This window comes from Paenibacillus glufosinatiresistens, assembly GCF_031470375.1.
Classification (GTDB): Bacteria; Bacillota; Bacilli; order Paenibacillales; family Paenibacillaceae; genus Paenibacillus_AQ; species Paenibacillus_AQ glufosinatiresistens.
On the sequence record NZ_JAVFHT010000003.1, the window covers coordinates 173,015 to 230,244 of the forward strand.

56 protein-coding genes (2 of these 56 running past the window's edge) are annotated in these 57,230 nt (G+C 59.1%); 47 read left to right on the forward strand and 9 right to left on the reverse strand.

All coding sequences use genetic code 11. The annotated features are described in order from the left end of the window. Positions 1-465: the start of a YpdA family putative bacillithiol disulfide reductase gene (locus RBI05_RS05770; protein WP_310550386.1), read on the reverse strand. Its footprint begins 519 nt before the window's first position; the window shows 465 of its 984 coding nt (coding positions 1-465); the start codon lies at positions 463-465; its stop codon lies off the left edge, out of view. A 185-nt stretch (positions 466-650) separates the two neighbouring features. Between RBI05_RS05770 and RBI05_RS05775 the strand changes: the two genes are divergently transcribed. The 4 genes from RBI05_RS05775 to rsgA all read left to right on the forward strand — a co-directional run bounded on the left by RBI05_RS05775 (position 651) and on the right by rsgA (position 4,184). Continuing rightward, on the forward strand, positions 651-1,247 hold the full coding sequence (locus tag RBI05_RS05775; protein ID WP_310550387.1) for a DUF2087 domain-containing protein: 597 nt from the start codon (positions 651-653) through the stop codon (positions 1,245-1,247). Between the two features lie 118 nt (positions 1,248-1,365). Beyond that, positions 1,366-1,827 carry a DUF3939 domain-containing protein gene (locus RBI05_RS05780; protein WP_191089488.1) on the forward strand — a complete coding sequence of 154 codons (462 nt, stop codon included), beginning with the start codon at positions 1,366-1,368 and terminating at the stop codon, positions 1,825-1,827. Positions 1,828-1,945: 118 nt separating this feature from the next. After that, positions 1,946-2,668 carry an HAD family hydrolase gene (locus RBI05_RS05785; protein WP_310550388.1) on the forward strand — a complete coding sequence of 241 codons (723 nt, stop codon included), beginning with the start codon at positions 1,946-1,948 and terminating at the stop codon, positions 2,666-2,668. Positions 2,669-3,098: 430 nt separating this feature from the next. Beyond that, entirely contained in the window at positions 3,099-4,184 is a 1,086-nt protein-coding gene (rsgA, locus tag RBI05_RS05790; protein ID WP_310550389.1) for a ribosome small subunit-dependent GTPase A, read from the forward strand. Positions 4,185-4,265: 81 nt separating this feature from the next. Here the strand turns inward: rsgA and RBI05_RS05795 are convergent, their stop codons facing one another. Then, positions 4,266-4,892, reverse strand: coding sequence for an FMN-dependent NADH-azoreductase (locus RBI05_RS05795; RefSeq protein WP_310550390.1), 627 nt, complete (start codon positions 4,890-4,892; stop codon positions 4,266-4,268). A 352-nt stretch (positions 4,893-5,244) separates the two neighbouring features. Between RBI05_RS05795 and RBI05_RS05800 the strand changes: the two genes are divergently transcribed. From RBI05_RS05800 to RBI05_RS05815, 4 genes are all read left to right on the forward strand, one after another. Further along, positions 5,245-5,382, forward strand: coding sequence for a hypothetical protein (locus RBI05_RS05800; RefSeq protein WP_191089489.1), 138 nt, complete (start codon positions 5,245-5,247; stop codon positions 5,380-5,382). Between the two features lie 201 nt (positions 5,383-5,583). Beyond that, entirely contained in the window at positions 5,584-6,630 is a 1,047-nt protein-coding gene (locus tag RBI05_RS05805) for an ABC transporter ATP-binding protein (protein WP_310550391.1), read from the forward strand. Further along, positions 6,627-7,427 carry an ABC transporter permease gene (locus RBI05_RS05810; protein ID WP_310550392.1) on the forward strand — a complete coding sequence of 267 codons (801 nt, stop codon included), beginning with the start codon at positions 6,627-6,629 and terminating at the stop codon, positions 7,425-7,427. Before RBI05_RS05805 ends, RBI05_RS05810 begins: the two co-directional genes overlap by 4 nt. Position 7,428: 1 nt before the next feature. Beyond that, positions 7,429-8,235 carry an ABC transporter permease gene (locus RBI05_RS05815; protein ID WP_223879789.1) on the forward strand — a complete coding sequence of 269 codons (807 nt, stop codon included), beginning with the start codon at positions 7,429-7,431 and terminating at the stop codon, positions 8,233-8,235. A 116-nt stretch (positions 8,236-8,351) separates the two neighbouring features. Here RBI05_RS05815 and RBI05_RS05820 read toward each other — a convergent pair whose 3' ends face one another. Then, positions 8,352-8,591 (reverse strand): hypothetical protein, encoded by a 240-nt coding sequence (locus RBI05_RS05820; protein WP_150457315.1) that lies wholly within the window; start codon positions 8,589-8,591, stop codon positions 8,352-8,354. Positions 8,592-8,875: 284 nt separating this feature from the next. Next, on the reverse strand, positions 8,876-10,579 hold the full coding sequence (locus RBI05_RS05825) for an alpha-amylase family glycosyl hydrolase (protein WP_310550393.1): 1,704 nt from the start codon (positions 10,577-10,579) through the stop codon (positions 8,876-8,878). 206 nt (positions 10,580-10,785) lie between these two features. Here RBI05_RS05825 and RBI05_RS05830 point away from each other — a divergent pair, with 206 nt between their 5' ends. The 21 genes from RBI05_RS05830 (at position 10,786) to RBI05_RS05930 (ending at position 36,010) form a co-directional block, all read left to right on the forward strand. Continuing rightward, positions 10,786-11,799, forward strand: coding sequence for an ABC transporter substrate-binding protein (locus tag RBI05_RS05830; RefSeq protein WP_310550394.1), 1,014 nt, complete (start codon positions 10,786-10,788; stop codon positions 11,797-11,799). 5 nt (positions 11,800-11,804) lie between these two features. Continuing rightward, positions 11,805-12,581 (forward strand): ABC transporter ATP-binding protein, encoded by a 777-nt coding sequence (locus RBI05_RS05835; protein WP_150457318.1) that lies wholly within the window; start codon positions 11,805-11,807, stop codon positions 12,579-12,581. A 22-nt stretch (positions 12,582-12,603) separates the two neighbouring features. Continuing rightward, entirely contained in the window at positions 12,604-13,446 is an 843-nt protein-coding gene (locus RBI05_RS05840; RefSeq protein WP_310550395.1) for an ABC transporter permease, read from the forward strand. Between the two features lie 69 nt (positions 13,447-13,515). After that, positions 13,516-14,481, forward strand: a complete 966-nt coding sequence (locus tag RBI05_RS05845) for an aromatic acid exporter family protein (protein WP_150457320.1) — start codon at positions 13,516-13,518, stop codon at positions 14,479-14,481. Between the two features lie 103 nt (positions 14,482-14,584). Continuing rightward, positions 14,585-15,604, forward strand: a complete 1,020-nt coding sequence (locus RBI05_RS05850; protein WP_310550396.1) for an HD-GYP domain-containing protein — start codon at positions 14,585-14,587, stop codon at positions 15,602-15,604. Between the two features lie 114 nt (positions 15,605-15,718). Then, a complete protein-coding gene (locus RBI05_RS05855; protein WP_150457322.1) occupies positions 15,719-16,276 on the forward strand; it encodes an outer spore coat protein CotE in 558 nt (185 codons plus the stop codon). Between the two features lie 136 nt (positions 16,277-16,412). Further along, positions 16,413-17,852 (forward strand): putative amidoligase domain-containing protein, encoded by a 1,440-nt coding sequence (locus tag RBI05_RS05860; protein WP_310550397.1) that lies wholly within the window; start codon positions 16,413-16,415, stop codon positions 17,850-17,852. Next, complete coding sequence (gene mutS / locus RBI05_RS05865; RefSeq protein WP_310550398.1) at positions 17,831-20,569, forward strand: DNA mismatch repair protein MutS; 2,739 nt, start codon at positions 17,831-17,833, stop codon at positions 20,567-20,569. The genes RBI05_RS05860 and mutS overlap by 22 nt, the downstream gene beginning before the upstream one ends. Before the next feature lie 194 nt (positions 20,570-20,763). Further along, complete coding sequence (mutL, locus tag RBI05_RS05870; protein ID WP_310550399.1) at positions 20,764-22,845, forward strand: DNA mismatch repair endonuclease MutL; 2,082 nt, start codon at positions 20,764-20,766, stop codon at positions 22,843-22,845. Positions 22,846-23,273: 428 nt separating this feature from the next. Beyond that, positions 23,274-24,053, forward strand: a complete 780-nt coding sequence (locus RBI05_RS05875) for a class I SAM-dependent methyltransferase (protein WP_310550400.1) — start codon at positions 23,274-23,276, stop codon at positions 24,051-24,053. Then, the gene (miaA, locus tag RBI05_RS05880; protein ID WP_310550401.1) at positions 24,043-25,026 is read left to right on the forward strand and encodes a tRNA (adenosine(37)-N6)-dimethylallyltransferase MiaA; all 984 of its coding nucleotides are present in this window, start codon (positions 24,043-24,045) and stop codon (positions 25,024-25,026) included. Before RBI05_RS05875 ends, miaA begins: the two co-directional genes overlap by 11 nt. A 53-nt stretch (positions 25,027-25,079) precedes the next feature. Beyond that, the gene (gene hfq / locus RBI05_RS05885) at positions 25,080-25,322 is read left to right on the forward strand and encodes an RNA chaperone Hfq (protein WP_150457327.1); all 243 of its coding nucleotides are present in this window, start codon (positions 25,080-25,082) and stop codon (positions 25,320-25,322) included. Positions 25,323-25,470: 148 nt separating this feature from the next. Further along, positions 25,471-28,122, forward strand: a complete 2,652-nt coding sequence (locus RBI05_RS05890) for a transglycosylase domain-containing protein (RefSeq protein ID WP_310550402.1) — start codon at positions 25,471-25,473, stop codon at positions 28,120-28,122. Between the two features lie 152 nt (positions 28,123-28,274). Beyond that, entirely contained in the window at positions 28,275-28,835 is a 561-nt protein-coding gene (locus RBI05_RS05895) for a DUF402 domain-containing protein (RefSeq protein ID WP_150457329.1), read from the forward strand. After that, the gene (locus RBI05_RS05900) at positions 28,832-29,494 is read left to right on the forward strand and encodes a YdcF family protein (protein WP_310550403.1); all 663 of its coding nucleotides are present in this window, start codon (positions 28,832-28,834) and stop codon (positions 29,492-29,494) included. The genes RBI05_RS05895 and RBI05_RS05900 overlap by 4 nt, the downstream gene beginning before the upstream one ends. Before the next feature lie 110 nt (positions 29,495-29,604). Then, positions 29,605-30,573 carry an AAA family ATPase gene (locus RBI05_RS05905; RefSeq protein WP_150457330.1) on the forward strand — a complete coding sequence of 323 codons (969 nt, stop codon included), beginning with the start codon at positions 29,605-29,607 and terminating at the stop codon, positions 30,571-30,573. A gap of 64 nt (positions 30,574-30,637) precedes the next feature. Further along, positions 30,638-31,951 carry a GTPase HflX gene (hflX, locus tag RBI05_RS05910; protein ID WP_310550404.1) on the forward strand — a complete coding sequence of 438 codons (1,314 nt, stop codon included), beginning with the start codon at positions 30,638-30,640 and terminating at the stop codon, positions 31,949-31,951. A gap of 110 nt (positions 31,952-32,061) precedes the next feature. Further along, entirely contained in the window at positions 32,062-33,315 is a 1,254-nt protein-coding gene (locus RBI05_RS05915) for a methionine gamma-lyase family protein (protein WP_310550405.1), read from the forward strand. Between the two features lie 85 nt (positions 33,316-33,400). Continuing rightward, on the forward strand, positions 33,401-33,811 hold the full coding sequence (locus tag RBI05_RS05920; RefSeq protein WP_150457332.1) for a MerR family transcriptional regulator: 411 nt from the start codon (positions 33,401-33,403) through the stop codon (positions 33,809-33,811). Positions 33,812-33,838: 27 nt separating this feature from the next. Further along, positions 33,839-35,167, forward strand: coding sequence for a type I glutamate--ammonia ligase (gene glnA / locus RBI05_RS05925; RefSeq protein WP_310550406.1), 1,329 nt, complete (start codon positions 33,839-33,841; stop codon positions 35,165-35,167). Between the two features lie 126 nt (positions 35,168-35,293). Beyond that, positions 35,294-36,010: a cupin domain-containing protein gene (locus RBI05_RS05930; RefSeq protein WP_310550407.1), complete on the forward strand. Its 717-nt coding sequence runs from the start codon at positions 35,294-35,296 to the stop codon at positions 36,008-36,010. A gap of 117 nt (positions 36,011-36,127) precedes the next feature. Here RBI05_RS05930 and RBI05_RS05935 read toward each other — a convergent pair whose 3' ends face one another. Together RBI05_RS05935 and lexA are read right to left on the reverse strand one after the other, a co-directional pair. Beyond that, positions 36,128-36,370, reverse strand: a complete 243-nt coding sequence (locus tag RBI05_RS05935; protein WP_310550408.1) for a hypothetical protein — start codon at positions 36,368-36,370, stop codon at positions 36,128-36,130. Positions 36,371-36,584: 214 nt separating this feature from the next. Further along, the gene (gene lexA / locus RBI05_RS05940; RefSeq protein ID WP_150457336.1) at positions 36,585-37,211 is read right to left on the reverse strand and encodes a transcriptional repressor LexA; all 627 of its coding nucleotides are present in this window, start codon (positions 37,209-37,211) and stop codon (positions 36,585-36,587) included. 186 nt (positions 37,212-37,397) lie between these two features. Here lexA and RBI05_RS05945 point away from each other — a divergent pair, with 186 nt between their 5' ends. The 16 genes from RBI05_RS05945 to RBI05_RS06020 all read left to right on the forward strand — a co-directional run bounded on the left by RBI05_RS05945 (position 37,398) and on the right by RBI05_RS06020 (position 53,515). Continuing rightward, positions 37,398-37,793 (forward strand): LysM peptidoglycan-binding domain-containing protein, encoded by a 396-nt coding sequence (locus tag RBI05_RS05945; protein ID WP_310550409.1) that lies wholly within the window; start codon positions 37,398-37,400, stop codon positions 37,791-37,793. 154 nt (positions 37,794-37,947) lie between these two features. Further along, on the forward strand, positions 37,948-38,154 hold the full coding sequence (locus tag RBI05_RS05950) for a DUF896 domain-containing protein (protein ID WP_150457338.1): 207 nt from the start codon (positions 37,948-37,950) through the stop codon (positions 38,152-38,154). A gap of 53 nt (positions 38,155-38,207) precedes the next feature. Beyond that, positions 38,208-38,726 carry a hypothetical protein gene (locus RBI05_RS05955; protein ID WP_150457339.1) on the forward strand — a complete coding sequence of 173 codons (519 nt, stop codon included), beginning with the start codon at positions 38,208-38,210 and terminating at the stop codon, positions 38,724-38,726. Positions 38,727-38,759: 33 nt separating this feature from the next. Further along, positions 38,760-39,545, forward strand: a complete 786-nt coding sequence (locus RBI05_RS05960) for an HAD family hydrolase (protein WP_310550410.1) — start codon at positions 38,760-38,762, stop codon at positions 39,543-39,545. Between the two features lie 139 nt (positions 39,546-39,684). Beyond that, entirely contained in the window at positions 39,685-43,122 is a 3,438-nt protein-coding gene (metH, locus tag RBI05_RS05965) for a methionine synthase (RefSeq protein WP_310550411.1), read from the forward strand. 158 nt (positions 43,123-43,280) lie between these two features. After that, positions 43,281-44,228, forward strand: coding sequence for a ribonuclease Z (gene rnz / locus RBI05_RS05970; RefSeq protein WP_310550412.1), 948 nt, complete (start codon positions 43,281-43,283; stop codon positions 44,226-44,228). Positions 44,229-44,413: 185 nt separating this feature from the next. Next, positions 44,414-45,226, forward strand: coding sequence for a TIGR01457 family HAD-type hydrolase (locus RBI05_RS05975; protein ID WP_310550413.1), 813 nt, complete (start codon positions 44,414-44,416; stop codon positions 45,224-45,226). A 71-nt stretch (positions 45,227-45,297) separates the two neighbouring features. After that, the gene (locus RBI05_RS05980; RefSeq protein ID WP_310550414.1) at positions 45,298-46,113 is read left to right on the forward strand and encodes an Fpg/Nei family DNA glycosylase; all 816 of its coding nucleotides are present in this window, start codon (positions 45,298-45,300) and stop codon (positions 46,111-46,113) included. After that, entirely contained in the window at positions 46,103-46,984 is an 882-nt protein-coding gene (locus tag RBI05_RS05985) for a deoxyribonuclease IV (RefSeq protein WP_310550415.1), read from the forward strand. Before RBI05_RS05980 ends, RBI05_RS05985 begins: the two co-directional genes overlap by 11 nt. Beyond that, positions 46,977-47,291: a cyclic-phosphate processing receiver domain-containing protein gene (locus RBI05_RS05990; protein WP_150457345.1), complete on the forward strand. Its 315-nt coding sequence runs from the start codon at positions 46,977-46,979 to the stop codon at positions 47,289-47,291. Before RBI05_RS05985 ends, RBI05_RS05990 begins: the two co-directional genes overlap by 8 nt. 47 nt (positions 47,292-47,338) lie before the next feature. Further along, positions 47,339-47,674: a thioredoxin family protein gene (locus RBI05_RS05995; protein WP_310550416.1), complete on the forward strand. Its 336-nt coding sequence runs from the start codon at positions 47,339-47,341 to the stop codon at positions 47,672-47,674. Then, complete coding sequence (locus tag RBI05_RS06000; protein WP_310550417.1) at positions 47,671-48,453, forward strand: ABC transporter ATP-binding protein; 783 nt, start codon at positions 47,671-47,673, stop codon at positions 48,451-48,453. The genes RBI05_RS05995 and RBI05_RS06000 overlap by 4 nt, the downstream gene beginning before the upstream one ends. After that, a complete protein-coding gene (locus tag RBI05_RS06005; RefSeq protein WP_150457348.1) occupies positions 48,450-49,529 on the forward strand; it encodes an SAM-dependent methyltransferase in 1,080 nt (359 codons plus the stop codon). Before RBI05_RS06000 ends, RBI05_RS06005 begins: the two co-directional genes overlap by 4 nt. Positions 49,530-49,692: 163 nt before the next feature. Beyond that, a complete protein-coding gene (locus tag RBI05_RS06010; RefSeq protein WP_310550418.1) occupies positions 49,693-51,465 on the forward strand; it encodes a serine/threonine-protein kinase in 1,773 nt (590 codons plus the stop codon). Positions 51,466-51,499: 34 nt separating this feature from the next. Continuing rightward, positions 51,500-52,651, forward strand: coding sequence for a ThiF family adenylyltransferase (locus RBI05_RS06015; protein ID WP_310550419.1), 1,152 nt, complete (start codon positions 51,500-51,502; stop codon positions 52,649-52,651). A gap of 159 nt (positions 52,652-52,810) precedes the next feature. Further along, positions 52,811-53,515: a winged helix-turn-helix domain-containing protein gene (locus RBI05_RS06020; protein ID WP_191089493.1), complete on the forward strand. Its 705-nt coding sequence runs from the start codon at positions 52,811-52,813 to the stop codon at positions 53,513-53,515. A 29-nt stretch (positions 53,516-53,544) separates the two neighbouring features. Here RBI05_RS06020 and RBI05_RS06025 read toward each other — a convergent pair whose 3' ends face one another. Beyond that, entirely contained in the window at positions 53,545-54,045 is a 501-nt protein-coding gene (locus RBI05_RS06025; protein ID WP_150457351.1) for a C40 family peptidase, read from the reverse strand. 280 nt (positions 54,046-54,325) lie between these two features. Beyond that, complete coding sequence (locus RBI05_RS06030; RefSeq protein WP_310550420.1) at positions 54,326-54,967, reverse strand: thiamine diphosphokinase; 642 nt, start codon at positions 54,965-54,967, stop codon at positions 54,326-54,328. 146 nt (positions 54,968-55,113) lie between these two features. Between RBI05_RS06030 and RBI05_RS06035 the strand changes: the two genes are divergently transcribed. Then, positions 55,114-55,599, forward strand: coding sequence for a low molecular weight protein-tyrosine-phosphatase (locus RBI05_RS06035; protein ID WP_310550421.1), 486 nt, complete (start codon positions 55,114-55,116; stop codon positions 55,597-55,599). 107 nt (positions 55,600-55,706) lie between these two features. Here the strand turns inward: RBI05_RS06035 and RBI05_RS06040 are convergent, their stop codons facing one another. Further along, on the reverse strand, positions 55,707-56,438 hold the full coding sequence (locus RBI05_RS06040) for an alpha/beta hydrolase (RefSeq protein WP_310550422.1): 732 nt from the start codon (positions 56,436-56,438) through the stop codon (positions 55,707-55,709). Positions 56,439-56,695: 257 nt separating this feature from the next. On the opposite strand from RBI05_RS06040, the gene pdhA reads away from it, so the two are divergent. Next, positions 56,696-57,230 carry the 5' portion of a pyruvate dehydrogenase (acetyl-transferring) E1 component subunit alpha gene (gene pdhA, locus RBI05_RS06045; protein WP_150457355.1) on the forward strand. It continues 533 nt past the right edge of the window, so only the first 535 of its 1,068 coding nucleotides appear in the window; it begins with the start codon at positions 56,696-56,698; the stop codon falls past the right edge of the window.

Genomic DNA, 57,230 nt, shown 5'->3' on the forward strand with positions numbered 1-57,230 from the left:
GGCTTCACTGAAATAATGGGTGACCTTCGGGAGCTCTTCCCCCGGGATTCCAATCCAGTTCGGCTGGTCAAAATAGCCGGTGGCAATGACGACATGGGCGGCCTCCCGCACCTGCCGCTGGCCGCGGTTATTCACGGTATGAACTTCGAAGCTCCCGTCGGCGCGGCGCTGCACCGAGACGGCTTCTTCATAGGCGGCAATCCGGAGGCCGTAGCGCTCGGCGGCCCGCCGGTAGTAGACCAGCGCTTCCTGGCGGTAAGGTTTGTCGTTCTGCGAGGTAAAGGGAACATCGCCGATCTCAAGCAGCTCGGCGGTGCTGAAGAACTGCATGCCGTTCGGATACAGGTAAATGGAGTGGACAATAAAGTGCTTCTCCACAATCAGCGCGGTAAGCCCTTGGCGCCCGGCTTCGATGGCGGCGGACAGGCCGCAGGGCCCGGCGCCGATGATGATGACGTCAATCATATTCCTTGAACTACCTCCGTATCGAGTAGGGTAATGGAGCATGCGCAACGGCATGCGGATAACTCAAATCCTACAGCAAAAGCAGGAATTTATCCAATCGGATAGATCTGGGTTGCTAATCTGATTAGACAAATATATAATTAGATATATATCTATACTATTGATCGAGAAGAGAGTGATTCGGGATGCAGCTTGCAGCCATTGTCCAATATCACAAAGCACTGGCCGATCCGACCCGGCTGAAGATGCTCCTGCTGCTTGCAGGAGGCGAGCTGAACGGCCAGACGCTGGCCGAGAAGCTGAACTTGTCGCAGCCTACCGTGACGCATCATGCGTCCAAGCTGCGTTCGGCCGCGCTTATCAAGGAGCGGAGAGACAAGAATACGGTTTATTTTCAGCTCAATGAGGAATTTATCCGGTACGGCGCAGACGCGTCGCTGCAATTCATTTTGAACAAGGGGGTACAGCAAATGCAGGAGAAGAGCGGAGCAAGGTCGCAGAAAGAGACGGTGCTGTCCAATTTCTACTCGAAGGACGGCAAGCTTCGGCAGCTTCCGGTTCAGTACAAGAAGAAGCTGATCGTGCTGGAGCACATGGTCGAACAGCTTAAGCCGGATGTGGTATATACCGAGAAGGAAATCAATGAATTTATCAAGACTTATCATGAAGATTATGCCACGATCCGGCGGGAGTTTATTATGCACCAGTTCATGTACCGTGAAGACGGGAAGTATACCCTTAATCCGCCTGAAATATGGACGCATTGGGAGAATGTCAAATAAACATCACAAAGTTTCAACAAAAAAGTGAAAACGGAGTTTTAGCTATTAATATTCGGCAATCTCGCATAAAATGTAATTGTAAGCGTATTCTATTACGTTATGTGGGAAGGAGACGAACATGGTGATTTTCAAAAGAAATCGCAAAACCGAAGACGCTCCCCGCCAAATCACCGTCACTCTGCCGGATGTCAAGCAGGCTGTCCGGCAGTTCGAGAAGGATATGCCCGCCTCCATTAACCGTACCGTGCTGCTGCGAGAGGACAAGAGTCTGGATCTGAACCGGCTGACCCGCTATCTCGGGGGAACCACGGAACAGAAATTTTATATGTCGAGAGAGACGTTCGAAATTTTCTCCGAGGACGACCGGCTGATTCCGTATTATCTGGATATGGTTCAATCCGCCGTCGACTGCTACCTCAGCGACACGGGCAAGCTTCCGCTTATGGAAGACGTCAGGCTGCCCCAGGTTCATTACCGGCTGCTGGCCAGCGGACGGTATCTCAAGGAAATGCCGCCGTTTCCGCTGTATATTACAGACGAGGAAATGATGCTGACGCACCGCGAAGAGTATTTCAAATAAGGGGATTGCCGATACTGCCGTTCTCTGCTTCTTCTGGCACCGCAAGGTGCTTTTCTTTTTGCCCTTGATCTGCTGTACGCGGTACAATGGACGCTGTGGCAAGCGAGAGACGAAAGGAATGGATGCAGTGAACGGTGGAGAGAGAGACGCGAGAGGGATTCTGTTTGATCTGGACAATACGCTGATGGACCGGGACGCGACGTTCCGCAGCTTCTGCACGGCGATGACAGGCGAGTTCATGGCTCATCTGGACGAGGCGGAGCGGGAAGCGGCCGCCGAGGACATGATTGTCCGCGACGCGGACGGGTACCGGGACAAGGACGGTTATTTTGCCGAGCTGAGCCGGGAATTGCCGTGGAGCCGGCCGCTCAGCCCCGAAGAAATCCGCGCCTATTACGACCGGACGTATACCGGGCATTTTGCCGTGATGGAGAAGGCGGAGAAGGTGCTGGAGGATTGCAGGAACCGTGGGCTTCGGCTGGGGCTGGTAACCAACGGCAAGACGGCGCTTCAGAACGGTAAAATCGACCGGCTTGGCCTTCGGCGCTACTTCGACGCCATTGTCATTTCGGAAGAAGCGGGGATTGCGAAGCCCGATCCCGGAATCTACAGCTTCGCGCTGCGCAAGCTCGGCGTGGAGGCGGACAGGACGCTGTTCGTAGGCGACCATCCCGTCAATGACATTCAGGGCGCGTGGGAGGCCGGTATCCCGGCTGTCTGGCTGAGGCGCCGCCACGGCTGGGACGAGCGCCTGACGGCGCGTCCGTTCGCTGTGATCAATCGATTGGCGGAGCTGCCGGAAGCCGTCGGCGCCTGGCTGATGCCAAAATTGAAGAGTTGACAATTCCTCCCGCGACCCGTTATGATGGCTTCAGATTAACCGGAAGGAGACGATGTATTATGATGGCTTATTGCGTACAGACCCGTCAACTGAATAGCGATCCCTATACGCGTCCCCCGGAAGCAGGCTTTCGCCGGTCTTAATGCCGTGCGATTGTTGAAGTGCCGCTGCTGAACTTTGGCAGCCTGTATCTTTGGCGTCAATTACAGCGCCGCCGGAACCGTTGGGGTTCCGGCGGCTTTTTTGCAGGTACGCCATCTTTGCTGTGCCTTTTGACGGGCGGCGTTGCCAAGCCCGTCTCTAATATGCAGGACCCTGCCCGCCGGAACTCTGGATGTTCCGGCGGGCTTTTTGCAGCGCAGGCAGGCCTGTAATCCGGGAGAACGCGGTTGCAAGACCCAACCTAAACTCTTGGAGGAATCCTTTAACAATGAACATGACGACTTATGGATGGAATGAAGAATGGCATCGGCGCTGGCAGGAAGGACGCTGGCCCGAAGAGCTGGAGCCCGCACGGATTATCGGAGACTTCGGCAGCGAATTTGAACTGGCGGCGGAGGGCGGAGAATACCGGGGCAGCCTCTCCGGCAAATACCGCCACCGCCTGGAGGCAGGCGGAGACTATCCCGGCATCGGCGACTGGGTGGCCGTCCGGCGGCCCGCCGGCAGCCGGCTGCTCCAGATCGAAGGGGCGCTTCCGAGAAACAGCGCGATCCTGCGCCAGGCAGCCGGAACGGTGGTGTCGCAGGGACAACTGATTGCAGCCAATGTCGATACGCTGTTTCTGGTAGCCGCCTTGAACGATGATTTCAATGTCCGCCGGATGGAGCGTTATCTGATTATGGCCTGGAACAGCGGGGCAATGCCGGTGATTCTGCTGACCAAAGCCGACTTGTGCGAAGACCGTGAGCGGCGCATCGGCGAGATGGAATCGGCAGCGCCCGGCGTTCCCGTTCATGCGGTAAGCGCTTTGAGGGACGACGGGCGGGAACAGCTGGAGTCCTATCTGGGCCCAGGCCGGACCGTAGCCCTGACCGGGTCTTCCGGCTGCGGCAAATCGACGGTGGTCAATTGGCTCTGCGGCCGGGAGCTGCAGCGGACCCAGGAGGTCAGAGAAGATGACAGCCGGGGGCGTCATACGACAACGCACCGTGAGCTGTTTGTTCTGCCCTCGGGCGCTGTCCTGGTCGATACGCCCGGAATGCGGGAGCTTCAGCTTCGGGACGACGAAGGCGGTCTGGAGCAGGCTTTTGCCGATATCGGTCTGCTGGCCGCAAGCTGCCGCTATGCCGACTGCCGGCATGAGCGGGAAGAGGGATGCGCCGTACTGGAAGCGGCGGCAGACGGCAGACTGGAAGAGAAACGGCTGCTGAATTTCCACAAAACCCAGCGCGAGCTGCTCTATCAGAGCGCCAAGGAGCAGAAGAACAAGCGCAAGGCCGGCGCGGCTCCGGTCAAGAGCGGCAGCCGGAACGCCGGGCGGCAATCGTGGCGCAGAGATTGGGAAGAAAATTAAGATCAATTCGAACCATGGAATTATAAAGAAAGCCGGATCAGGAGTTCCTGACCCGGCTTTTAACGTTGCAGCAGATGAAATTTAGAATGTCAGAGCGGCTTCTCTTGCGTTCTCCAGCCCTTTGCCGATAATCTCGGCAGCCTGCTGCGGCATCTGGTTGTGGCCTTCGATGATGATCTCGTGGATGTCCGTGAAGCCGAACAGCTTCAGGTTGCCCCGTACGTAGTTGACGGCCATTTCGGCTGCGGCAGCCGGTCCTTCGGAATAGACGCCGCCCCGCGCGTTCAGCAGCACGGCCTTCTTGCCGGTCAGCAGGCCCACCGGACCATTCTCGGTGTACTTGAAGGATTTGCCGGCCTGGGCCAGGTAATCCATGTACGTGTGAAGTACGGCCGGAACGGTCATGTTCCAGAGCGGGAAGCCGAATACCACCTTGTCGCTGTCGGCGAACTGAGTGAAGTATCCGCCCACCAGCGCGGCCAGCTTGGCTTCTTCGGCGGTCAGTTCCAGCCCGTTCGCTTCCTTGTACAGCGCAGTCAGAATGGAGTGGTCATAGTAAGGAAGCTCCGCGGCGAAGAGGTCCAGTTCGGTGATCTCGTCTTCGGGATGCGAAGCGCGGTAGGCGTTCAGAAATTCTTCATACAGCTTAACGCTGACGGCTTGCTCGGCAGGACGGTTATTGGCTTTGATAAACAACACTTTCGACATAATCACGGTCTCCTCTGTATGTGTAAGTAATAATCATTAACTATAAATAATATAGTTGATAACAAAGTTAGTGTCAACAGCGATTTTCAAGCCGGCATGAAACCGGAATTCCAAAAAAAATTTTTCGACAAAATGGTCCTCGGAGGCTCCCAGATAAAGGGATGGAAATGTTCTCTTGCCAAAGCGAGCCCCCAGATATTGGGGGCGGGTCGGATTATGGCGTTCTGCGCCCCTTGCCGCGCGCCGATTGGCGGGTTTAAGCGGGGAGAGGTCCGGTTATATAGGGGATACAAGGGCCCCGGAAGGACCGGCGAAGCAAGGCCCGAATCCAAGGAAAAGGGAGCGATCGGACATGTCCATAGACCGCTTTATTATTAAAAAATTGGACAACTGTCATGAGGAGCATACCAAGGTCAATCTGGTCAAGCTGTTCCAGCTTCGTATTCAGAAGGCCGAGAAGGCCGAGAAAGGCCATTATAAAATTGGCTGACCGCAGAGGCTTCAGACGGCCATCGCGGCTGTGGACAGGCATGCCCGCCGGGCATGCCTTTTTTGATGGGCAGTCTTACGGTCTTAACCGAGCGGAACAACTAATTATGACCGGTTATTGCACTAATCGGGGTGGTATGGAGGAAGAAGGGCATCCCTTATAATGGAAGAGGTTTCACGGCATACATAAGAGGGGTGCTCAATGAGTCAGATTGAAGTCAGCGGTCTGAACAAGGTATTCAGGCAGGCCGTGAAGGAACCGGGTCTGTCCGGAGCGCTTAAGCATTTAATCCGGCCGCAGTATGCAGACAAACATGCGGTCAAGGGAATTGACCTGAAGATTGAAGAAGGAGAGAGCGTCGCTTATGTAGGCCCGAACGGAGCCGGCAAATCGACTACAATCAAAATGATGTGCGGGGTGCTTGTTCCTACCTCGGGGCAGATTCGGGTGAACGGAATAGATCCTTACCGGCAGCGCATGGAGAATGCTGCGGGCATCGGAGCCGTCTTCGGCCAACGGACGCAGCTCTGGTGGGACATTCCGGTTAGGGAATCGCTGAATCTGCTGAAGGACATTTATGAAGTGCCGAGCGGCGATTTCAACCGCAACATGAAAGCGTTCACAGAATTATTGGAGCTGGACGAGTTTCTGCATTTATCGGCGCGCAAGCTGTCGCTTGGCCAGCGAATGCGGGCGGACCTCGCGGCCGCCCTGCTGCACGATCCCCGGATTGTCTATCTGGATGAGCCGACGATCGGACTCGACGTATCGGTCAAGCTGCGCATCCGCAGCTTCATCAAGCAGATGAACCGGGAGAAGGGAACCACCGTCATGCTGACGACCCATGATCTCGGCGATATTGAGGATCTCTGCGAGCGGCTCGTGATAATCGACCGCGGCGTCATCATTTTTGACGGGAGATTGAAAGAGGTCAAGGATGCCTTTGCCAGAGAACGGACGATTCATCTGGAACTGGCTTCTCCGATTCCCGATCCCGGAAGGCTGTTCAGGGATATTCCGGGGCTTGCGCCGGAGGAGGACGGGCCGCTGCGGCTGGCTATCCGCTTCGATCGGTTCCGGATTACGGCCAGTGAAATTGTGAAGAGGGTAATTGCCTGCGCGGAGGTGATCGACTTTCACATCGACGAGCCGGGCATTGAACAGATTATCCGCCAGGTCTATGAAGGGAAGCTGGATTTGAATCTGCCGGAGCCGGCGTACGCGGCGGGAGGCGACCGCCTGAAATGAAGGGATTCAAGAAATACAGGTCGCTTGCCGTATGCGCCATGCAGAACACGTTATCTTACAGGTTGTCCTTTATTCTCAGCTTTCTCGGGAATTTCGTGACGCTGATCGCCATGTTCTATCTGTGGCAGGCGATCTATGCCGGCCAGACGGAGATTGCCGGGTACGGATGGGGAGAGATGAAGACGTATCTGCTGGTCACTTTCTTTGTGAATTCGATGCTGTCCTACTATTCCGAGTCGGGAATTACAGGCAAGGTGATCGACGGTACGGTGGCGATGGACCTGTTGAAACCGATTGACTTCCAAAAAGCGAGGCTTGCCGAATCGCTGGGCTCCTGCGTGCTGGAAGGGATTCTAAGCGCGCTGCTGATCGGAGCAGCGGCAGCGCTCGCCTTCGGCATCCCGATGCCGGAGAACGGGCTTAACGCCGCCCTGTTCGCAGTCAGCCTGCTGTCCTCGATCCTGGTCAAATTCGGACTGATCTACTGCACTGCCATGCTCTGCTTCTACACGACAAGCGGCATCGGCATCATCTGGACCCGGATGGCCGTCACCAATCTGCTCTCCGGCGCACTCGTGCCGCTGGCGTTCTTCCCCGGCTGGCTGAGAACGGCGGCGATGGCGCTGCCTTTCCAGGGCATCGTCAGCACTCCGACGACGATCTTCCTTGGCATGCACTCCCCGGCGCATGCCGCCGAACTGATCGCTATCCAATGGTTCTGGATCGCGGCGCTGTGGCTGCTGGGCAAGCGGCTCTGGAGCTGGGCTGTGCGGCAAATTACAATTCATGGAGGCTAGGATGAAGAAGATGTCATTGCGCCGAATCCTTTTCCTGTACCGACGGCTCTTCACGCAGCAGTTGAAGGCGATTCTGGAATATACATCCGACTTCTATATCATGATCGGAGCGGCGGCTCTGACACAGGTTGTCGGGTTTCTGTTCCTGTGGGTGGTCTTCTCCCGGATTCCGGACATTCAGGGCTGGACGATGTGGGAGGTGGCCTTCATGTATGCGGCTGTGTATTTCTCCGAAGGAATCGGCTCGCTGTTCTTTGAGGGGACCTGGCGGCTGCTGCGGCTGGTGAACATGGGGGAGCTGGACCGTTATCTGGTGCGTCCCGTCCCGCTGGTCCTGCAAGTATTCTGCGCCGGCATCGGCATGAACGGCATCGGCAATGTGCTGATCGGCGGTACGATCATCGGCATGTCCCTGGCCCATATCCGGATCGATTGGAATGTATGGACCGTTCTGGGCGGTCTCGTGATGATGGCTTCGGCGCTGACGATCCGGGTGGCCATCAACCTGGCCGCCAACTGCTCGGCGTTCTGGATCAAGGCGTCCGGCAACGCCTTTCCGCTGATGGTCCACAATCTCAGTGAGTTCGCCAAGTATCCGATTACGATATTCTCGCTTGGCATGCAGCTGTTCATCTCACTGGCCATCCCGTTTGCCTTTGTGAGCTTCTTCCCGGCGGCCGCTCTGCTGGGGGCGGGAGAATGGGCCGTATACGGGTGGCTGGCTCCCCTGGTCGCCGTCTACTGCACGGCAGCCGCGCTCCTGCTCTTCCGTACCGGGCTGAGACGTTATGAGAGCGCAGGCAATTGAGAGACGGCGGAATACGGGAGATAAGCAGACAGACACAAGCGGCAGTTCAGGAAGGCTCTTCCTTGAACTGCCGCTTGTGTCTGTCCCAATGCGGCGCTGTCCGTACTCCCTTACCCTTAATAAAGGGAAAGCGCCAGGGTATCATTCTCGCTATAACTGTGCAATATGGCCTCTGAGCCTTTGATTTCGATGCTTATCAGAGAATTCAAGCATGTTTTGATTGCGTTCTTGCCTTTCTTGATCTTCAGGTCCAGCGCACTGGTCAGCAGACGGAGCACTTTCTGCGTCGGCTGTTTGTTCTCGGTCGTGAAATAGACAGGGATCATCTTGTTCTGGAACGGAATCAGCATCCTCACTTGAAATCACCTTCTTCAAAAGTTATTTCATGACATCATAGTATCCTCCTTATCTTAAATTTACCTTAAAATCAGCTTATGATAACATAAAGAATAAAAGATTCAGCCTGATTCGGAAGGAATAGCCCCCCCCCCCCCGGAGGCCATCCGCACCGGCGTGCCAAATGCATCCGGCAGCCCGCCTTCGGAGGACGGATGTCAGCGGCGCCGCTCGGCAGACAACAGTCTGCGGGAGACGCTGGCCGGCTGGCTGCTCCGTCCTCCTGGGGCTGTTCTCCGGCTCTCTAAGGCTGAAGAACGACGGTAGTATAAGCAGGAAGAGAGAGCGAACCGTCCTTAAGGGATGCCTGCCCGGAAGTGTCGCCAAGAACCGAGGCATACAGAACCCCGTCTGCCGTCTTCTCCAGCTTCACAGTCTGGCTCGATCCGGTCAGATTATGAACCACAAGCGCACGGCCGTCTGCCGCGATACGCTCATAGGCCATTACTCCGGGGTGGCCCGGGCTATATTCCTTAACAGCTCCGTCCCGAAGCGCAGGAGTCGATTCCCGAAGCGCAATCAGCTTGCGGTAATGGCTGAGCAGCGAATCGGCCTTCTGGTTCTCCGACTCGACGCTGGCCCCTCCGGCCGGATTGTTCGCCGCCTGTTCCCAGGTGGTCTGGCCCTGTCCGCTTCCGGACGGGTACCACTGCATCGGCTCGCGGATGCCTTCGTCGGGCTTCTGCCCCCGCATGCCGATCTCTTCCCCGTAATAGATAAACGGATTGCCAGGCAGCGTAAGCTGGATCGCGGCTGCCATTCTCGCATGGTTGGCGTTGTCCTGAAGCTGGGTCATCGACCGGTTGACGTCGTGATTGCCGAGGAAGGTAGCATCGGTGAAGCTGCCCTCCGATACTTTGCCGTAGAGCTTGTACGTCCGTTCGAGAGAGAAGGCGAGGCCATTGTCTTTCTCCGAGCCGGCCGCGCTGAGAATGGACTCGGACAGGCCGAAGTTGAACCCCGAATCAAACGCTTTGTTCAGATAGGCGCCGACTGTGGCCGCCGAATCCTCCCAGACTTCCCCGACCAGATAGACGTTCGGGTTGACCGCAGTCAGGGAACTGCGGAATTCCTGCCACCAGGCCACGTTCTTCGCGGTTGTGGCGTCTCCGCGGTCCGCCGCCGTATCCTCATAGATATGTTTGGCCGCGTCCAGGCGGAAGCCGTCGAGTCCCTGGTCCAGCCAGAACTTGCCGACGGATTTCATCTCTTCCCGAACCTTCGGATTATCGAAATTCAGATCCGGCATCTTCTCCCAGAAGGTAGCCATGTAATGAGAGCCGCGAACGGAATGCCACGGATTGCCCGAGCCGGCTGCGCTGACGCCCTCCGGCGAGCGGCCCTGGTCTTCCGCCCAGACGTACCAGTCCCGGTAAGGGCTCTTGGGGTCGGTTGCGGCCGCCTTGAACCACGGATGCTCGCTGCTGGTATGGTTGACCACCAGGTCCATAATCACCTTGATCCCGCGCTTGTGCGCCTCTGCGACGAGTTCGCGCAAGTCCTCTACCGTGCCGTAATCCGGATTCACGCTCCGGTAGTCGGTCACATCATATCCGTGATAGCTTGGAGACGGATTGATCGGCATGAGCCAGATTCCGCCTACGCCGAGATCGTCGTGCGTGTCGGGATTGCCGTCGTTCAGGTAATCCAGCTTCTCGGTGATCCCCTTGAGATCGCCGATGCCGTCTCCGTTCGAATCGTAGAAGGAACGCACGAAGATTTCATAATAGACGGAGGAAGGCTGTTCATCGATTGCCGTTTCCGCTGCCGAAGGCGCTGCTGCGGCCGGAGCTGCGGAAGCCGGGGACGAGGCTGTAGGCCTGGCCGCAGCTGAAGAAGCGGCAGAGGCATCTTTGTCGTTGCCGGACGAACAGCCGGCGAGCAGAGCAGCGGTAAGCGCGCAGGGCAGAAGCGCCGCTCCGGCTCTGCGCAGATAAGTGGAGTGCATAGTGAAATTAAGTTCTCCTTTCGTAGGGGCGGTACTCTCGCGGCCAGTTTCGTAAGCGTTTTAGAAACCGGCGGATATCGTCATCATACACTTTCCGGCAAACGTTTGCACTTCTTTTTTGCCCTCTCTGAACCGATTGAATCTCCTCCGCATATGATGCCAAAAAAGGGCATCGGCCCGAAAGAACGGAAAGGAGAGAACAGTCCATGAGGAAGACAAAGGATAAAGCCGTTGCGCTCATGCTTGTTGTGCTGATGCTTGCGGGACTCGCCGCCGGCTGCGGGAAGAAGTCCGCCGATGTGAAGATCCGGGTCGGCGAGGTGACGCGTTCCGTGTTCTATGCCCCGGAATATGTGGCGCTGAGCCAGGGCTTTTTTACCGATGAAGGGCTGGACGTGGAGCTGCAGACGATTCCGGGCGGCGACAAGACGATGACTGCACTGCTCTCCGGGGCGATTGACGTAGCGCTGGTAGGCGCGGAAACGTCCATCTATGTATACCAGCAGGGCGCCAAAGACCCGGTCATCAATTTCGCCCAGCTGACGCAGCGGGACGGTACCTTTCTCTTTGCCCGCAAGCCGGACCCCGATTTCAACTGGGAGAAGCTGAAAGGCTCCACCTTTCTGGGGCAACGCCAGGGCGGAATGCCGCAAATGGCGGGAGCTTACACGCTCCATACGAAAGGAATCGATGCGAAGAAGGATCTTACGCTGATCCAGAACATTGACTTTGCCAATATTGCCGGCGCCTTCGCATCCGGGACCGGAGATTATGTACAGCTGTTTGAACCGCAAGCCTCTATCTTCGAGAAGGAGGGGCGGGGAGCCGTAGTCGCCTCGTTCGGCGTGGAGAGCGGCTACCTGCCTTATACGGTGTTCATGGCCAAGAGCAGCTACATCAAGAAGAACCAAGAGGCCGCCGGGAAATTCACGAAGGCGATCGAACGCGCCCAGCGGTGGGTCAAATCGCATGACGCCGGCCAGATTGCGGATGCGGTCATGCCGTATTTTGACAAAACCGACCGGAGCATCGTTGTCTCGGCGATCACCCGCTACAAGGAGCAGGACACCTACGCCGAAGATCCGGTCATCGACGACAAGGAGTGGAACAATCTGCTGGATGTAATGTCCTTCTCGGGCGAACTGAAGAAGAGGGTTCCGGCCTCGGCCATTGTCGACAATTCATTCGCCCGGCAGGCTGTCCGGGACAACGGGGAGTAGCGCCCATGGAACCGGCTATCCGACTGAACGACATCACCCACGCATACCTGGGGGAGCAGGCGGCTTATCTCGCGCTGGAAAAGGTGAATCTGAGCGTCATGCCCGGCGAGTTCGTCAGCCTGGTCGGACCGAGCGGCTGCGGCAAGACGACGCTGCTGTCGATTGTGGCCGGTCTGCTGGTTCCGTCCAGAGGCGAAGCCGGCGTGCTCGGACGCCCGGTGACGGGTCCGTCGCCCGGCGTCGGGTACATGCTGCAGTCGGACTATCTGTTCCCGTGGCGGACCATTCTTGACAATGCTCTCCTCGGGCTGGAGCTGACCGGCCGGCTGGATGAAGCGGGCCGGGAGAAGACGCGGGCGCTGCTTGCCGATATGGGCCTCGGCGGCAAGGAGAACGCGCTGCCCTCGGAGCTCTCGGGCGGCATGCGGCAGCGGGTTGCACTGGTGCGGACGCTCGCGACCGATCCGGCGCTGCTGCTGCTCGACGAGCCGTTCTCCGCGCTCGATTACCAGATCAAGCTTCAGCTTGAGGACCTCGTATCCGAGACGCTCCGCCGCAGGGGAACGACGGCGCTCCTTGTCACCCATGATCTGTCCGAAGCCATTGCCGTCAGCGACCGGGTCGTTCTGCTGGACCGCAACCCGGGCCGGGTCCGGCGCATCTTCGAGATTCCCGCTAGCATCCGGCAGACGCCTCCGCTGTATGCGCGCGATCTGCCGGAGTTCGCCGGTCTGTTCCATCAGGTGTGGAAGGAAATGGAGCAGGCCGGGCAGGAGAATTAATCTTCAATAAGGAGGTGATCGCATGCAGCAAGCGGCCGATGAACATCCGGCGGACGCCGAATCCCGCCAGGCCTGGCTCGAGGACCGGCAGGCTTCGTTCCGGCAGGCGCGCAGACGACGGAAGCGGGCCGTCAATGCCGTCCGGGGAAGTCTGCTGATCCTGCTGTTCGTCTTCTGGGAAGGCGCCGCCCGCCTCGGCTGGATCGATGAGCTATTGTTCAGCAGCCCGGACCGGGTGTTCAGGCAGATTGCTTCCGATATGGCAGACGGAAGTCTGTGGCACCATCTCGGCGTCACATCGGCCGAGACGGCGGCAGGCTTCGTGCTGGGAACCCTGATGGGCACGCTGCTGGCGGTGCTGATCTGGTGGTCTCCTTTTCTGTCCGCGGTGCTGGACCCTTATATGGTCGTCTTCAACAGCATGCCCAAAGTTGCGCTCGGTCCCATCTTTATCGTCATGTTCGGCGCAGGCTTCACTGCCATCGTCGCGACGACCCTGTCGATTACGGTGATCGTGACCACGCTGGTCGTATACAACAGCTTCGTCTCCGTGGACAGCAATTATATCAAGCTTGTGCGCTCATTCGGCGCGTCGCGGCGGCAGGTGTTCGCCAAGGTCATTCTCCCTTCGTCGTATCCGGCCATCGTCTCGACGCTCAAGGTGAATGTCGGCATGTCCTGGGTCGGCGTTATCGTCGGTGAATTTCTGACGGCCAAGAGCGGCCTCGGCTATCTCATCATCTACGGCTTTCAGGTCTTCAACTTCACGCTGGTGATGTCCAGCCTGCTTATCATAGCCGCAGTAGCGACGGCTATGTACCAGGTCGTCGTCTATCTGGAGAAGCTGCTGCTGTCCAGACGGTGAACTCCCCCGGTTGTCGGTCCTTTCAAAATCAAGTACCATGGGAAGGACAGGTACGGGAGGATGAAAGGTATGGGTTTTCGCATCATCAAAACGGCCGCGGCCACGCTGCTGTCGATTCTGCTGGCCGCCGCGGCCGGCATACCGAACGCCCAGAGCGCCGGCCTGCTGGCCATTCTGGGCGTGGAAGTCACACGGAAGCGGAGTCTGAAGACGATCTCCGCCCGTTTTTTTGCCTCGCTTGTCGGACTGGCCTGCGGAACGCTGCTGTTCTGGCTGCTCGGGTTCCATTACTGGGTGCTCGGGCTGTTCGTGCTGCTCGGATTCCCGCTGATCGTCAAGACCGGCTTCAAGGAAGGCATCGTAACCAGCTCGGTTATCGTGTTCCGGGTGTTCGGACAGGCGGAGCTCAGCCTGCATATTCTGCTCCAGCAGGTGCTGCTGCTGGTGATCGGGCTGGGATCTGCCGGTCTGGTGAATCTGGTGTATATGCCGAAGACCGAAGGGCTGATGTACGGCATCCGCCAAGAGGTGGACGGGCTGTTCGCGGTCATCTTCCGGCAGATGGCCGCCACCCTCCGCGACCCCGGCCATGTCTGGGACGGCAGGGAGCTGCTGCTGGCCCAGAAGACGATTGAACAGGGACTGGCCGCAGCGGCCCGCGAGATGGAGAACGCCGTTATCCGGCACGATGAAGCCTGGAACGTCTATTTTTACATGCGAAGAGAACAGCTCGAATCGGTTCAGAATATGCTGCAGCTGCTGTCCCAGGTGTACCGGCACATGCCGCACGGCGATATGACCGCCGAACTGTTCGAGCAGCTCAGCGGAGATGTCGTCGAAGAAGCCTATACCGGGAGAACGGAAATGCTGCTGAACCGGCTGGAGCAGGAGTTCCGGGGCATGGAGCTCCCGGGGACACGGGAAGAATTCGAGGTGCGTTCCGCGATTCTCCAGCTGTGCCGCGAGCTTGCGCTTTATCTCAAAATCGCCAAGGATTACAAGGCGCCGGTCATGCCGCGCAGGGTCCGTTCCTGACGCTCGGTGTCAGACTCGCCCTCCAGAAACTAACAATTGACCGTCCAGATGCCGATATAAAGGTTGGATATTGTGCCTTTTACGACTATTTGAGGTGAGTACAATGGAGAGTTTCAATCATCAGTATCTGGGCAAGGAATTGGCCAGGGATGTGTTCAATCACCGGGGGGTGCTGGTGCTGCCCGCCGCTTCCAGACTGGATGAGAGCAATCTGCGGCTTCTGACCAGCCACCGGATCTATCTGGACCCGAGCGATGTGGCGGACCGGCGGGGGAAATCGAAGGAGTTTCAGAAGGCGGTAGACAGCGGAACGCTCGCCATGGAGCAAATTTTTGAAACGGCCAGACACACCAAGAGCATTCCCATGATGGAGCTGCGTTATGAAGTGCTTCCTTTTATCCAGGCCGTATCGGAGAGCAACGATTTCTACGGTGTGCTGGAGACGCTCCAATCCAAGGACGACTATACCTTCCGGCACAATATCGCCGTCGGCATCCTCTCGACCCTGCTCGGCAAATGGATGGGGCTTGGGCAAGACCATCTTATGCAGCTGACGATTGCGGCTACGCTTCACGACATCGGCAAGGTGGTTATTCCCGAAGAGGTGCTGAACAAGCCCGGCAAGCTGACGAAGGAAGAATTCGACCTGGTCAAACAGCATACCACCTTCGGCTACGAAATTATCCGTAAGACGGTCGGGACGAACCACAATGAAGCGCTGGTCGCCCTTCAGCATCACGAACGCATGGACGGAAGCGGTTATCCGCACGGCATACCGGGCGACCAGCAGCTGGAGATCAGCCGGGTTGTGGCGGTAACCGATGTGTTCCACGCCATGTCGTCGGATCGGCCCTATCACAAGGCGTCCCCGCTTTATGAGATTCTCAGGCAGATGGAGGAGAACGTATTCGGCGTGCTGGACCCGTTCATCTGCCGGTTGTTCATTCATAAAATGATGGAATCGATGGTCGGCAACCTCGCCGAACTCAGCGACGGACGGCTGGGCGAAGTGCTGCTCATCCATTACCACGACCCGCTCCGGCCCTTGCTTCGCGTCGAGGACACCTTCATTGATCTCAGCCGGGAGCGCCAGCTTGAAATGGTCCGGATTATTCAGCGATAACGGTGAAGAAGCTTAATGACGGGCGCTTGGCTCCGAACCAAAAAATACATATCAACAAACGCCCATGTCCTGCATACACATGATAGTGAATGATTGTATGGAGGAGGTTTAAGAATGTCATTAAGCCATAAACGCCAGACCAGGGAAATTATCACCAAAGCGATTTGCGGCAAGGGACGCAAGTTCTCGACCGCCACCCACACCGTAACGCCGCCGCATCATCCCACGAGCATTCTGGGGGCTTGGATCATCAACCACCAGTACGAGGCGGTAGCGGCGGGAAGCGGCATCGAAGTCATCGGGTCCTACGATATTAACATCTGGTATTCGTATGACAAGAACAAGCAGACCGAAGTCGCCAAAGAGACCGTGTCGTATGTAGAGGTCGTGCCGCTCAACTATCTCGATCCGAAGCACCGCGCTTCCACGGCTCAGGTCTCTGCGGAGGCAACGCAGGAACCGAACTGCGTGGAAGCGGGCGTCTCGCCGGGAGGCGGCAGCGTGACGATTCGCGTGGAGCGCGAATTCGAGGCGGAGCTGGTGGCCGAAACGAAAGTCCGTGTTTTTGTCAGCGACCAGACGGACGAGGATGCCGACAAAGATTACGACTTTGAGGAAGACGGCTTTGATTTCGAGGATCTGGACCCCGACGCGCTCGATGATGAACTGTAAGGCCAGCGACACCGCCCGCCGCTGCTGGCGGAAGACGGGAGCGAATTTCAGAGGTAATACATGATATGTACCGAGGGCGGCGGCGTAGAGGGCGGATGCCCTCTTTTTTATCGGAAAAATTCGGGAGGCGCGGAGCATGAACGAAGGAATCGGAGTCTTTCGGGAACTGTCGCGGGAGCAGAGAGAGGAGCGGCTGCGCCGAAGCGGACTTGCGGCGGCACTGGAGAAGGAGAGCGCTGAAGAGGGACGGGAACGGCAGGGAAGGGAGCTGCTGCTGCAAAATCGCGCATCCGGAATGTACCGGCCCCGGGGGAACGCCGAATCGCCGCCGGGGCCCGGCGGTCCGCAGCTGCGCTGCGCGGTGCGGGTTCATGCACTCCGGCCGCTCCAGTACCGGCTGACGGGCGCCGGCGCGGCGATGGGAGCGGCTTCCGTCTGGCGGCCGGCCGCGCTTCCGCTCCCCGGCTGGTCTGCGGAAGCGCTCCCGGGAACCGGGGAGAGGGCGGCGCAAGGCGGAGAGACGGGCCCTCTGCTGCGGCGGGCCTGCCGCACCGCAGTCCGGGCGCTGTATGCGCTCGGGCTTGACAGCGGCGAAGCCGAGCTGGCGGCGCTCGGCGGCGGACGCTTCGCCGTGCTGGCGGTCCGTCCGGCGACGGCGGGCCGGGACGGCCGCCTGCCGGAGCCCTACGCTTCGGCGGAAGCGGCGCTCCGCCGGGCTCTGGCCGGGGAGCCGGGCGGGCGTCCCGGCCTTCTGATGGGCATGGATCCGGAGTTTCTGGTACTCCGGGGGGACACGGGCCGCGTCGTGCCGGCGTCGCGGTATCTGCCCCGGGACGGCGTCGCCGGCTGCGACGCCGGTCCTCCGGGAACGCGCGGCCTGTTCCCGGTCGGCGAGCTGCGCCCGGCCGCGCAGGCGGCGCCGCGCGCGCTGCTGGCGCAGCTCCGGTCCGCCGCCCGCCTGGCGGACCGGCTGATGCCCGACCGCCGGCTGGCCTGGCGCGCGGGAGGGATGCCGCTGCGCGGCTGGGCGCTCGGCGGACATCTGCATTTCAGCGGCGTGCAGCTGACGGCGCCGCTGCTGCGCGCGCTCGACAACTACCTGGCGCTGCCGATGGCGCTGCTTGCGGACAGCCGGGCTTCCGGGCGCTGTCCGCGCTACGGCACGCTCGGGGACTTCCGGCTCCAGCCGCACGGCGGCTTCGAGTACCGGACGCTCCCGAGCTTCCTGGTGTCTCCGTCCGTCGCCGAGGGCGCGGTCCATCTGGGCCATCTGATCGTTGCCCGGTATGAGGAGCTGCGGCTTCGTCCGCTGGACAGCGAGAGGGCGCACCGCGCGTACTATGCCGGCGACAAGGAGCCGCTCCGGGCGGTCTTCCCGGAGCTGGCCGGCGATCTCCGGCGGCTGCCCGGCTATGCGGCGGCCGCGGAAGCGGCCGAGCCGCTGTTCCGCCGGATCGAAGCGGGGCTGTCCTGGGATGAATCGGAGGATGTACGGGAACTGTGGCGCGGGTGTGATATAATAGACAACAGCATGAAGAGGCATGGAGGAGAACCATGGCAAAATACACGCCAATGATCGAACAATATTTGCAGGTCAAGGAAGGGGCGAAAGATGCCTTCCTTTTTTTCCGGCTGGGCGACTTTTATGAAATGTTTTTTGACGATGCCCTGCTGGCTTCCAAGGAGCTGGAGATCACCCTTACCGGCCGCGAAGGCGGCGGAGGCGAGAAGATTCCGATGTGCGGGGTGCCCTACCATTCCGCCGAAGGCTATATCCAGCGTCTGATCGAGAAAGGCTACAAGGTCGCCATCTGCGAGCAGCTCGACGATCCGGCGACGACCAAAGGCATGGTGCGGCGGGACATTGTGCGCGTCGTGACGCCGGGAACGGTCATGGACGGACGGATTGTAGCCGACAAGACCAACAACTATCTCGTCTGCGTGACCGAATTGGAAGGAATGGCCGCCCTGGCCGCATGCGATTTGACCACAGGAGAGCTGTACGTGACCAGTTCGCCGGCGGAGGCCGATTCGCTGCGCGGGGAGATCGGCATCTATGAACCGGCCGAAATTATCGGCGATCCGCAGCTCCTGGAGCTGCTGAAGGGCGAGCCGCTTCCGGGAGCGCGGCCGGTCGTTTACACGCCTTGGGAGAAACGGGGCGACGAGCAGGCCCGAAGCCAGTTCGGCGAAGGGGTCTGGACGCGGCTGGAGAAGGAGCGGGCCCGGTGCGTGGCGCTGCTCATTGCCTACCTGGGTGAGACCCAGCGGCGTTCGCTCGGCCAGCTCAGCCAGATCTCGTCCTACGAACCGGGACACTATATGATTCTCGATCCGTTCACCCGGCGGAATCTGGAGCTGACCGAGACGGTGCGGGAGCGTTCCAAAAAAGGCTCGCTGCTCTGGCTGCTCGACCGCACCGAGACTTCCATGGGCGCGCGCCTGCTGCGCCGCCGGATCGACAAGCCGCTGCTTCAGCGCGCCGCCATCGAGCGGCGCCTGGAAGCGGTGGATCATCTGTATCATCAATTTATTCTGCGCGAGGATCTTCGCCTGGCGCTCAAAGAAATCTACGATCTGGAACGGCTGACGGGCCGGGTCGCCTACGGCAGCGCCAACGGCCGGGACTTGAACGCCCTAAAGTTGTCGCTGGAGCAGATTCCAGCGCTCAAAGAGCTGTGCCTGTCTTCCGGCTCGGCTACGCTCCGGGAGATCGGGGCTGCCATCGACGAATGCGCCGATCTGCGGGAAGTGATCCAGGCGGCCATCGTGGATGATCCGCCGGTGTCGGTCCGCGACGGCGGCATGATCCGGCCGGGCTATCATGAACGTCTGGACGAGCTGCGCAGCGCCAGCACAAGCGGCAAACAGTGGATTGCGGAGCTGGAGGCGCAGGAGCGCCGGATCACCGGCATCAAGTCGCTGAAGATCGGCTACAACAAAGTGTTCGGCTACTATATTGAAGTAACCCGGTCCAACCTCGGAGCGCTGCCCGAGGGAAGGTATGAGCGCAAGCAGACCTTGGCCAACGCCGAGCGCTTTGTCACGCCGGAGCTGAAGGAGAAGGAAGCTCTCATTCTCGAAGCCCAGGATAAAATGACCGATCTGGAGTACAGCCTGTTCTCCGAGCTGCGCGATCTGCTCGGCGCACAGATTCCGCGCCTGCAATCGCTCGCTGAGAAAGTGGCCGAGATCGACGTGTATCAGGGCCTCGCCTCCGTCAGCGCCGAGCAGCGGTTCGTGCGTCCGGCGCTGACGGACGGCTTCGATCTGACGATCGAAGGCGGCCGCCATCCGGTCGTGGAAGCCGTCCTGCGAGACGGCTCGTTCATCGCCAACGGCAGCCGGCTCACGAAGGAAGACGGACGCATTACGCTCATTACCGGCCCCAACATGGCCGGCAAGAGCACCTATATGCGCCAGGTCGCGCTCATCTGCGTGATGGCCCAGATCGGCTGCTTCGTGCCGGCCGACCGGGCGGAGGTTCCGCTGATCGACCGCATCTTCACGCGGATCGGGGCGGCGGACGACCTAATCGGCGGCCAGAGCACCTTCATGGTGGAAATGGCGGATATTCAGGTGATGACCGAGAAGGCGACGCCCCGCAGCCTGATAATCATCGACGAGCTCGGACGCGGAACGTCTACCTCGGAGGGAATGGCGATTGCCCAGGCGGTCATCGAATTCGTCCATCACGAGATCGGCTGCAAAGCGCTGGTATCGACGCATTTTCACGAGCTGGCCCATCTGGAAGACAGTCTGGACAGCCTCCGCAATTATTCCATGGCTGTGCAGGAGAGCGGCGACAAGGTCAACTTCCTGCGCAAGCTCATTCCGGGAGCGGCGGACAGCAGCTACGGCATCTACTGTGCCCGGCTTGCCGGACTGCCGGAGAGCATTATCGGACGAGCCTACGGCCTGCTCCAGGCCATTGAGCAGAGCGCGGCCGAGGTCGGCGCCGCAGCCGCAGCGCCGGCGGTTCCAGGAACCGCCGGAGAGAAGACTCCGGGCGGCGGCATGCCTCTCTCTGCCCCTGCCGCCCCGGAACCGATTGATACCGGCGGAACGCTGACGGACACAGCCGGCAAGGACACGGGCGAAGTCGTGCAGCTCTCGATCTTCGGCGACGAGGAGCCCCGGAAGGGCCGCAAAGGAGCCGCCCTTCCGACGCGCGAGCAGGAGCTTGCCGCCGAGGTGGTGGCGGTTCTCGAGACCGCCGATCTCATGAACATGACGCCGCTTCAGGCGATGCAGCTGCTGAACGATCTGAAGGGCAGAATTCGCAGCCGGTGAACGCTCTGAAGAGCAGAACCCTCAGCCGCAGAATGCCTCAGCGGCCGGTTCCGTCCGGTGTCCACCGGCGTGGACGGGGCTCGTTCCGGAAAGGCAAAGTTTAGGTCCGAGTAAAGGCTGAAATACAAGTACAAGTATGCAGGCCGGAAGAGCGGCAGCGACGCCCGCCGCCGGCCTTAACGGGAGGGATGGCTATGGCCAGAATCCATGTGCTGGATGAACATATCGCGAACCAGATTGCCGCGGGGGAAGTGGTCGAACGGCCGGCCTCCGTCGTCAAGGAGCTGGTGGAGAATGCCATCGACGCCGGGGCGACCCGGATTGAAGTCACGGTGGAAGAAGGCGGACTGCAGCTTATCCGCGTCAAGGACAACGGCTCGGGAATCGAGCCGGAGGATTGCGAAACGGCGTTCTACCGGCACGCGACCAGCAAAATCGTCAGCGGCCGCGACCTGTTCCAGATCACGAGTCTCGGGTTCCGGGGAGAGGCGCTGCCGAGTATCGCGGCGGTAGCCAAAGTCTCGCTCCTGACGGCCGCAGGCGACGACGGCCGCGGCCGTCGTCTGGAGATCGAGGGCGGCCGGCTGGTGACCCATGAGGACGCCGCATCGGCCCGGGGGACGGAGATGACGGTCCGTGAGCTTTTTTACAATACGCCGGCTCGCCTGAAGTACATGAAGAGCATCCAGACCGAGCTGGGACATATCTCGGATGTGATGTACCGGGTGGCGCTTGGGCATCCCGGCATCTCATTCACGCTGCGCCATAACGGCAACCCGCTGCTGCAGACGCTGGGCAGCGGCGACCTGCTGCAGGTGATCGCCGCCGTCTACGGCACATCCGCCGCCAAAGCGATGCTGCCCGTAAGCGCCGAAGATCCGGATTATACGCTGTCGGGCTACATCAGCCGTCCCGAGTGGACGCGCGCGAACCGCAACGGCATTTCGACCATTATCGGAGGGCGCTCTATCCGCAGCGGGGGACTGAACGCCGCCATTCTGCGGGCTTACCACACCCTGCTGCCGATCAACCGCTATCCGCTGCTCGTGCTGAATCTGGACATGCACCCGTCGCTTGTGGACGTCAATGTGCATCCCGCCAAGCTGGAGGTGCGGTTCAGCAAGGAGACGGAGCTGTATGCGTTCGTGGAACGCGAGCTCCGCCAAGTGCTGCTGGGCGAAAATCTGATTCCGCGCCCCGGACGCGAGCCCATCGGCTCCAAAGGCAGCTCGTCTTTTATTCAGGAGCAGTTTGCGTTCTCCAAAGACAGCCGGGACGCTGCGCCGTCCCCGGCTGAAGGCTCCGGCGGCCCGGTCGGGGACGCGGTCGCCGCCCCGCTGCCGGACGTGCCGGCGGCGTCCGGCGCGTCTGTGCCGGACGGCATCGCTCCGTCCGGCAGCCAGCCCGGGCCCGGCGCCGCCCAGGCCCGCCCGCAGCCGCCGGCCTACGGCACCGGCGGCTATCCCGGCGGCGCCCGTTCCGGGGGCGCCGATTCCGCGCCCGCCTCCGGTGGGCGCCCCGCAGCTGCGGCTGCGGCCGGTCCCCGGGGCGCCGGTTACGGCGGCGCCCCGGGGCAGCCGCCCCGGCTGCGGGAACCCGGGGCCGGCTACGGCGCGGCCGCCCGCAGACCCGCCGCCGGGGTGCCCGGCGGCGAAGCGCTGTACGCCCCGGCCGGCGAAGCCGCGGGGCTGCCGCCGTTTCCGGAGCTGGCCTATATCGGCCAGCACCACGGCACCTACATCATCGCCCAAAACGACGAGGGGCTGTATCTGATCGACCAGCACGCCGCCCATGAACGGATCAATTACGAGTATTATTACGAGAAGTTCGGCCGTCCGGCGGATGCGTCGCAGGAACTGCTCTTGCCGATTACGCTTGAGTTCACGCCGTCGGAGAGCCGCCAGCTTGCCGAACGGCTGCCGATCTTCGAGCAGGCCGGGGTCTATCTGGAGCATTTCGGCGGCCAGACCTTCCGGGTCCGCGCGCTGCCGTACTGGTTCCCGCAGGGAGATGAGCGGGAGATTGTGGAGGAGATGGCCGAATGGGTGCTTGGCGAGAGAAATATAGATCTCGCCAAGCTGCGAGAGAAGTCTTCCATCCTCTGCTCCTGCAAGGCGTCGATCAAAGCCAACCAGAAGTTGACCGAGCAGGAAGCCGTGACGCTGCTGGACCGCCTCGCCGCGTGCCGCCAGCCGTACACCTGCCCGCACGGCCGCCCAATCGTCATCTCGTTCACCGCCTACGACCTGGAGAAATTATTCAAACGTGTTATGTAAGCACGCCTTCCCGTAGAAAGATATTCCTTGTTCGCAGAACGGGAAAAACACCGCAGGGTGCGACAAGATAAAGTCACTAGGCGTGCAAGCCGCACGCCTTCCCGGAGAGAGATACTCCATATTCGCAGATTGGGAAAAACAACGGATAACGCAATTCAGATAAAGTCACTAGGCGTGCAAGCCGCCCGCCTTCCCGTAGAAAGATATTCCTTGTTCGCAGAACGGGAAAAACACCGCAGGGTGCGACAAGATAAAGTCACTAGGCGTGCAAGCCGCCCGCCTTCCCGTAGAAAGATACTCCTTGTTCGCAGAACGGGAAAAACAACGGATAACGCAATTCAGATAAAGTCACTAGGCGTAACAGAATCAAGTATAGTATCAACGGATTACCCGCTGCCGGTTGCCCGGGCGGGAGAAAGCGAGGCTTCATGATTATTACTACCGGGGACCGCCCCCAGCCCGAAGTGGTCCGGCGGGCGGAGCAGCTTGCCGCCGAGGTGGGAGCGCCTTACGTTCCGCGCGGCCACTTCTCGATAGCCAAACTGTCCGCCAGCCGGGACGGGGCCGAGGTGCTTGTGGTTCTGCAGGAGGCCGTCCGGCTTCTCCGTCCTGGACGTCCGCCGCTGGAGTTCCATCCCAGCATGGGGTTCGTCCGCGCCAAGCGCATTCTCCGCGGCGAGGGGGACCCGATGCTGGAAGCGGCGGACATGAGGCCCGGCGACAGCGTGCTGGACTGCACGGCCGGCCTCGGTACGGATTCCCTGTTGTTCGCCGTGTACGGCGGTCCGGAATCCGCGGTGACGGCGCTGGAGAGCTCGCTTGCGCTGCATGCGCTTCTGAAGGAGGGCATGACCTCGTACCGGTCGGGACTTGCGCCGGTTGACGACGCGCTGCGGCGCATCCGTGTCGTCCGCAGCGAGCATCTAGAATATATGCGGAGCCTTCCGGAGAAGAGCCTCGACATTGTGTATTTCGATCCGATGTTCCGGGAACCGCTGGAGGACTCTTCAGCGATTTCGCCGCTTCGCGCCTATGCGAACGACGCGGCGCTGTCGGAGGAGAGCGTCCGGGAGGCGGTTCGGGTCGCCCGCAAGCGGGTGATATTGAAGGAGAAGAAGGGCAGCAGCGAGTTCCGCCGCCTCGGTTTTGACGAAGAGGCCCGGAATCATGCCAAAACCTCATATGGAGTGATACGGATTGACGATTAACGAAGACCGGGCTTCCGCAAGAGAGGCCCCGCAGCCGGACAAACCGCGCCTGCTTGTGCTGGTCGGTCCGACGGCGGTCGGCAAGACGAAGCTCAGCGTTGCGCTGGCCAAGGCGTTCAACTGTGAAATCATTTCAGGGGATTCCATGCAGGTCTACCGGGGGATGGATATCGGCACGGCCAAAATCCGGCCGGAGGAAATGGACGGTGTTCCCCATCATCTGATCGACATCCGCAGCCCCGACGAGCCTTATTCCGCCGCCGACTTCCAGACGGAAGCCCGGCAGCGGATTGCCGAGATTACAGAACGGGGCCGCCTGCCGTTCATTGTAGGCGGTACAGGACTCTATATTGAGTCACTGTGCTACCATTTTCATTTCTCGAGCGTATCGGCCGACGAAGCGTTCCGTGACGAACAGGAGCGCTTCGCGGAGGAACACGGAAATGCGGCGCTGCATGGCCGGCTGGCCGAAGCGGACCCCGCCGCGGCAGCCCGGCTGCATCCCAATGACCGGCGGCGCGTAATCCGGGCGCTGGAAATTGCGCTCCAGGGAGGGCAACGGGAGGCGGAAAGTCTGGCGGGACGGGAACGGGAGCCGCTCTACGATCTCTGCCTGCTCGGTTTGACAATGGACCGGCAAATGCTATATAACCGTATTGAAGACCGGATTGACGAAATGCTGGAAGAAGGACTGGAAGACGAAGTCGGACGGCTTCTGTCCCGGGGCTATGAACGGTCGCTCCCCAGCATGCAGGGGCTGGGCTACAAAGAGATCGCCGCCTGGCTTCAGGGCGAGACGACGCGGGAAGAAGCGGTGGCGCTGCTGAAGCGCGACACCCGCCGTTTTGCCAAACGCCAGCTCTCGTGGTTCCGTCATATGCGCGACATCCACTGGATCGACGTCTCGGACGGGTCAAATTTTTCCGGGAGTTTTGCAGATTTAAGTGCTATAATAGCAGGAAAGTTTCGCTGATTTCTTGAATATACTTTCCGAACAATCTAATCGAACCATTGGGGGTACGGCTGATGAACAAATCCATTAACATCCAAGACACGTTCTTGAACCAACTGCGCAAAGAAAATATACCGGCTACCGTCTATCTGACCAACGGCTTTCAGATTCGCGGAATCATCAAGGCGTTCGATAACTTCACGATCGTGATCGACAGCGACGGACGCCAGCAGATGGTGTACAAGCATGCCATCTCCACCTTCACACCGCAGCGCAGCGTATCCCTGCTTCAGGACAACAACAGCCCCGAGGAATAGGAGCCGTACCGGTTTGAAATGAAACTTTTACGTGTGATCGTCGTTTGAATAAGGGGTGAGAGAGCAACCTGTGAAGGTTGTTCTTTTCATTCGGCGGCATATATTCGGCAACAGCTGTTCCACAACCCTAAGGGAGTCAGGAGGCATCATGTCTAGAGAAGAATTGTCAAGGGTGAAGCGCAATCCGAGCGTATACCGCCGGGAGGCCGGCGGAGGCGGAGGAAAGGGCGGAGGAGGCAACGGCGGACCGCCCAAGAAGAAAAAGAAGCGGCTGACCCGCAAACGGGTGCTCTGGACGCTCTTTTTTGCGACGGCTCTGGCTGTATTGCTGGCCATGGGCGGCTACCTGTTCATCACGCTCAGCGGCGAGAAGCTGCTGAACGAGAATCAGGATAAGCTGACGGTCAATCCGCCGACGAAGATTTATGACCGCAACGCCAATCTGATCGCCGAGCTCTCTCTGGAGAAGATCGACCCTGTCGAGAGCGACAAGATCCCGGACCTCATCAAGCAGGCGTTCGTCGCCACCGAGGACAAGCGCTTTTACGAGCACAAAGGGGTGGATCTCTGGTCGATCGGCCGCGCAGCGGCCAAGGACGTGGTGGCCCGCAGCATGGTGGAGGGCGGCAGTACCATTACGCAGCAGCTCGCGAAGAATATCTTTCTGACACGCGACAAGACGTTCTTCCGCAAAGCGACGGAGATGTCGATTGCGATGGCGCTGGAGCGCCAGAAGACCAAAGACCAGATTCTGACGATGTATTTGAACCGCATTAACTTCGGCGGTACGGTGTACGGCATCAAGGCGGCGTCCGAACGCTACTTCGGCCAAAGCGATCTGAACCAGCTCAAACTCTGGCAAATCGCTACGCTGGCGGCCATGCCGAAGGGGCCTTCCCGCTACAATCCGCTGAAGAATCCCGAGCTCTCCAAGGAGCGCCGCGGCGTCGTGCTGGAACTGATGTATCAGCAGGGCTATATTACGGAGCAGGAGCGCGATGAGGCCAAGGCGGTCAACTACAACTACAAGCCGCCGGAGAAGAAGCAGAAGTACCAGGCTTTCATCGACTTTGCCATCGACGAGGCCGAAGACAAGTTCGGGCTTACGGAGGACGACCTCAACATCGGCGGATACAAGATCTATACGACGATGGACAAGGACGCCCAGCAGACGGTGGAGGATGCCTTCGCCGACAGCGATAATTTTGAGAAAAGCGTTGACGATAAGCCCGTCCAGGGCTCTATGGTCATCATCAACCAGGACAACGGCAGCATTGTGGCGCTGCTCGGCGGACGCAATTACGAGAAGAAGGGCTACAGCCGCGTGACGGGCAGCCGGCGTTCGCCGGGATCGTCGATCAAGCCGCTGGTGGCTTATGCGCCCGCCCTGGAATCCGGCAAGTTCACGATGGAATCCTCGGTCAGCAACGAGAAGCAGTGCTTCGGCGACTATTGTCCGACCAACCTGCACGGCTACTCGAAGTCGATCAGCATGAGCGAAGCGCTGACGAAGTCGGAGAATATTCCGGCGGTCTGGCTGCTGAACGAGATCGGCGTCAACACTGGATTCAAATTCGCCCGTCAGCTCGGCCTTACGCTCAGCGACACCGACAACAATCTGTCGCTTGCGCTCGGCGGGATGGAGAAGGGAACGAATACGCTGGAGATGGCGCAGGCCTACACCGCCTTTGCCACCGGCGGCGAGCTTCGTGAAGCCTATGCCATTAAGTCGATTCAGGACAGCAGCGGCAGCACGGTCTACAAAGCCGACACTACCGCCAAGCGCGTCATGAAGGAGAGCACCGCCTATCAGATGACCGAAATGATGCAGGAGGTTGTGCAGAGCGGCACCGGCCGCAAAGCCCGGATCGACCGTCCGGTCGCCGGCAAGACCGGTACGACGCAGAGCGGATACTCAGGCGTGAGCTCCAACCGCGACGTCTGGTTCGTCGGCTACACGCCGGAGCTGACCGCTGCCGTCTGGATGGGCTATGACGACCCTGACCGTCAGCATCTGCTGAAGAACAGCAGTCCGCTGGCCGCTGCCTTCTGGGGCAAGGTGATGGAGAAGGTCGTTCAGAACTATCCGGCCAAGTCGTTCCCGAAGCCTGACAATCTCAAGCTTCCTTCCCCGTCGCCGACGGAGAACCCGAACGAGCCGGTAACCGGACTTTCCGCTTCCTATGACGCTTCGACCGGTACCGTCAATCTTGCCTGGCAGCCGGTCGCGGCAGCAGGAGCTGAATACCGGATTTACCGGAAGGAGTCTTCGGAGTCCGATTTCACGCTCCTCCTGAGCACGATGACTCCGGGCGCCGGTGACCTCAGTGCCATGGCCGGTCTGACGTACGAATACTATGTAACGGCTTATTATTCGGACACCCAGACGGAGAGCGATCCGTCGAACAAGGTGACGGTGCTCGTGGAAGGCGCTTCGCCTTCACCGTCGGCTTCGCCTTCGGCCTCGCCGCCGCCTTCGGTTCCGCCGACCGACGATCAGAGCGGCGTTGTACAGCCGGGCGGCGAGCAGGGCAGTCCGGACGCGGGCGGAGAGAACGGAGGAGGCGAGATTACGCCTCCGGCCGTATCGGTTCCGCCGTCGCCGAGTCCTTCACCGTCGCCGAGTGCCGGCGATCCGGCAGCTGCGCCCGCCGGAGAACCGGCCGCCCCGGACAACGGGGCGAAAGAGGGCCAGACCGGCCCTGCCAGCGGCCGGGGCAAAGGCCAGGGCAACGGACAAGGCAACGGCAATGGCCTTGGAGTCGGAGATGCCCAGCCGGTCGACGGACTGGGCGGTTAACGGGACGGTCCGGCGGCCCAATGCCGGCCTATCATTGAATCATCACGGGCTCCCGCTTGAAGCGGGGGCTCTTTTTTGTGCGGAATTGCAGGCTTTGTGAGTCCTCTGTAAATGTGGTAAGCTGTGGTTAACATGATGGAGAGGGTCATTCTATGAAACGTAAATTCGGAGATCGGGCCAATTGGCGCAGGATTACCCGCCGGGGGTTCGCCTGCCGGTATGTCGAGACCCGGGAATTCAGCGGTTACATTACCTTGTATACCATCTACGGACTGAAAGAGCCGCTGTGGAAGAGTTACGGGCGGCATACATACCGCATTGCGGACAAAGGGTACTCCTGGCTGCAGTATTTTCCCAAGGACAGCCATTATATCGTCACCGCCATGTTCGACGACCGCCAGAATATCGTGCAGTGGTATATCGATACCTGCAAGGTGCAGGGCGTCACCGATCAGGGGGTGCCGTGGTTCGACGATCTTTATCTGGACGTGGTCGTCTTATGGAACGGCGAGGTCTTTCTTCTGGATGAAGATGAATTGGAAGAGGCGCTGGAGCGGGGCGATATCTCGGACAGCGACTATAATCTGGCCTGGAAGACGGCACGTTCGCTGCTTCACAGCATTGATGCGCATGTTTTTCCTTATTTCACCCTCTCGCTGAAGCATCGGGCCGAGCTGTTCTCGCACGGGGAATTTAGGAGGAAGCCGCAATGATGGGGAATATGGGCGGTTCTTCACCGATCCGGATGATTGACAGCCGTCGTCGACGTCGCCGCCGGGCTCCCGGTGCCAAGAGAGCGCTAACTGCCGTGCTCGCCATGGTCGCTGTCTCCGGAATTGCCTGGTGCATCTGGCTGCTGGTAACGATCAACGGCGCATCCACGAGCGAACCGTTGCAGAAGGCCGACGCGGGAATTGTGCTGGGAATGGCCATGTGGGGTGATGAACCGAGTCCCGGGCTGAAGGAACGGCTGGACAAAGGGCTTGAATTATACCGGAACGGTACGGTCCGCCATTTGATCGTAAGCGGCGGACTGGACAAGCCCGGACTTCCCTATACAGAGGCAGAGGGCATGAAGATTTACCTCGTTGCCGCCGGTGTACCGGAAAGCGCTGTCCTGCTGGAGAACCGGGCGACCTCCACCTATGAGAATCTGAAATTCAGCCGGGCGGTCATGAAGGCTCAAGGCTGGGAATCGGCCGTGATTGTCACGCATACCTTCCATGGCGCCCGCGCCCTGGAGATGGCGGAAGAGCTGGGATACCGGCAGCCGGAGCTGGCGCTGACGGATTCCAAGGTCATGTCGATGTGGAAATACAAGAGCCGTGAAATTCTCGCTTTTACCAAATGGAAGCTTCAGGACTGGTTCTAGGCGGCGGCGGTCCGTTTCGGGGGAAAATGGGTAATCTGCTAATAAGCATTGCCTTGGGGGAATAGACTGATATGGAACAATCAGCCCTTCTAAGGTGATGAGGTGAATTCATGAACGTACGCGGCGCGGCAGCGGCGGACGGGCGGGAGGAAGGCAGACCGTCCCGGCAGATCAATATTGTTCTACGAAATTCGGATACGCCGCCGGGCGGCGGCTCCTCGGCCACCAGCGAACCGGCCAAGCCGAAGACGGCTGTCCGGGGAAGCCTGTTCCAGGAGATCAGCGGAGAGCTTGACGCTCTCGTAGGTCTGGACAACATTAAAGAGCTGGTATTTGAGATTTACGCGCTGCTGCAGATCGCCCAGATGCGCTCCCAGGCAGGGCTGACGAGCGGCGGGCAGGCGTATCATATGATCTTCAAAGGCAATCCCGGAACCGGCAAGACGACGGTGGCGCGGATTGTCGCCAAGCTGCTTCAGCGTATGGGCGTGCTGGCGAAAGGCCATCTGATCGAGGTGGAGCGCGCGGATCTCGTCGGCGAATATATCGGCCACACCGCACAGAAGACGCGGGATCTGGTCAAGAAGGCGCTTGGCGGCATTCTCTTTATAGACGAGGCCTACAGCCTGGCCCGGGGCGGTGAGAAGGATTTCGGCAAGGAAGCGATTGATACGCTGGTCAAGTCGATGGAGGATCACCGCAGCCAGTTCGTGCTGATTCTGGCCGGCTATTCCGGCGAGATCGATTATTTTCTGCTGAGCAATCCCGGACTGCCTTCCCGGTTTCCGATTCAGGTCGAATTCCCGGACTATACCATCGACCAGCTGGTACAGATCGCGGAGCTCATGGCCAAGGAGCGGGATTATTTGCTCATGCCCCAGGCCATACTCAAATTGAAGCAGCAGCTGATGACCGAGCGGGAGGAGAGTCTTCATGCGTTCAGCAATGCCAGATACGTCCGCAATGCCATCGAGAAAGCAATCCGGTCTCAAGCGGTCCGGCTGCTGGGACAGTACGAGCAGGGGAATCCGGGCAAGCAGGAACTGATGAGCCTTCGGGCGGAAGATTTTAAATCGTAGCAAGTCCCCGGGTCATGCGGCGCGCTCTGCGCGCCGGACTTCGGGGGCGGAGGAGGAATAACCGATGGCGATTACGACCCACGAGACGGACACCGATATTCAGGACCGGGCAATCCTGGTCAGCCTGGTAACCGATGAGATCAAACGGACGGGACTGGACCCCGAATATTCGCTTCAGGAGCTGGTTCAGCTTGCCGAGACGGCAGGCGTCGAAGTGCTGGATGTGCTGAGGCAGAACAAGGAAACGCCGGATTCCAGATGGTTCATCGGCAAAGGCAAGGTGGAGGAGGTGCGGATGGCTGCCGAAGCGCTGGGCGCGAATACCGCGATCTTCGACCAAGAGCTCTCCGGGGCGCAGGTCCGCAACCTGGAAGAGGCGCTGGATTTGAAGATTATTGACCGGACCCAGCTCATACTGGACATTTTTGCCGGACGGGCCAAGACGCGGGAAGGCATTATCCAGGTAGAGCTTGCGCAGCTCTCCTATCTGCTGCCCCGTCTGTCGGGACACGGCAAGAATCTGTCCCGGCTGGGCGGCGGCATCGGGACGCGGGGACCGGGTGAGAGCAAGCTCGAGACCGACCGGCGGCATATCCGCGACCGGATCGGAGAGCTGAAACGGCAGCTTGACGAAGTGGTCAAGACGCGCACGCTTCACCGCGAACGCCGGCGCAAGAGCGGAGCCGTGCAGGTCGCCCTCGTAGGGTATACCAACGCCGGCAAATCAACGCTGCTGAAGCAGCTCACCGATGCCGACGTATATATCGAGAACCAGCTGTTCGCGACGCTGGACCCGACTTCACGGGCCTTTGAACTCCCGGGCGGCAAGGAAGTGGTGCTGACCGATACGGTCGGTTTTATTCAGAACCTGCCCCATGAAGTTGTGGCGGCCTTCCGGGCAACGCTGGAAGAGGTCAATGAAGCGAGTCTGGTGCTCCATGTCGTCGACGCCTCCTCTCCGAACCGAGAGAAGCAGATGGAGGTGGTCCAGCGCATTCTCGGCGAGCTCGGCGCAGCCGGGAAGCCGCAGATCGTGCTGTTCAATAAGATTGATGTGTGCAGTCCGGAACAGCGGGAAATGCTGCCGACCGGACCGGGATATCTCAAGATCAGCGCCTTCAGTCCGGACGATCTCGCCCGGGTGGCAGAAGCGGTGCAGGACGAGCTGTCCGGCGAGACGCTGACCTTCCGCATTCCCGGCAACCGCGGCGATTTGTCGTCCCTGCTGTACCGGGTAGGCGATGTGCTGGATCAGACCTTTGACGGCAGCGATATTCTCTATCATGTCCGGCTGAACAAGGATGATTATGGGAAATGGGGCTACCAGCTGGCAGAATACGTAGATGAGTCGGCCGAACAACCGGCTGAAGAGTCCTAGACGCTTGAAGTATAACCGGCGGGTATCGCCGGGCAAGCCATATGAAGCGGCAGCTTGCTGCCGCTTTCTGTTATGAGAATGGGATGTACAGGTTAGGAGAGAAGAAGAAGATGTCAGTCTTTGCAGAGGATCTTTTACAAGCCGCGGAAGCTGCGGAACAGGTTATCGGGGAAGCGGTCCGCAAGCTCGAACGGACGGTGGACCGCAACCAGTGGAAAGTGATCGAAGCGTTCCAGCGCCACCAAGTCAGCGATTTTCATTTTGCCGGTTCTACCGGATATGCATACAATGACCGGGGCAGAGAGGTGCTGGAAGCGGTCTATGCCGATGTGTTCGGAGCCGAGGCTGCGCTGGTGCGCCCGCATTTTGCCTCCGGGACCCATACGATTGCGACGGCGCTCTTCGGCGTGCTTCGTCCGGGAGACGAGCTGCTCTATATCACGGGCCGTCCTTATGATACGCTGCATAAAGTAATCGGGCATGCGGGCGACGGGACCGGCTCCTTGGCGGATTTCGGCATTGGCTACCGCGAGGTGGCCCTTCTGCCGGACGGCAGCGTAGACTGGGCGGGTGTGGAGCAGGCCGTGAATGAACGGACGCGTGTCGTCGGCATTCAGCGCTCTCGCGGGTATGACTGGCGCTCATCCTTCACCGTGGCGGAGATCGGCGAGATGGCAAAGCGCATCCGAAGCCTGAGCCGCAGCGCGGTAGTGTTCGTCGACAACTGCTACGGCGAATTCTGCGAAGAGCTTGAGCCGACACAGGTCGGCGCCGACCTGATGGCCGGATCGCTCATCAAGAATCCCGGCGGCGGAATCGCCGAGACTGGCGGCTACATTGCCGGCCGCCGGGATCTGGTGGAACGGGCCGCCTACCGTCTGACGGCGCCTGGAATCGGTGGTGAAGTCGGGGCGATGCTGGGTACGACCCGCGGCATTTATCAAGGCTTGTTCATGGCGCCCCATATTGTGGGACAAGCGCTCAAGGGCAGCCTGTTCGCCGCGGCCGTATTTGAGCAGTGCGGGTTCGAGACGAAACCCTCCTGGCGGGATCCGCGAACCGATCTCATTCAGGCGATCCGGTTCCATGAACCGGAGCATCTGATTGCTTTTGTCCAGGGGATTCAGAATGCCGCGGCCGTGGACAGCCATGTCGTTCCGGAACCGTGGGATATGCCGGGGTATGAGCATCCTGTAATCATGGCCGCCGGTACGTTTATTCAGGGCGGAAGCCTGGAGTTGTCTGCCGATGCGCCCATCCGTGAGCCTTACATTGCCTATATGCAGGGAGGGCTTACTTATTCCCATGTAAAATTCGGAGTAATGAAAGCTCTGCAAATGATGCGGAATCGTAAATTATTGTGAGTAAATCTTACACGCCATTGACACGCCATATAAGGAAATGTACAATGATAACCAGATAAAAGATCATTGGAAGGTTGGATGAGTCATGGGCGATGAAATCCGCAGAAATATGGCCTTATTCCCGATAGGCATAGTTATGAAGCTAACCGATCTGTCCGCTCGCCAGATCCGTTACTACGAGCAGCACAATCTGATTGTTCCGGCGCGAACGTCGGGGAATCAGCGCCTGTTCTCCTTCAACGATGTGGAGCGGCTCCTGGAGATCAAGGCCCTGATCGAGAAGGGGGTCAATATCGCCGGCATCAAGCAGGTTATGAATCCCGTATCGAAGGAATCCGAAGAAGCGACGGTCATTACCCCGGATACGGAGGTAAGGCGCAGGGAATTGTCCGATTCCCAGCTGCACCGTCTGCTGAAGCAAGAATTGGTCTCCGGGAAGAGACCGGGGCAGGTCTCGCTTATTCAGGGAGAACTGTCCAGGTTTTTCAATAAATAATATATAGAGTTGAAAGGGAGAGGTATCGTGAGCTACAGCAAAGAGGATATTATGCGTATTGCCAAGGAAGAGAATGTCCGTTTTATCCGTCTTCAGTTCACCGACTTGCTCGGAACGATCAAGAATGTGGAAATTCCGGTCAGCCAATTGGAGAAAGCGCTTGACAACAAGATGATGTTCGACGGCTCTTCCATTGAAGGCTATGTGCGGATCGAGGAATCGGATATGTACCTGTATCCGGATCTCAGCACATGGGTCATATTCCCTTGGGTAACCGACAGCAAGGTCGCCCGTCTGATCTGCGACATCTACATGCCGGACGGCACGCCGTTCGCCGGCGACCCGCGCGGTATTCTCAAGCGCTGTCTGAAGGAAGCCGAAGAAATGGGCTTCACATCGATGAACGTCGGACCGGAACCGGAATTCTTCCTGTTCAAGACCGATGAGAAAGGCAACCCGACTACAGAATTGAACGACCAGGGCGGTTACTTCGATCTGGCGCCGATGGACCTTGGCGAGAACTGCCGCCGCGAAATCGTTCTGACCTTGGAGAAAATGGGCTTTGAAATCGAAGCTTCCCACCATGAAGTGGCTCCGGGCCAGCATGAAATCGACTTCAAATATGCCGACGCCATCAAGGCGGCCGACCAGATTCAGACCTTCAAGCTGGTCGTGAAGACGGTAGCACGTCAGCATGGCCTCCATGCCACGTTTATGCCCAAGCCTTTATTTGGCATGAACGGCTCCGGCATGCACTGCCATCAGTCGCTGTTCAACGGCGGCACCAACACCTTCTACGACGAGAGCGACGAGCTCGGCCTGAGCGAGACCGCCCGTTATTATATGGCCGGCATTCTGAAGCATGCGCGCGCTTTTGCCGCCATTACCAATCCGACCGTCAACTCGTACAAGCGTCTTGTGCCGGGTTACGAAGCGCCTTGCTACGTGGCTTGGTCCGCGAGCAACCGCAGTCCGATGATCCGCATTCCGGCTTCCCGCGGTCTTAGCACGCGCGTCGAAGTCCGCAACCCGGACCCGGCTGCGAATCCGTACCTGGCTCTGGCTGTGATGCTGAAGGCCGGTCTGGACGGCATCAAGCGTAAGCTGGAGCTTCCGGCTCCGATCGACCGGAACATCTACGTGATGTCGGAAGAAGAGCGGATCGAGGAAGGCATCCCAAGCCTCCCGGCCGACCTGAAGGATGCGCTCAACGAGCTGATCCGCAGCTCGGTCATCACGGAAGCGCTGGGCGAGCACGCTTTGGCTCATTTCTATGAACTGAAGGAAATCGAATGGGATATCTATCGTACCCAGGTCCACGACTGGGAGCGCAATCAGTACATCACGCTGTACTAAGGAAGCGGGAGAAATCCCCGGGGCCGAATGGCTCCGGGGATTTTTTGCGTGCAGAGGGCTGCACCCTTTACCGGCTCTGGGCATATGGTGGATAGACGTTTACCCAGAGAGGATGGAGATTTCTGTATGCACAATGAGCTTCTGCAGTCCCCGGATTTGACCTTGGCCGCCGACTCCAATGTGACGCTGTATTACAAACGGGACGACCGGAATTATGTGACGGAGCTGTTCGGCAAAGAGTTCCCGGCTATCGTCAACGGCTTCTTCAGTATTCACCTGGACAAAGGTTTTGTGGTTCAGCCGCATTGGCATCCGAGCGTGAATGAGATGGTCTATGTAATCTGCGGAGAAGTCAAGACCACGGTCTTTAATCCGTTCACTCAGCAGCGCATGACCTACTGTCTCAGACCTGGCCAGGTTGCGGTGTTCCCCAAGGGGTGGTTCCACTGGATTGTCGGAGTTGGGGAGCACTCGCATTTCCTGACGATCTTCGATCGGCCGACGGCTGATGTGGTTCTCGGTTCCGATTTCCTCCGCTGTACGCCGCCGGAGATCATGAATATGGCTTACTGCATCGATCCGGCAAAATATGCAGAAGCGGTATCCCCGATTACGGAATCGGTGATTCTGGGCCCGCCGCTGTGCTGCGATCCTTCCGCCGCCCAAGGCGCCTGGCCGGCAGCCTACTATCCCCAGTCCTACCCGCAGACCGGAGCCTGGGGAAACGGTTATGGCCCGGGTCAAGGAGTTCCGCAGCACCACGCAGGGGCGGGATATCCAGGGGCCGGATACCCTGGCATTGGTAACGGAATGATGCCCATGATGCCGGGTGCTGGAGTCTGACTTGCCTATACCGGCAAGCATGAACGTTAACATGCAGAGAGGCAGGCCGCGGATAAGGTTCCGCGGGCCTGCCTCTTGCCGTGAAGAAGGGGACACCCTGATACAAGTACGATACTTTTAAGAAGATGATGGTCCGCCTCTACCGGGATTCGGTGAATCCGAAGGCGGGGTTGAAGGGGGATCATTGACATACGGCCGCAGGTAGGAAGCATTCTGTGAATGGCGAATCTCCTGATTCTTCGAGTAATTATACAAGTCCAGCGCTTCAATGGCTCTCTTCATCAGTTTAATCAGCAGAACGAGCAGATAAAGGCCAATGACAATAAATACAAGCCAGATCAGAAAAAACAGAACGCCCAATGCACCGGAACCTCCCCCATAGCTAATGGTCTGTGTCGTTGTCATTCTTGTCGTACGCTCCCTTCCGGAAATAGCCGAAATGCTGGCTCCTTATAAGGAGAACGGCCGGCTGTAACGGTATATACGTTCCGGGAACCATAAGGAAACAAAGGAATGGAAAAATAAAGAAGCCTTCCTTAAGACAGGAAGGCTCCGGATAGACAAACGGCAGGATTCAGTGAATATCCCGGAACAGACCGATGACTTTACCCAAGATGCTGACCCGGTTCAGACGCAGCGGTTCGTACGCGGGGTTCTCGGGCTGAAGGCGGATATGGTCGCGTTCCTTATAGAAGGTCTTGACCGTTGCTTCATCTTCTTCGGTCATCGCAACGACAATATCGCCGTTGTCGGCAGTCTGCTGCTGACGGACGATGACGTAGTCGCCGTTCATAATGCCCGCTTCAATCATGCTGTCGCCGGCTACAGAGAGCATGAATACTTTGTTCTCTCCAATAAAATGGGTCGGAAGCGGGAAATAGTCTTCAATATTCTCCGTTGCGGTAATCGGCAGACCGGCGGTGACTTTGCCTACGACAGGGACACGGGCAACCGTATGGGCGAACTGATGCGAGTTCTCGGACTCTTCCTGGCCCAGCAGCTCGATGGCGCGGGGCTTCGTAGGGTCGCGGCGGATCAGGCCCTTCTTCTCCAGGCGGTCCAAATGGCCGTGAACGGTGGAACTGGAGGCCAAGCCGACGGCTTCGCCAATTTCTCGGACGGAAGGCGGGTAGCCCTTGCTGCGGACTTCGTTGCGTATGAATTCCAGAATCGCCAGTTGGCGGCTCGAAATCTTGGACATTGGAATCATCCCCATCTAGTAATGTATGGGAAAATTATAGCATAGAACCTCCGTTCGCACAAACATAAGTTCTAAAGAAACGACAGTTTTTGCGGGAACAATTGTTCGAAAAACCTGTTGAACAAAACACATGTTCGTGTTATATTGTTTTTGCAAGTAAGAACAAGTGTTTGGAGGTCGATATCCATGTTGAAATACAGTACATATCGGAGCATTTATGAAGAGAAGCCCGCAGCGCCTTCCGAGCTGCACAGAGGCATCGTTGACTATACATCCGGAACGCTGACCGTGTCCCGCAGGCTGTTCACCCGTGAGAACCTGATCAGCTTGATGATTGTTCTGCTCCTCACGGTTTCGGGATTTACGGTAGTGGGCAGTGTGTTCGCCAATTCGGTCTCGTCGCTTGCCCCCGAGAAGCGCATTGTGGTCTCCTATGGCGATACGCTCTGGGAGATCGCCAGAGAACATAAGCCTGAAGCCATGCGAACGGTAGTCTATGTAGAAGCCATTAAAGATCTCAACGGATTGGAGGACGGCAGCATCCAGGCCGGCGATATTCTGTCGCTGCCCCGGATGGAATAATCCGGGCGCTTCCGCGCATTTATATCCCCCTTGTTCCTTCCAAGAGCTTCTCAGGGCGCCGCCTTGACAAGCTCTTTTTCTCATGGCACAGTTAGAATGTCATGGCTGCGGACAGGTGCCCGCAGTCTTGAACCGTATAGGGGAGGAAAGCGAATTGGACATAGATGAACTGGTGGCCCGCATCAATGAGCTGGCCCGCAAGCAGAAGGATACCGGACTGACGGAAGATGAACTGGCGGAACGAAGCCGGCTGCGCGAGATCTATCTCGGCAACATCCGGCGCAATTTCCGCGCGCAGCTGGAATCGATCGAGATTGTGGACGAAGACAACGGCAAGGACGGTCCGGGCCAGACCCGCTGAGCCCGGCCGTTTTTTTCATAAGAAGCATTGAATTTAATCTAGGGGGAAGCTGCATGGCCCGCTCATGGGAAAGAATGGTACAACGCAATCAGAAACAACTGAATGCCCGCCGCAAAAAAGAAGGAAAAGGAGCTTCCGCTTCCGTTTCGGCTGCGGGGAAGGCCGATATTTATCGGGGACGCAATATTATTTTCCCGACATTGCTGTTTGTCCTGGGGCTTCTGTATGCCTTCGTCGGACTCGTCGGAACGCCGGAGGGCGTGAACTCCGCTTGGAACTGGATCGGCATCGCTCTGTATATGCTGCTGGCCGCGCTCATCTTCTTCCGCCGTCCTTACCTCAAGATCGAGCGCTCGCGGCTCTCGACCTTCAAGTTCAACCGGGAGCGTATTCTGGCCGCCGGAGACATCGGGAAGATTGTGGTGTCGCGCGGGACAGTTACGATTGTGCCGAAGTCCAAACGCGGCAAGTGGGTGTTCGCCCGGCTGACGAACCGGTATGATATCGAAGCGATGTCGAAGGGCGTAGAAGCGTTCGCCGCACAGCACAAAATCACGCTGGTTCGCGAATAGGCGGGACAACAGAAGGGAAAAGGGGAGAAGAGGATGTCAGTAGCTGCCGTATTGTTTGATCTGGATGACACCCTGCTCTGGGACGAGCGCAGTGTGGAAGAGGCCTTCCATTACGCCTGTCTGGGGGCAGGCGGCGAGGTGGACCCGGAGGAGCTGGAAGCAGCCGTACGAAGGGAAGCCCGCAGTCTGTATGAATCGTATGAGACGTTTCCTTTTACGCAGATGATCGGCATCAATCCGTTCGAAGCGTTGTGGGCGAACTTCACAGCCGGCGAACAGCCGGAGTTCCGGAAGCTGGAACAGCTTGCGCCGGCCTACCGGACCGAATCGTGGCGCAGAGGCCTCGCCTCGCTTGGCATCGAAGACGAAGCGCTTGCCGCAGAGCTGGCGGCCCGCTTCGCGGCGGAACGAAGAAGCCGTCCCTACATCTATGAAGAGACGCTGGCCGTCCTGAACGAATTGAAAGGCAAGGTGAAGCTTCTGCTGCTGACCAATGGATGTCCGGCACTGCAGCGGGAGAAGCTTGACGGGGTGCCGGAGCTGGTCTCCTTCTTCGACCATATCGTGGTCTCCGGTTCCTTCGGGAGAGGCAAGCCGGATGTGTCGATCTTCAAGCATGCCATGGAGCTGCTGTCGATCCGGCCTGAAGAAGGCCTGATGGTAGGCGATAAGCTGACGACCGATATCAAAGGCGGTCTGGCCGCGGGATTGACCACAGTCTGGATCAACCGTACCGGCAAGCCGTCCGATCCGGACATTGTCCCCCATTATGAAATTCAGTCGCTGACCCAGCTTCTGCCTATGGTCGATGCTACATAGAAATAAGCTAAGCCGGTCCCCGTTCGGGGGCCGGTTTTTTCGCAAGAGGAAGGAGAAGGCCTTAACGGCGATCGAGACTTTCCGAATTCCCTTTATTCTGCTAAACTTACTCTAATGTTTTTTCGGGGGGATCACACAATTGGCGAAACCGACTTTGGCTGAAGCGCTGAGGCAGCGCATCTTGATTCTTGACGGAGCAATGGGCACTATGATTCAGCAGGTGCCGCTTGCCGGAAGTGATTTTGGCGGAGATGATCTGGAAGGCTGCAATGAAATGCTGGTCCTGACCCGGCCGGATGTCATTCAAGACATTCACGAGCAATATCTGGAGGCCGGCGCCGACCTGATCGAGACGAATACCTTCGGGGCGACTTCGGTCGTTCTGGCGGAATACGATATTCCGGAACGCGCGCGTGAGATTAACCTGGCCGCTGCGGCGCTCGCCAGAGCGGCGGCGGACCGTTACGACACGGCCGATAAGCCCCGGTACGTTATCGGAGCCATGGGGCCGACGACCAAGACGCTCTCGGTAACCGGAGGAGTAACCTTTGACGAACTGGTGGAGAGCTACAGGGAACAGGCGGAGGCTCTGATAGAAGGCGGTGTGGATGCGCTGCTGCTGGAGACGTCGCAGGATACCTTGAACGTCAAGGCGGGGAGCATCGGGATTGCGCGAGCGATGGAACAGGCAGGCTCAACGCTGCCGCTGATGATTTCGGGAACGATCGAACCGATGGGGACGACCCTGGCCGGACAGAATATCGAAGCGTTCTATATTTCGCTGGAGCATCTGAAGCCGGTGTCGGTCGGACTGAACTGTGCGACAGGCCCGGAATTTATGCGCGACCACATCCGTTCGCTGGCCGCGATTTCTTCGGCTGCCGTCAGCTGCTATCCGAATGCCGGCCTGCCCGACGAGAACGGAAATTATCATGAATCGCCGGACTCTCTGGCCCGCAAGCTGGCCGGTTTTGCAGAGAAGGGGTGGCTGAATATTGCCGGCGGCTGCTGCGGCACAACGCCGGATCATATCCGGGCCATCGCCAAAGAGATGGCCGCGTACCCGCCGCGCCCGCTGGACGGAAGTCATCCGCCTGCTCTGTCGGGGATCGACCCGGTGTACGTGGAACAGGAGAACCGGCCGTACATGGTGGGCGAACGGACGAATGTTCTGGGCTCCCGCAAGTTCAAACGGCTGATTGTGGAAGGCAAATATGAGGAAGCTTCGGAGATCGCCAGAGCGCAGGTCAAAGGCGGAGCCCAGGTCGTCGATATCTGTGTGCAGGACCCGGACCGGGATGAAGCGGAGGATATGAAGAAATTTCTCGAACTCGTCGTCAAGAAGGTCAAAGTTCCGCTGATGATCGACACGACGGATGCGGCGGTGATCGACCTGGCCCTTCAGTACAGCCAGGGCAAAGCAATTATTAACTCCATTAATCTTGAGGACGGCGAGGAGAAATTTGAACGTGTCGTTCCGCTGCTCCACAAGTACGGCGGAGCGGTGGTCGTCGGTACAATCGACGAAACCGGACAAGCGATCAAGGCGGAGGACAAGCTGGCGGTTGCCCGCCGCTCGTACGACCTGCTGGTAGGCCGTTACGGCCTTCAGCCGGAGGATCTGATCTTCGATACGCTGGTGTTCCCCGTCGGAACGGGAGACGAGCAGTATATCGGTTCGGCCAAGGAGACCATTGACGGCATCCGCCTCATCAAAGAGGCTCTGCCGGGTGTCCACACCATTCTGGGCATCAGCAATGTCTCGTTCGGTCTGCCGGAGGCGGGCCGGGAAGTGCTGAACTCTGTTTTTCTGTATGAATGTACGAAGGCGGGACTGGATTATGCCATCGTCAATACGGAGAAGGTGGAGCGCTATGCTTCCATACCTGAAGAGGAACGGCGCCTGGCGGAAGAGCTGATCTACCGGACGAACGACGAGACGTTGGCCGCTTTTGTCGCTGCCTTCCGGGAGAAGAAGGTCGTCAAGCAGAAGAAGCTGTCCACACTGACGCTGGAAGAGCGGCTGGCTTCGTATGTCGTGGAAGGAACGAAGGAAGGGCTGATCCCCGATCTGAACGAGGCGCTGTCCAAGTACACGCCGCTCGATATCATCAATGGCCCTCTGATGGAAGGAATGACCGAAGTCGGACGGCTGTTCAACAACAATGAGCTGATTGTCGCCGAGGTGCTGCAGAGCGCCGAGGTGATGAAGGCGTCGGTCGCCCATCTGGAGCCGTTCATGGAGAAGAACGAGACATCGATCAAGGGACGGGTTCTGCTCGCAACGGTGAAGGGGGACGTCCATGATATCGGCAAAAACCTGGTCGAAATCATCCTTTCGAACAATGGTTACCAGATCATCAATCTGGGTATAAAAGTACCACCGGAAAGCATCATTGAAGCATACCGGCGGGAAAAGGCCGATATCATCGGCCTCTCCGGCCTGCTGGTCAAATCGGCCCAGCAGATGGTTACGACCGCCCAGGACCTGCGGAATGCGGGCATAGGCGCTCCGATTATGGTCGGCGGCGCAGCCCTGACCCGGAAGTTCACGCGGACGCGGATTGCCCCCGAGTACGAGGGCATGGTGCTGTACGCCAAGGACGCCATGGACGGTCTTGCGCTGGCCAACCGGCTGATGAATCCGCAGGAGCGGGAGCGGATGGCCGAGGATATGAAAGCGGAGGCGGAAGCCGCCGCAGCCGCGCCGGCCAAGCCGGAGCTTCCGCCGCTTACGCGGGCGGTGCGCTCCTCCATATCGAAGGAGGCGCCGGTCTACTTGCCGCCGGACTTGGACCGTCATGTACTGAGAAATTATCCTCTGGGACATATTATCCCTTATATCAATATGCAGATGCTTCTTGGACACCACCTTGGCCTCAAGGGGTCGGCGGAGGCGCTGCTCGCAGCGGGAGACCCGCGTGCGACCGAACTGAAGGCGACGGTGGATGAATTGCTCCGGGAAGCGATGGACGACGGAACGATCTCGCCACAGGCCATGTACCGGTTCTTCCCAGCCCAGTCCGACGGGGACCGTATCCTTGTCTACAACCCGGAAAATCCAAGCGAAATTCTTCATGCCTTTACGTTCCCCCGTCAGAGGGTGGAACCGTATCTGTGCCTGGCGGATTTCCTGAAGCCGGTGGACAGCGGCGTCATGGATTACGTCGGATTCCTGGTGGTGACCGCGGGCCACGGCGTGCGGGAACGTTCCGAGGCGCTAAAGGAGAACGGCGATTACCTGCGTTCGCACGCCGTTCAGGCGCTGGCGCTTGAAGTGGCCGAAGGATTGGCCGAACGTGTGCACCATATGATGAGAGATACCTGGGGCTTCCCGGACCCTGCCGATATGACCATGAAGCAGCGCCACGGCGCGCGCTATCAGGGCATCCGGGTATCCTTCGGCTATCCGGCTTGTCCGGATCTGGAGGATCAGGAGCCGCTGTTCAAGCTGATGAAGCCGGAGGACATCGGGGTTCATCTGACCGACGGGTTCATGATGGAGCCCGAGGCTTCGGTATCGGCGATGGTGTTCGCTCACCCGGAAGCCCAATATTTCAACGTGGACAAGGCTTGATGAACGGGAGTCCCGGCCGCCGCTTCAGCAGCGGCCGAAGCAGCGGGCGGCCTTAAGAACCCGCAGATTATGCATTGGATGACAGGAACCTCCCGGTCGCGGGAGGTTCTGTCGTTCTGCAAGCAAATAACGCTTAAGAGAAAGGAGGTGGAGGAACGATGGAAGTGTATTTTCTGGGGACGAATGCAGGGGTTCCAAGCATTCAGCGCAACGTGACGTCCATTGCCCTACGGCTGTTCGAGGAGCGGCGCACTTTCTGGATGTTCGACTGCGGCGAAGGCACGCAGCATCAGGTGCTGAAGTCGCCGCTTCGCCTGGGGAAGCTGGAGAGAATCTTTGTTACCCATCTGCACGGGGATCATATCTTCGGACTTCCGGGGCTGCTGTCGAGCAGGGCTTATCAGGGAGGGACAGCGCCGCTTACGGTGTACGGTCCTCCGGGATTGAAGGCGTTCCTTGAGGTGTCGCTGAACATCAGCCAATCCCGTGTTCCCTATAAGCTCGATATCGTAGAGCATACCGGCGGATTGATCTTTGAAGATGAGGGATTTAAAGTGGAAGCTTCGCTCTTGGACCACCGGATTGACAGCTATGGCTACCGGATTACCGAGAAGGACCGGCCCGGCAGCTTGAATACCGAGCGGCTCCGCGAATGGGGACTGAAGCCCGGCCCGGCATACGGACGGCTGAAGAAGGGGCTGGATGTGACGACCGAGGACGGAACGGTGATCGCCAGCAAGGATGTGGTCAGCGAGCCCAAGCCGGGACGAGTGGTAACGATACTGGGAGACACGCGCCCGTGCCCGGCCATTGTGCCGCTGTCGCGCGGAGCGGATCTTCTGGTCCATGAAGCCACGTTCGCCAGCGATCTGGCCGACCTGGCGCATGACTACCATCACAGCACGACGATTCAGGCGGCGGAAGCGGCGAGGGAGGCAGGCGCCGGCGAACTGGTGCTGACTCATTTCAGTTCGCGGTACAGCGTGCTTGACGATCTGCTGCCGCTGCTGGACGAGGCGCGGACGGTATTCCCGGACACGCTGTTGGCCGAGGAGTTCCGGCTCTTCCCGGTGGTGCGGCGGGCGGATAAGCCGGCGGGGAAATGACCGGGTAGGGATAAATTATTTTCCGGGAAACCGCAGGAATTGACAGGTCTGTCGCTTGCTGAACCGTCTTGTCGGAAGCGCGCGAAGGAAGAATGATGAGAAGAATGAGCCGGATTCTCATTTAACGGGTTGTAATATTAATAACATGAAATGCATGAACAACAGCAGGAAAGGGGCCATTCCTTATGAAGAACAAGGAACAGGACCAATTGGCGCCTGTCCGCGGGTTATTAATTGATCTGGACGGAACGCTCTATCAAGGCGGAACGATGATCGCCGGTGCGGATGCTCTGATACGGAAGCTTCGGAGGGCCGGCATTCCTTTCTTATTCGTGACCAACAATTCTTCCCGGACCCCGGAGGATGTAGCCGCCCATCTCCGCGAAATGGGGATTGAAGCGCAGGCGGAGGAAGTCTGCACTTCATCGCAGGCGGCTGCGCGGTATATCGCAGAGGAATCCCCGGGTGCCAGAGTGGCGATACTGGGAGAAGAAGGGCTGCGGTCCGCCTGCAAGGAAGCAGGGCTTGAAGTAACCGAGGATCAGCCCCAGTATGTCGTTCAGGGGATTGACCGTTCCTTTACATACGAATCGTTGGCCAGAGCCTCCCGGTGGATCCAAGCCGGTGCAGGCTTCATACTGACCAACCCGGATCTGATGCTTCCCACCGACGGCGGAATCATGCCCGGAGCGGGTACGCTTGGAGCGGCGATCGAAGCGGCCAGCGGCGTGAAGCCGGTGGTCATCGGCAAGCCGAATCGGCCGCTTGTCGCCTATGCCGCCGAAAGACTCGGCATCCGGCCGGAAGAAGGGGTTATGGTCGGCGACAACCTGCGGACGGATATAGCCGCAGGCGTTCATGCGGGCTGTACCTCGATTCTGGTGCTGACGGGCATAACGAACAGCAGCAATCTGGAACGGTATCAGGAAGAAGCGGGCGTAAAGCCCGATTATATTTGCAGCGACCTGGAAGAACTGGCTGTACTGCTGAACCTGTGAATCTGCACGAGCCATTTTCCGGAGGACAACAATCGAAGTAAGCAATCAGAGACAAAGGGGAAGATACGACCATGCCCGAACTGCCGGAAATGGAGAACTACCGAAGACTGCTTTCGCAGCATATTCTGAACAAGCCGATTACGGAAGTCATCGTCAACCGGGAAAAGAGTCTGAACGTCGAGGCGGATGTGCTGCGGCAGACGCTGCCGGGAACGCGGATGATCTTCGTCGAACGGCGCGGCAAGCACCTGCTGTTCCATCTGAGCGACGGACGGCGGCTCCTGCTGCATTTAATGCTTGGCGGCCTCCTGTTCTATGGAACCGAAGATCAGCGTCCGCTGCGGAGTACGCAGATCGAAATTGTCTTCGGCGAGAACCGGCTGTACATGATGGGACTTCGGCTCGGTTATCTGCACCTGCTGTCCGTCAAGGAGACGGAAGCGGCGCTGTCCAAGCTTGGGCCCGAGCTGTTGGACCGGCGCATGAGCGCCGAACGCTTCAAGGAGAGAGTCCGGGGCAGAAGAGGAGCGCTGAAGACTATGCTCGTCAACCAAGCGGTGTTTGCCGGTATCGGGAACTGCTATTCGGACGAGATCGCCTATCAGGCAGGGCTTCGCCCGGATGCTCCGGTCCAGGGGCTGGGGGATGATGCGCTCGGGCGCCTGTATGAGGCGGCGGGTACCGTCCTGCGGAATGCGACCGATATCGGAGGCTATATGGAGATGCCTTTTATGGAAGGCGATACGGTCACAGGCAGTTACAATGACCGCTGTCTGGTCTATGACAGAGGCGGCGAAGCCTGCTACCGGTGCGGCGGGACGATTCTGAAGGAGGAACTGTCGGGGCGCAAGGTGTTCTACTGTCCGGACTGTCAGCATGACCGCTGAGAAAGCCCTCACCCGGGAGGGTGTGGGGGCGCATGTCAGCACCCGCGGCGGCTATGCCGCCGCAGCCAGAAGAGCCTGGGAGAGCGGTGCGGGCGCTTATCAGTATTTTCCCAAGAATCCGAGGAGTCTGCGCCCCAAAGCTTTCGATTCTGCCGATGCGGCCCGTTGCGCCGTCTATGGTCTGGACAAAGGAATTCAATCCATCGCCCATACGCCGTACCCGACCAATCCGGCTGCCGGTCCGGCCGATCCGGTGCCGCGCCCGGTTATGACGGCCTCCATCCGCAACGATCTTGAAATCGCGGAGGCTTGCGGTTCGGCGGGCATCGTCGTGCATTTCGGGCATTTCAAGGGGAACGATCCGTTACAAGGCTATCAAAATATTATACAATGTATCAATGAGAGCCTGGACGGCTGGCGCGGGCGCTGCCGGCTGCTGCTGGAGAACCAGGCGGGTCAGGGAGGAACCGAAGGGGCGATGCTGGAAGAGCTCGTCAAGGTCCGCGAATTATGCCGGTATCCCGAGAAGGTGGGCTTCTGCTTCGATACCTGCCATGCGTATGCATCCGGGTTGTGGAATCCCGAGCGTACCGGGGAGCTGCTGGAGAAAGGCGACCGGCTCGGGTATTGGTCCGGACTGGCGGCTGTTCATTTGAACGACTCTGTGTACGGCTTCGGCTCGCGCAGGGATCGCCATGCCCGGATCGGAGAAGGCCAAATCGGAGCGGAAGCGCTGCGCGGCTTCCTGACGTCGCCGCCGGTCGTTGGAGCGATCACGGTGCTGGAGACAGAGCCCGGACCGGACGGCACGCATCGGCAGGAGATCGGTCTCGTTCGTTCCTGGCGGACAGGAGACAGCCCGCATGATTAATATCTTCATGGATGATTACCGCCGGCCGCCGGCCGGGTTCGCGCTGGCCCGGACGACGGAGGAATGCCTGCTTATGCTGAGAGAATGCGAGGTCGGAATTCTGTCGCTGGATTATGATATGGGTCCTTCGGACCGTACGGGCGGCGATGTGGCGCGCAGTCTGGTGCTGGAAGGGCTGTATCCGAAGCGGATCTATCTCCATACCTCCAGTCTGGCGGGGCGCAAGGAGATGTTCGAAACGCTCTACCCCAATATTCCGGAAGGGACCCTTCTGCACAACGGTCCGCTGCCGGAGCCGAAGGAATGAGCCGGTTATGGTCCGTATGATCCGTATGATCTGGGAAGAGGGTGACTATGTTGACGATCAGGGAGCTGGACGAGCAGGAGCTGCTTCAGAAGCTTGAGAATCCGGGAACACTGCTGGCGATTCTGGCCGTTTCTCCCTTCTGCGGGACTTGCCAAGTGGCGCTTCGCATGCTGGACATAGCGGGCCATCTGCTTCCGGAAGAAGTGGAACTGATCCGGGCGGATGTCAACCGGATGCCGGCCTTCGTGCAGAGCCTGAGGATATCCAGCGTTCCCGCACTGCTTGCCGTCCGGCAAGACCGGTCCGTTGCAGAGCCCGTCCTCTATGCCGTACAGTCGGTAGAGCATATCCTGGATTACATAAGGAGGGGAACCGCAACATGATAAGACTGGAGCATCTGACGCTTCGCCGGGAGGACAGTCTGATCCTGGACGATGTGTCGCTTGAGATCCAGCCGGGCGAGAACTGGGTAATTCTGGGGCGAAACGGCTCGGGCAAGACGACACTTCTGGAAATGATGACAGGCTACCTGTTCCCGAGCAGCGGCTCGGTTACTGTTCTGGGCCATACTTACGGGGAGGTGGACCTGCGCGAGGTGCGCAAGGAGATCGGTTATATTGGTCCCTCGCTGATGGAGAAGCTGACGCTGCGGGACCCCGTGTGGGAAGTGGTGGCGACCGGGGCTTTTGCCTATCTCCGATTCTATCAGCGCATCCCGCAGGAAGTGAAAGAGAAGGCGCTTGCTCTGCTGGAGGATATGAAGCTGGGACCGCTGGCGCACCATGCCTTCGGAAGCCTCTCCCAGGGCGAACGGAAAAAGGCGATGCTGGCCCGCTGCCTCATGGCCGATCCGAAGCTGCTGATAATGGATGAGCCCTGCGCCGGTCTGGATCTGTATGAACGGGAAAAAATGCTGGCGGAGGTGGATAAGCTCCGCCGCCGCGACACGGGCGTGGTCTATGTCACGCACCATGTTGAAGAGATTATGCCGCTCTTCACCCATGTCGCCCTGATTCATGGCGGCCGGCTGGCCGGAGCGGGCCCGAAGGAAGAAGTGCTGAACGAAGACATGCTGAACCGTGTCTACGATCTGCCGATTGCCCTGGAATGGGCCTACGGACGGCCCTGGATAAAAATGAAACCTGGAGGAATTCCCAGTTGAACGAGTTGGAGAGCAATGTGAAACAACAAGAGCAGGAACAAGGCGGAAATGCTGGGGCAGCGGCTGCGTCGCGTTTCATCTGTACCGCGAACCACGGCTTTGCCCCTTATGCGCAGGAAGAGCTGCGCCGTCTGTTCGGAGCGGTCAAGAGTACGCCGCTGCTTCCCGCCGAGATCTTCCTGGCAACGCTGCCGCAGGAAGCAGGCGAGGTAGTAAGGACGCTTCAGGAGCAGCCGCCGATCTTCCTGCGCCATCTGATGCCGGTGCAGTTCCAGGATGAGCCTGCCCATGAGGCGCTGGAGCGTCTTGCCGTCTACCTGAACCGGCGGAGCGAGCTTGAAGGCCAGCGGGTGGCGCTGCAGGCGCGCCGTAGCGACGATGCGTTCTGGAAGGAGAGCCCCGGCGAGCTGCGGGAATGGCTTCAGGAGCGGCTCGCCGATCTGGGATGCGAGTTCACGGTGGATGAGCCGGAATGGACGATCTCGGTTTATGCCGGAGCCGCCGGGCTGTATGCCGGGGTATCGAGACCGGCGGATAATCTGTCGGACTGGAACGGCGGCGCCATTCGGTTCAAGCGCGAGGAAGGCCAGATTTCCCGGGCGAAATTCAAGCTGATGGAGGCCGAGAAGGAATTCGGCATCCCGTTCGGGCACTTTCGCAAGGCGTTGGATATCGGCGCGGCGCCCGGCGGCTGGACTTCTTTTCTGCTGGAACGGGGAATGCAGGTCACGGCGGTCGATCCGGCCCGGATGCATGAATCGCTGGAAGGTCATCCCGGCCTGAAAGTGCTGCGGAAGAATGCCGGCGAAGTCAAATTCCGGGAGAATGAATTCGACCTCTTGGTCTGCGATATGAGCTGGAGTCCGAAGCTGATGGCCAAGCTGGTCAGCGGCCTGCTCTACAGTCTGGCGCCGGGCGGGACGGCGGTTGTGACGGTCAAGCTGCTCTACAAGAAGCCGCTGGCGCTCATACGGGAGATCGCGGCGATCTTTGAAGGAGAGCGGATGCAGATCCAGCGGATCAAGCAGCTGTTCCACAATCGCGATGAAGTGACTATTCATATGATTAAATATTAATAGATTGAATTCATAGACGGACCGCATCTCGTTGATTTCTCTCATGGACTTGCGGCGGACCGCGAAGTATACTGGTCCTCATATACGGGAAAGCATCCCTTCATTTCCGCCAAGGCGGAGAGAAGGGATGCTTTTTTTATGTGGAAAGAGAGGGGATGGGCGCGTGAAAGAGCAGACGTCCCTGCAGCCGGGCGACCGGCTGGGGGAGAGGTACCGGATCATCGGGAGGATCGGGCAAGGGGGAGCAGGTTATGTTTATCTGGCCGAAGACATGCGTCTGCCTGGAGCCCGGTGGGCTGTGAAGGAGATTGCAGACCCGCCGGGCGATGGAGCTGAGCAGGAGAGAAACCGGAGCCTGGCGGAGGAGGAGGCGCGGCTGCTGAGTGTGCTTAGGCATCCGCGGCTGCCGCGGATGGCGGATTGGATCCGGCCGCCGGGTGAAGGACGGGCCTATCTGGTTATGGAATATATCGAAGGGCTTACCCTGTCGGATTGGCTGAACGAGTGCGGAGGCTGCCTGCCCGGAGAAGAGATCGCCGAAATCGGCATGGAGCTGCTGGAGGTGCTGGATTATCTGCACCGGCAGCGTCCTCCGGTCATTTACCGGGATATCAAGCCTTCCAACCTGATGCTGACGCCGGACCGGGGAGTGATGCTGATCGACTTCGGGGCCGCGCGCAGCTTCAAGGCCGGGGCGGGGGACGATACGGTCAAGCTTGGAACGGTCGGTTTTGCAGCTCCCGAGCAGTACACCGGCGGGCAGACCGACGCCCGTTCCGATCTGTACGGACTCGGAGCCTTGCTGCTGTACCTGTCTACCGGCGGACAGTACAGCCAGTGGAGCGGCGGCATGGAGCGGCGGCTGGCGGGCCGTCTGCCTCAAGGCTGGATTCCGGTTCTGCGCCGGCTGCTGCGGCATCGGCCGGAGGACCGGTTCCAGAGCGCTGCGGAGGTGATGGCGGCGGCGGGCTCCCTGCGATCCCGGCCGTTTAGAGCAGCAGACCGTGAAGCCGGGCGGAAGGCTGCGGAGAGAATGGCAGGCGGCCATGCGGAAGCGGACAACATAAGAACATGCGCAGCAGAAGTCTCCGGCAGAAGGAGCCTCCGTTCCCTGCTTCGCGGCGATGCGGCCGGAGGAAATCCGGCCGGCGCCAATCCGTCCTGGATCAATCCGGCCGGAGGACGGACGGACAGCGCAGAAGGCCGCTTCTCCCGAGCGGAAGGCCAATCTTCAGGCGGCCGCCGGTCCCGGAAGGCGGCGGATGCAGCGCACGGTGAACCGCTGCGCATCGGTCTGCTCGGCGCCGCGCCCGGCATCGGCGTCACCCATGCATCGCTGGCGCTGGCCGCGCTTCTGTCGCGCCGGGGCCCGACGCTCTGGGTCGACGACCGCCCGGAGTCGGCCGTTCTGCGTGTCATCGCCGAGTGGGCGGCCGGCGATGACCTCCCGCTGCCGGAGCAGGCCGGGCCGGTGCCCGGCCCGGTGCGCCTCGGCGGCGTCGACTATGCCTGCCGCGGCGGGCACCGCGGCGGGCTGCCTCCGGACGACGGCTACGCCTTCACCGTCGTCGATCTGGGCTCGGCGCCCGGCGAAGCGGCGCCGGGGACGGAGGGCCGCATCGGTGAATGCGGCCTGCAAATCCTGCTCGCGCCGGCCGCCGACTGGCGGATCGGCGAGTCGCTGCGCTGGCTGCGGCGGCGGCTGGCGCCCGCCGGGACGCCCGGTGCGGGGCGGCAGGCTGTGGCGCTGCCGCTCGGCACCCCGCAGGCGGCGGCTCTCTTTCGCCGGGCGCTTGGGGTGCCCGTGCTGCCGCTGCCCTGTCAGAGCGATCCGTTCCGGCGGGGCGGCGAGCTGGAAGCCGCGCTGGCGCGCCTGCTTCGCCCGGCAATCGGCCGGGCATCGTGCCGCAGATCCGGAGAGTGGCAGCAGTCTTAGAGTGAAACTCGCCATACAAAAAGAGCGGCGGGGTATGGTAAAATTCCTTTTAATAAGCGGAAGAGAGGGGCTGGCGGTCATGGGCACAGAGCGGGAGATGGAAGCAGGAGCCGGACGGGGAGCGGAAGAAGCCCCGGTGAACAATCCGGACCCGAACGAGGGGCGGAACGGCCGGTATTCGCGGCAGATTCGCTTTGCTCCCTTTGGCGCGGAGGCCCAGAAGCGTCTGGGAGCGTCTTCGGTGCTGATTGTCGGAGCGGGGGCTCTCGGAGCCGGAATGGCCGAGACGCTCGCCAGAAGCGGAGCCGGAAGGCTTGTTCTTGTTGACCGGGACTATGTGGAATGGAGCAATCTTCAGCGTCAGCAGCTGTACACCGAAGCGGATGCAAGGAGCCGGACGCCCAAGGCGATAGCCGCGAAGCGGCGGTTGATGCAGCTGAACTCGGAGATCACGGTCGAGGCGCATGTCGCCGACGCCCGGATAGAGGAATTGGAAGAACTGCTGCCCGGCACAGATCTGATCCTGGATGCAACCGATAATTTCGATACCCGTCTCATTCTGAACGATTTGGCGCAAAAGTACCGGATTCCGTGGATTTACAGCGCCTGCGTCGGCAGCTATGGCATCACCTACACGGTGATTCCCGGGGAGACGCCCTGCCTGAATTGCCTGCTGGGAACGGTACCGCTCGGAGGGGATACCTGCGATACGGCGGGCATTCTTCCGCAAGCGGTGCAGCTTGTGGCGGCCCATGCGACAGGCGAAGCGCTCAAGCTGCTGGGCGGGCGGCGGGAGGCGCTGCGGAGCCAACTCCTGACCTTCGATATGTGGCGGAACGAGCATCAGGCCTTCGGGGTGTCTTCGGCGAGAAAAGCGTCCTGTCCCTCCTGCGGGGACAAGCGTTCCTACCCTTATCTGTCGGCAGGCGGCGTTGAGCGCAGCGAGGCGCTCTGCGGCCGCGACACGGTTCAGATCAGACCCGCCGTCCGCTCCTCCGTGCCGCTTGAAGAGACGGCGAACCGGCTGGCGCGGCTCGGGGCGGGCCGGGTCGAGCGCAATCCCTATCTCGTCACTTACACCGAGGGGGCTTGCCGGATCGTTATCTTCGCCGACGGCCGGGCGCTGGTTCACGGGACAAGCGATCCGGCCGTGGCGCGCAGTCTCTATCACCGCTATTTCGGCTGAGCCGCCGCAAGGGGCGCTAACAAAGAACGCTCCCTTGACGAATGCAAGGGAGTGCGGACAGAGCTTGTGCGTATGCTTCGCCTCTTCTTCGGGAATGCTACCGCCAAATACAGCCGTTCCCGGAGGAGCCGGGAACCAAAGAAGGCGAAGCGCACAAGAATGGACGAGGTGCTGGTATGGTACAGTGAGCGGGGCGAGGCTCCGCCCGGGGGGCTGCGGACAGCTTGCATTGAAGACGGATTCCGTCTCTTCCCGTGCGAAGACTTGAATGAATTCCGGCTCAAGCTCCAGAGCGGAGAAGCGGCGGTATTGGTCGTAGAGCTCGCCGATCCGGCAAGCTGGACGGCTTGGCCGCTCGTTGAAGAGTGGCGGGGCTCCGTCCGCTTCTTCCCGGTTCTGGTCCTTACGGAACGGACGGGTCCCGAGGCCGTGGTGCAGGCTCTGGAGGCGGGAGCCAACGACTGTATGGCGACGCCTGCCGACCTTGAGGAACTGCTGGCGCGGAGCCGCAATCTGATCCATCTGGTCTGGCGGAGAAGAGGCGGTGTCCCCCTGACGCTGGACGGGCTGCGCCTTGAACCGAAGCGGGGAAGAGCTTACCGGGACGGCATTGATCTGGAATTGACGCCGAAAGAGTTCGCTCTGCTGTATTATCTCGTGTCCAATGCCGGGGACACCTGCTCCCGGGGCGAAATTCTGCGGGAGGTATGGGGGTACGACTTTCACACCGCCACGAATGTGGTCGATGTCTATATCCGCCATGTCAGAGTCAAGGTGGACAAAGGGCGGCGGCGGAAGCTGATTCATACCGTCCGGGGTATCGGTTATGTAGTCCGGGCGCCGGAAGAGGCGCCGCAGACGTAAAGATCGGTTTTCAAAGGTCGAGGGCCGTATTAGAGAACGCGGCGCGCTTTGAGATAGGTCTTTTTCCAGTTGCCGGAATTCAGGTTCGAGACGGTAACGCCCGGCGAGCCGTAGGTATGCAGGATTTTGCCGCTGCCCATGTACACGGCGACGTGCGTTACGTTGCGTCCGTTGGCCCGGCTGCCGCTGGAGAAGAAGACGAGATCGCCGGCCTTCAGATTGGACTTGGATACAGCCCGTCCGGCCTTGGCTTGGTCGGCGGAAGTCCGGGGAAGCGTGACGCCGTACTTCTTGAAGATATATTTGGTGAACGACGAGCAGTCGAAATAGCGTGTAGTGGATGTTGCGGCTCCGAATTTATATGGGGTTCCCAAGAACGTTTTGCCTAAGTTGACGACCTTCTGGCCGGTGCTTGCAGTAGCGGCGGCTGCCGTCGGTGTGCTGACGCCGGAAGCGGCCACTGCCGTAAATCCCATAGCGGTGCACATTCCGATAATCAGAGCCTTGCGGATCAGATATTGCTTATTCATGCTGTAGTACCTCCAGTGATGATTGTCCGGGCTGCCCCGGCTGATTCGTAGTATAACAGGTCCGAAACAGCCTAATAATTGGATGGACTCTGTGAATCCGGCTCTCCGGGCGGGTTGGAAACGCTTTATTAAAATTCAATTAAAAGTTACAGAAAATTAATATTTACAAGGCCGGAAAAAGCAAAAAACCCCCGAAATCCCTTGAATATAAAGGATTTCCGGGGCGTGGAGTCGTGGGGCAATCCGGTTACAAACCTGTATTTATTAGAAGCTTGCGGGTTCAATCCCGGCTCTGTATAACCAGCAGGAGACCGCTTGTAATGGATACAGTCCCGGAAGCTCCGGTCAGCTTGTTGCTGACGCCCAGCGATTGGCCCAGACGGAGCGTGGCGTTCTCCAGCGGATACAGAAAGCCGCGCAGAGTGATGCCGGTGACTGCCGGAGTCAAGGGCAGCAGGGAGACATAGGTATATCCCTGGTCCTGAATTTCCGCATGGGAATTCAGGATAGTCACCAGGTTATTACGGTTAAGCAGCGAGCATGCAACCTGCCGGTCGGTCGCCCGGGTCATCATCTGGATGCTGGCCAGAGAGTGGTCCAGTCTCGAGCCGGTAACGCCGACCAGAAGAATCTCGGCGGGCTGCCGCTCCAGGGCAAGCTCCAGAGCCAGTTCGCTGTCGGTCAAATCCTTGTCGAAGGCGTCGCAGGCAATCAGACTGCCGCTGTTCTGGCGGATCCGTTCCAGATCCTCCGCCGATACCGAATCGAAGTCGCCGACAGCCGTATGCGGCGAAATTCCATGCTCGACCAGGAACAAAGCCCCTCTGTCCGCTCCGATTACAAAATCACCTTCCTTTAATACATCCACAAAGTCATCCGACAGCTCGCCGCCGCCGAAGATTACTACCCGTTGGGAAGACATGCCTGGTATTCCTCCTGTGTGCCAGTCAATGGCCGTCTAATTCCTCCACAGTATAGCCGAGAAGGACAGGTTGTACAATTCGGTGCAGAACGCTAGAATGAAGCTGTGTGCGCTCAAAAACCGGGTGCGGAAAGGACGTGGGAAGGATGCTGAACGTATTGTTTGTCTGCCTCGGCAATATCTGCCGCTCGCCCATGGCGGAGGCGGTGCTTCGTCACAAGATTAGAGAGAGCGGACTTGAAGCGGAAATTTCGGTGGATTCGGCCGGCACAGGGGACTGGCATACCGGCAAGCCGCCGCACGGCGGAACCCGGGAGCTGCTGGACCGCTATGGCATCAGCTATGCGGGGCTTGCGGCCAGAACCGTGCAGCCGGAGGATCTGGACCGGTTTGATTTTATCGTCTGCATGGACCGCTCGAACGAGGCGAATGTCCGCAAGCTGGCCGGCGGAAGCGGGGCGCGGATTATTGGACTGATGGACCTGCTGCCGGACGAAGCGCTCCGTGAAGTGCCGGACCCCTATTTCACCGGCAACTTCGATGAAGTTTACCGATTGGTAGATGCGGGCTGTGAAGCGTTGTTATTCCGGTTGAAAGAGGAAATCTCCGGGAAGCGGACGGCCGGGGAATAGACAAAAGAGGGCCGCAGCCCTCTCGCAAGAATAATGAAAGCGCCATCTTTCTCCTGACGCTCCGAAGTTTTTGCCAAATGTTCATAAATTCGGCGATCAAAAGCGTTTCAAGCGTTTAAGAAATAAAGGAGTGACTCTCGAAGCTCATTCTGCCAGAAACCCCAAAGGTGCTTGCCGTCCTTCTCCCGGTAATCGACGGTGGCCCCGCGTTCCAGGAGAAGATCCCGGGTGAGCCGGTTCATCTCGACAAAATCATAAAGGCCCGTGTCGGTCTGGTATTCGGTCTCTTGAAGTCCGACAACCATATTAAGGTTCAGACGTGACAGGTCGGTCTCGTCTTCGATCCATGCCCGGGTCTCGGGATAGAAGGCGCCCGAAAGGCTCAGGATGCGGGTGAACAGATGCGGATACCGCAGGGCGATATGCAGCGATACGCTGCCCCCAAGCGAGTCTCCGGCTATAATTCGCTCGTCCGGCGTCCGGCGGACAGGATAATTCTCTTCTATATAGGGAAGAATTTCTTCAGCGAAGCAAGCCAGGTAGGCATCGAAGCGGTCGCCAAAAGGAGCGTACTCCGCCGTTCTGGTTTTTACATTGACTTCCACCCCTACAATAATGAAGGGTTCCACGTCTTCTTCCAGAATAAGCTGACCCGCCAAGGTGGCGATTCGTCCGAAGTTGAAGAATTCCTCGCCGTCCTGACAGTAGACGACCGGATAGCTGAGCAGTTCATTATAGCCGGGCGGGAGGTAGATGCGGAGCTTGCGGTCTTCGCCGAGATGTCGGCTGTGAAGGGTATGTTTGGCAATTGTACGTTTCAGAAAAACAGGTTCGTTCATGGCGCTAACAACACCTTTCCTGTCGGTTTTTGCATTGACTCATGCAATAGGATACAATGATGGTTGTGGCAAAAATCATTTACTTGGGTTTTTCAGGGGTTAACTGTTATATGATTGCCAGACACCTGTAATACATACAAATTCGTTGAGAACATAAATTTTATGCGTATTTCTTTGACGAAATGAACGAAACAGGTGTATAATAATTCTATAACAGAGGCAGCTGATATTCAAATATTTTTGTTGAGGTGAAGATGATGAGTAAAGTTCCTTATGAAGTGTACACTGAGGACGTAGAAGCCCTTTCGGTACTTTCTCCGGAAGGAGAAGTCATCAATAAGGATAAAATGCCCGAGCTCAGCGATGAACAGCTGAAGCAGATCGCTTACCGCATGATTTTTACCCGCACATGGGACGACCGTGCCGTTAACCTTGGCCGCCAGGGCCGCCTCGGATTCTATGCTCCGGTCTCCGGACAGGAAGCGACGATGGTCGGAAGCGAATTTGCGCTGGAGAAGGGCGATTTCGTCGCACCGGGCTACCGCGATATTCCCCAGCTCGTCTGGCATGGACTTCCTCTGTATCAAGCATTCCTGTATTCCCGCGGACACCAACACGGCGGTGAGATTCCGGAAGGTGTGAATGTACTGCCGCCGCAGATTATCATCGGCGCCCAGATCCTGCACGCCATCGGCCTGGGAATGGGCTTTAAGTTGAAGAAAGAGAAGAATGTCGTTATCACTTATACCGGCGACGGCGGTTCTTCCGAAGGCGACTTCTATGAAGGTTTGA

Excerpts from the sequence above, each read along its gene's own strand:
- RBI05_RS05775 (WP_310550387.1), top strand. The coding sequence starts at position 651 with ATGCAGCTTGCAGCCATTGTCCAATATCACAAAGCACTGGCCGATCCG.
- RBI05_RS05780 (WP_191089488.1), top strand. The coding sequence starts at position 1,366 with ATGGTGATTTTCAAAAGAAATCGCAAAACCGAAGACGCTCCCCGCCAA.
- RBI05_RS05785 (WP_310550388.1), top strand. The coding sequence starts at position 1,946 with ATGGATGCAGTGAACGGTGGAGAGAGAGACGCGAGAGGGATTCTGTTT.
- rsgA (WP_310550389.1), top strand. The coding sequence starts at position 3,099 with ATGAACATGACGACTTATGGATGGAATGAAGAATGGCATCGGCGCTGG.
- RBI05_RS05795 (WP_310550390.1), bottom strand. The coding sequence starts at position 4,892 with ATGTCGAAAGTGTTGTTTATCAAAGCCAATAACCGTCCTGCCGAGCAA.
- RBI05_RS05800 (WP_191089489.1), top strand. The coding sequence starts at position 5,245 with ATGTCCATAGACCGCTTTATTATTAAAAAATTGGACAACTGTCATGAG.
- RBI05_RS05805 (WP_310550391.1), top strand. The coding sequence starts at position 5,584 with ATGAGTCAGATTGAAGTCAGCGGTCTGAACAAGGTATTCAGGCAGGCC.
- RBI05_RS05810 (WP_310550392.1), top strand. The coding sequence starts at position 6,627 with ATGAAGGGATTCAAGAAATACAGGTCGCTTGCCGTATGCGCCATGCAG.
- RBI05_RS05815 (WP_223879789.1), top strand. The coding sequence starts at position 7,429 with ATGAAGAAGATGTCATTGCGCCGAATCCTTTTCCTGTACCGACGGCTC.
- RBI05_RS05825 (WP_310550393.1), bottom strand. The coding sequence starts at position 10,579 with ATGCACTCCACTTATCTGCGCAGAGCCGGAGCGGCGCTTCTGCCCTGC.
- RBI05_RS05830 (WP_310550394.1), top strand. The coding sequence starts at position 10,786 with ATGAGGAAGACAAAGGATAAAGCCGTTGCGCTCATGCTTGTTGTGCTG.
- RBI05_RS05835 (WP_150457318.1), top strand. The coding sequence starts at position 11,805 with ATGGAACCGGCTATCCGACTGAACGACATCACCCACGCATACCTGGGG.
- RBI05_RS05840 (WP_310550395.1), top strand. The coding sequence starts at position 12,604 with ATGCAGCAAGCGGCCGATGAACATCCGGCGGACGCCGAATCCCGCCAG.
- RBI05_RS05845 (WP_150457320.1), top strand. The coding sequence starts at position 13,516 with ATGGGTTTTCGCATCATCAAAACGGCCGCGGCCACGCTGCTGTCGATT.
- RBI05_RS05850 (WP_310550396.1), top strand. The coding sequence starts at position 14,585 with ATGGAGAGTTTCAATCATCAGTATCTGGGCAAGGAATTGGCCAGGGAT.
- RBI05_RS05855 (WP_150457322.1), top strand. The coding sequence starts at position 15,719 with ATGTCATTAAGCCATAAACGCCAGACCAGGGAAATTATCACCAAAGCG.
- RBI05_RS05860 (WP_310550397.1), top strand. The coding sequence starts at position 16,413 with ATGAACGAAGGAATCGGAGTCTTTCGGGAACTGTCGCGGGAGCAGAGA.
- mutS (WP_310550398.1), top strand. The coding sequence starts at position 17,831 with ATGGCAAAATACACGCCAATGATCGAACAATATTTGCAGGTCAAGGAA.
- mutL (WP_310550399.1), top strand. The coding sequence starts at position 20,764 with ATGGCCAGAATCCATGTGCTGGATGAACATATCGCGAACCAGATTGCC.
- RBI05_RS05875 (WP_310550400.1), top strand. The coding sequence starts at position 23,274 with ATGATTATTACTACCGGGGACCGCCCCCAGCCCGAAGTGGTCCGGCGG.
- hfq (WP_150457327.1), top strand. The coding sequence starts at position 25,080 with ATGAACAAATCCATTAACATCCAAGACACGTTCTTGAACCAACTGCGC.
- RBI05_RS05890 (WP_310550402.1), top strand. The coding sequence starts at position 25,471 with ATGTCTAGAGAAGAATTGTCAAGGGTGAAGCGCAATCCGAGCGTATAC.
- RBI05_RS05895 (WP_150457329.1), top strand. The coding sequence starts at position 28,275 with ATGAAACGTAAATTCGGAGATCGGGCCAATTGGCGCAGGATTACCCGC.
- RBI05_RS05900 (WP_310550403.1), top strand. The coding sequence starts at position 28,832 with ATGATGGGGAATATGGGCGGTTCTTCACCGATCCGGATGATTGACAGC.
- RBI05_RS05905 (WP_150457330.1), top strand. The coding sequence starts at position 29,605 with ATGAACGTACGCGGCGCGGCAGCGGCGGACGGGCGGGAGGAAGGCAGA.
- hflX (WP_310550404.1), top strand. The coding sequence starts at position 30,638 with ATGGCGATTACGACCCACGAGACGGACACCGATATTCAGGACCGGGCA.
- RBI05_RS05915 (WP_310550405.1), top strand. The coding sequence starts at position 32,062 with ATGTCAGTCTTTGCAGAGGATCTTTTACAAGCCGCGGAAGCTGCGGAA.
- RBI05_RS05920 (WP_150457332.1), top strand. The coding sequence starts at position 33,401 with ATGGGCGATGAAATCCGCAGAAATATGGCCTTATTCCCGATAGGCATA.
- RBI05_RS05930 (WP_310550407.1), top strand. The coding sequence starts at position 35,294 with ATGCACAATGAGCTTCTGCAGTCCCCGGATTTGACCTTGGCCGCCGAC.
- lexA (WP_150457336.1), bottom strand. The coding sequence starts at position 37,211 with ATGTCCAAGATTTCGAGCCGCCAACTGGCGATTCTGGAATTCATACGC.
- RBI05_RS05945 (WP_310550409.1), top strand. The coding sequence starts at position 37,398 with ATGTTGAAATACAGTACATATCGGAGCATTTATGAAGAGAAGCCCGCA.
- RBI05_RS05955 (WP_150457339.1), top strand. The coding sequence starts at position 38,208 with ATGGCCCGCTCATGGGAAAGAATGGTACAACGCAATCAGAAACAACTG.
- RBI05_RS05960 (WP_310550410.1), top strand. The coding sequence starts at position 38,760 with ATGTCAGTAGCTGCCGTATTGTTTGATCTGGATGACACCCTGCTCTGG.
- rnz (WP_310550412.1), top strand. The coding sequence starts at position 43,281 with ATGGAAGTGTATTTTCTGGGGACGAATGCAGGGGTTCCAAGCATTCAG.
- RBI05_RS05975 (WP_310550413.1), top strand. The coding sequence starts at position 44,414 with ATGAAGAACAAGGAACAGGACCAATTGGCGCCTGTCCGCGGGTTATTA.
- RBI05_RS05980 (WP_310550414.1), top strand. The coding sequence starts at position 45,298 with ATGCCCGAACTGCCGGAAATGGAGAACTACCGAAGACTGCTTTCGCAG.
- RBI05_RS05985 (WP_310550415.1), top strand. The coding sequence starts at position 46,103 with ATGACCGCTGAGAAAGCCCTCACCCGGGAGGGTGTGGGGGCGCATGTC.
- RBI05_RS05990 (WP_150457345.1), top strand. The coding sequence starts at position 46,977 with ATGATTAATATCTTCATGGATGATTACCGCCGGCCGCCGGCCGGGTTC.
- RBI05_RS05995 (WP_310550416.1), top strand. The coding sequence starts at position 47,339 with ATGTTGACGATCAGGGAGCTGGACGAGCAGGAGCTGCTTCAGAAGCTT.
- RBI05_RS06000 (WP_310550417.1), top strand. The coding sequence starts at position 47,671 with ATGATAAGACTGGAGCATCTGACGCTTCGCCGGGAGGACAGTCTGATC.
- RBI05_RS06015 (WP_310550419.1), top strand. The coding sequence starts at position 51,500 with ATGGTAAAATTCCTTTTAATAAGCGGAAGAGAGGGGCTGGCGGTCATG.
- RBI05_RS06020 (WP_191089493.1), top strand. The coding sequence starts at position 52,811 with ATGGACGAGGTGCTGGTATGGTACAGTGAGCGGGGCGAGGCTCCGCCC.
- RBI05_RS06025 (WP_150457351.1), bottom strand. The coding sequence starts at position 54,045 with ATGAATAAGCAATATCTGATCCGCAAGGCTCTGATTATCGGAATGTGC.
- RBI05_RS06030 (WP_310550420.1), bottom strand. The coding sequence starts at position 54,967 with ATGTCTTCCCAACGGGTAGTAATCTTCGGCGGCGGCGAGCTGTCGGAT.
- RBI05_RS06035 (WP_310550421.1), top strand. The coding sequence starts at position 55,114 with ATGCTGAACGTATTGTTTGTCTGCCTCGGCAATATCTGCCGCTCGCCC.
- RBI05_RS06040 (WP_310550422.1), bottom strand. The coding sequence starts at position 56,438 with ATGAACGAACCTGTTTTTCTGAAACGTACAATTGCCAAACATACCCTT.